This is a genomic window from Methylobacterium sp. ap11 (assembly GCF_900110515.1).
Taxonomy (GTDB): Bacteria; Pseudomonadota; Alphaproteobacteria; order Rhizobiales; family Beijerinckiaceae; genus Methylobacterium; species Methylobacterium ajmalii.
Genome location: NZ_FOEB01000020.1, coordinates 57477 through 115147 on the forward strand (window position 1 = coordinate 57477; position 57671 = coordinate 115147).

48 protein-coding genes, 1 tRNA gene and 2 pseudogenes (1 of these 51 only partly in view) are annotated in these 57671 nt (G+C 71.1%); 21 read left to right on the top strand and 30 right to left on the bottom strand.

The features are described 5' to 3' along the window. Positions 1–475, top strand: the final stretch of a protein-coding gene (locus BMX97_RS23595) for an acetyltransferase domain-containing protein (protein WP_280142812.1). Its footprint begins 659 nt before the window's first position; 475 of the gene's 1134 nt are visible here — the last part of the coding sequence; its start codon lies off the left edge, out of view; the stop codon is at positions 473–475. Positions 476–492: 17 nt separating this feature from the next. On the opposite strand, the gene BMX97_RS23600 is transcribed toward BMX97_RS23595, so the two are convergent. From BMX97_RS23600 to BMX97_RS23655, 12 genes are all read right to left on the bottom strand, one after another. Then, positions 493–1179, bottom strand: a complete 687-nt coding sequence (locus BMX97_RS23600; RefSeq protein ID WP_091753669.1) for a DUF2490 domain-containing protein — start codon at positions 1177–1179, stop codon at positions 493–495. A gap of 164 nt (positions 1180–1343) precedes the next feature. After that, positions 1344–1541: a hypothetical protein gene (locus tag BMX97_RS23605; protein WP_048431137.1), complete on the bottom strand. Its 198-nt coding sequence runs from the start codon at positions 1539–1541 to the stop codon at positions 1344–1346. A gap of 56 nt (positions 1542–1597) precedes the next feature. Further along, a complete protein-coding gene (locus BMX97_RS23610) occupies positions 1598–1981 on the bottom strand; it encodes a DUF6481 family protein (protein ID WP_177202328.1) in 384 nt (127 codons plus the stop codon). Positions 1982–1984: 3 nt separating this feature from the next. Beyond that, positions 1985–2206, bottom strand: a complete 222-nt coding sequence (locus BMX97_RS23615; RefSeq protein WP_091753670.1) for a hypothetical protein — start codon at positions 2204–2206, stop codon at positions 1985–1987. 89 nt (positions 2207–2295) lie between these two features. Then, on the bottom strand, positions 2296–2505 hold the full coding sequence (locus BMX97_RS23620; protein ID WP_060848484.1) for a cold-shock protein: 210 nt from the start codon (positions 2503–2505) through the stop codon (positions 2296–2298). 332 nt (positions 2506–2837) lie between these two features. Next, positions 2838–3980 carry an oxidoreductase gene (locus tag BMX97_RS23625; protein ID WP_091753671.1) on the bottom strand — a complete coding sequence of 381 codons (1143 nt, stop codon included), beginning with the start codon at positions 3978–3980 and terminating at the stop codon, positions 2838–2840. Between the two features lie 368 nt (positions 3981–4348). Beyond that, positions 4349–5821, bottom strand: a complete 1473-nt coding sequence (gene gatB / locus BMX97_RS23630) for an Asp-tRNA(Asn)/Glu-tRNA(Gln) amidotransferase subunit GatB (RefSeq protein ID WP_091753672.1) — start codon at positions 5819–5821, stop codon at positions 4349–4351. Between the two features lie 88 nt (positions 5822–5909). Further along, positions 5910–6173, bottom strand: coding sequence for a hypothetical protein (locus tag BMX97_RS23635; RefSeq protein ID WP_091753717.1), 264 nt, complete (start codon positions 6171–6173; stop codon positions 5910–5912). Between the two features lie 41 nt (positions 6174–6214). Next, positions 6215–7708 (bottom strand): Asp-tRNA(Asn)/Glu-tRNA(Gln) amidotransferase subunit GatA, encoded by a 1494-nt coding sequence (gene gatA / locus BMX97_RS23640; RefSeq protein ID WP_091753673.1) that lies wholly within the window; start codon positions 7706–7708, stop codon positions 6215–6217. A gap of 70 nt (positions 7709–7778) precedes the next feature. Then, on the bottom strand, positions 7779–8066 hold the full coding sequence (gatC, locus tag BMX97_RS23645; protein ID WP_091753674.1) for an Asp-tRNA(Asn)/Glu-tRNA(Gln) amidotransferase subunit GatC: 288 nt from the start codon (positions 8064–8066) through the stop codon (positions 7779–7781). A 101-nt stretch (positions 8067–8167) separates the two neighbouring features. Next, positions 8168–8635, bottom strand: a complete 468-nt coding sequence (locus BMX97_RS23650) for a hypothetical protein (protein WP_091753675.1) — start codon at positions 8633–8635, stop codon at positions 8168–8170. A gap of 146 nt (positions 8636–8781) precedes the next feature. After that, positions 8782–9483 (bottom strand): metal-dependent hydrolase, encoded by a 702-nt coding sequence (locus BMX97_RS23655; protein WP_091753676.1) that lies wholly within the window; start codon positions 9481–9483, stop codon positions 8782–8784. A gap of 110 nt (positions 9484–9593) precedes the next feature. Here BMX97_RS23655 and ruvX point away from each other — a divergent pair, with 110 nt between their 5' ends. From ruvX to BMX97_RS23685, 5 genes are all read left to right on the top strand, one after another. Continuing rightward, positions 9594–10091 (top strand): Holliday junction resolvase RuvX, encoded by a 498-nt coding sequence (gene ruvX, locus BMX97_RS23660; protein ID WP_091753677.1) that lies wholly within the window; start codon positions 9594–9596, stop codon positions 10089–10091. A 757-nt stretch (positions 10092–10848) separates the two neighbouring features. Then, positions 10849–11100, top strand: coding sequence for a hypothetical protein (locus BMX97_RS23665; RefSeq protein ID WP_091753678.1), 252 nt, complete (start codon positions 10849–10851; stop codon positions 11098–11100). Positions 11101–12944: 1844 nt separating this feature from the next. Beyond that, a complete protein-coding gene (locus BMX97_RS23675) occupies positions 12945–13763 on the top strand; it encodes a DNA-binding protein (RefSeq protein WP_091753680.1) in 819 nt (272 codons plus the stop codon). Between the two features lie 4 nt (positions 13764–13767). Beyond that, on the top strand, positions 13768–15246 hold the full coding sequence (locus BMX97_RS23680; RefSeq protein WP_091753681.1) for a M48 family metalloprotease: 1479 nt from the start codon (positions 13768–13770) through the stop codon (positions 15244–15246). 86 nt (positions 15247–15332) lie between these two features. Beyond that, positions 15333–15406 (top strand) — tRNA-Gly (locus BMX97_RS23685). A gap of 888 nt (positions 15407–16294) precedes the next feature. Here BMX97_RS23685 and BMX97_RS23690 read toward each other — a convergent pair. From BMX97_RS23690 to BMX97_RS23705, 4 genes and pseudogenes are all read right to left on the bottom strand, one after another. Next, positions 16295–16636, bottom strand: a pseudogene (locus BMX97_RS23690) (IS3 family transposase); the annotation flags it as partial. 286 nt (positions 16637–16922) lie between these two features. Beyond that, positions 16923–17112, bottom strand: a pseudogene (locus tag BMX97_RS34370) (cyclic nucleotide-binding domain-containing protein); the annotation flags it as partial. A gap of 28 nt (positions 17113–17140) precedes the next feature. Beyond that, positions 17141–20335, bottom strand: a complete 3195-nt coding sequence (locus tag BMX97_RS23700; protein WP_091753682.1) for an efflux RND transporter permease subunit — start codon at positions 20333–20335, stop codon at positions 17141–17143. A gap of 156 nt (positions 20336–20491) precedes the next feature. Further along, complete coding sequence (locus tag BMX97_RS23705) at positions 20492–21742, bottom strand: efflux RND transporter periplasmic adaptor subunit (protein ID WP_091753718.1); 1251 nt, start codon at positions 21740–21742, stop codon at positions 20492–20494. 88 nt (positions 21743–21830) lie between these two features. On the opposite strand from BMX97_RS23705, the gene BMX97_RS23710 reads away from it, so the two are divergent. From BMX97_RS23710 to fixJ, 8 genes are all read left to right on the top strand, one after another. Beyond that, complete coding sequence (locus BMX97_RS23710) at positions 21831–22433, top strand: TetR/AcrR family transcriptional regulator (RefSeq protein WP_091753683.1); 603 nt, start codon at positions 21831–21833, stop codon at positions 22431–22433. A 167-nt stretch (positions 22434–22600) separates the two neighbouring features. After that, complete coding sequence (locus tag BMX97_RS23715) at positions 22601–22978, top strand: response regulator (protein WP_091753684.1); 378 nt, start codon at positions 22601–22603, stop codon at positions 22976–22978. Positions 22979–23056: 78 nt separating this feature from the next. Beyond that, a complete protein-coding gene (locus tag BMX97_RS23720; protein ID WP_091753685.1) occupies positions 23057–24472 on the top strand; it encodes a DUF2254 family protein in 1416 nt (471 codons plus the stop codon). A 153-nt stretch (positions 24473–24625) separates the two neighbouring features. Continuing rightward, entirely contained in the window at positions 24626–24871 is a 246-nt protein-coding gene (locus BMX97_RS23725) for a type II toxin-antitoxin system VapB family antitoxin (protein WP_058618205.1), read from the top strand. Beyond that, complete coding sequence (locus tag BMX97_RS23730; protein WP_177202329.1) at positions 24871–25272, top strand: type II toxin-antitoxin system VapC family toxin; 402 nt, start codon at positions 24871–24873, stop codon at positions 25270–25272. The genes BMX97_RS23725 and BMX97_RS23730 overlap by 1 nt, the downstream gene beginning before the upstream one ends. Positions 25273–25621: 349 nt before the next feature. Further along, on the top strand, positions 25622–26290 hold the full coding sequence (locus tag BMX97_RS23735) for a helix-turn-helix domain-containing protein (protein WP_091753686.1): 669 nt from the start codon (positions 25622–25624) through the stop codon (positions 26288–26290). Positions 26291–26368: 78 nt separating this feature from the next. Then, positions 26369–27913 carry a PAS domain-containing sensor histidine kinase gene (locus tag BMX97_RS23740; RefSeq protein ID WP_091753687.1) on the top strand — a complete coding sequence of 515 codons (1545 nt, stop codon included), beginning with the start codon at positions 26369–26371 and terminating at the stop codon, positions 27911–27913. After that, positions 27903–28514, top strand: a complete 612-nt coding sequence (gene fixJ / locus BMX97_RS23745) for a response regulator FixJ (RefSeq protein ID WP_091753688.1) — start codon at positions 27903–27905, stop codon at positions 28512–28514. The genes BMX97_RS23740 and fixJ overlap by 11 nt, the downstream gene beginning before the upstream one ends. Positions 28515–28547: 33 nt before the next feature. Here fixJ and BMX97_RS23750 read toward each other — a convergent pair whose 3' ends face one another. From BMX97_RS23750 to BMX97_RS23765, 4 genes are all read right to left on the bottom strand, one after another. After that, positions 28548–30140 carry a fatty acyl-CoA synthetase gene (locus BMX97_RS23750; RefSeq protein WP_091753689.1) on the bottom strand — a complete coding sequence of 531 codons (1593 nt, stop codon included), beginning with the start codon at positions 30138–30140 and terminating at the stop codon, positions 28548–28550. Between the two features lie 198 nt (positions 30141–30338). Then, entirely contained in the window at positions 30339–31175 is an 837-nt protein-coding gene (locus BMX97_RS23755; RefSeq protein ID WP_091753690.1) for a glycine betaine ABC transporter substrate-binding protein, read from the bottom strand. A 35-nt stretch (positions 31176–31210) separates the two neighbouring features. After that, positions 31211–32062: an ABC transporter permease gene (locus BMX97_RS23760; protein WP_091753691.1), complete on the bottom strand. Its 852-nt coding sequence runs from the start codon at positions 32060–32062 to the stop codon at positions 31211–31213. Beyond that, positions 31978–33300: a quaternary amine ABC transporter ATP-binding protein gene (locus tag BMX97_RS23765; RefSeq protein ID WP_091753692.1), complete on the bottom strand. Its 1323-nt coding sequence runs from the start codon at positions 33298–33300 to the stop codon at positions 31978–31980. Before BMX97_RS23765 ends, BMX97_RS23760 begins: the two co-directional genes overlap by 85 nt. Positions 33301–34653: 1353 nt before the next feature. Here BMX97_RS23765 and BMX97_RS23770 point away from each other — a divergent pair. From BMX97_RS23770 to BMX97_RS23780, 3 genes are all read left to right on the top strand, one after another. Further along, positions 34654–35907, top strand: a complete 1254-nt coding sequence (locus BMX97_RS23770) for a cytochrome P450 (RefSeq protein WP_177202330.1) — start codon at positions 34654–34656, stop codon at positions 35905–35907. A gap of 44 nt (positions 35908–35951) precedes the next feature. Continuing rightward, positions 35952–37718, top strand: coding sequence for a patatin-like phospholipase family protein (locus BMX97_RS23775; RefSeq protein WP_091753694.1), 1767 nt, complete (start codon positions 35952–35954; stop codon positions 37716–37718). Positions 37719–37802: 84 nt separating this feature from the next. Further along, entirely contained in the window at positions 37803–39863 is a 2061-nt protein-coding gene (locus tag BMX97_RS23780; protein ID WP_177202331.1) for a di-heme-cytochrome C peroxidase, read from the top strand. 96 nt (positions 39864–39959) lie between these two features. On the opposite strand, the gene BMX97_RS23785 is transcribed toward BMX97_RS23780, so the two are convergent. The 7 genes from BMX97_RS23785 to BMX97_RS23810 form a co-directional block, all read right to left on the bottom strand. Further along, the gene (locus BMX97_RS23785) at positions 39960–40574 is read right to left on the bottom strand and encodes a c-type cytochrome (RefSeq protein WP_091753695.1); all 615 of its coding nucleotides are present in this window, start codon (positions 40572–40574) and stop codon (positions 39960–39962) included. Next, positions 40571–41839, bottom strand: a complete 1269-nt coding sequence (locus BMX97_RS23790) for a PQQ-dependent sugar dehydrogenase (RefSeq protein WP_091753696.1) — start codon at positions 41837–41839, stop codon at positions 40571–40573. Before BMX97_RS23790 ends, BMX97_RS23785 begins: the two co-directional genes overlap by 4 nt. A gap of 237 nt (positions 41840–42076) precedes the next feature. Further along, positions 42077–45145 carry a PAS domain S-box protein gene (locus BMX97_RS23795; protein ID WP_091753720.1) on the bottom strand — a complete coding sequence of 1023 codons (3069 nt, stop codon included), beginning with the start codon at positions 45143–45145 and terminating at the stop codon, positions 42077–42079. A gap of 299 nt (positions 45146–45444) precedes the next feature. Beyond that, a complete protein-coding gene (locus BMX97_RS23800) occupies positions 45445–46962 on the bottom strand; it encodes a sensor domain-containing diguanylate cyclase (protein WP_091753697.1) in 1518 nt (505 codons plus the stop codon). Then, on the bottom strand, positions 46959–48026 hold the full coding sequence (locus tag BMX97_RS23805; protein WP_091753698.1) for an HD-GYP domain-containing protein: 1068 nt from the start codon (positions 48024–48026) through the stop codon (positions 46959–46961). Before BMX97_RS23805 ends, BMX97_RS23800 begins: the two co-directional genes overlap by 4 nt. A gap of 20 nt (positions 48027–48046) precedes the next feature. Then, on the bottom strand, positions 48047–48190 hold the full coding sequence (locus BMX97_RS33135; RefSeq protein ID WP_177202332.1) for a hypothetical protein: 144 nt from the start codon (positions 48188–48190) through the stop codon (positions 48047–48049). Between the two features lie 927 nt (positions 48191–49117). Further along, positions 49118–49474, bottom strand: a complete 357-nt coding sequence (locus tag BMX97_RS23810; protein ID WP_091753699.1) for a cupin domain-containing protein — start codon at positions 49472–49474, stop codon at positions 49118–49120. Between the two features lie 418 nt (positions 49475–49892). Between BMX97_RS23810 and BMX97_RS23815 the strand changes: the two genes are divergently transcribed. From BMX97_RS23815 to BMX97_RS23830, 4 genes are all read left to right on the top strand, one after another. After that, the gene (locus BMX97_RS23815) at positions 49893–51350 is read left to right on the top strand and encodes an aldehyde dehydrogenase family protein (protein WP_091753700.1); all 1458 of its coding nucleotides are present in this window, start codon (positions 49893–49895) and stop codon (positions 51348–51350) included. Between the two features lie 137 nt (positions 51351–51487). Then, positions 51488–52816 (top strand): NAD(P)/FAD-dependent oxidoreductase, encoded by a 1329-nt coding sequence (locus BMX97_RS23820; protein WP_091753701.1) that lies wholly within the window; start codon positions 51488–51490, stop codon positions 52814–52816. Between the two features lie 124 nt (positions 52817–52940). Continuing rightward, positions 52941–53750, top strand: coding sequence for a GNAT family N-acetyltransferase (locus BMX97_RS23825; RefSeq protein ID WP_177202333.1), 810 nt, complete (start codon positions 52941–52943; stop codon positions 53748–53750). Positions 53751–53923: 173 nt separating this feature from the next. Next, on the top strand, positions 53924–54586 hold the full coding sequence (locus BMX97_RS23830; protein WP_091753703.1) for an aspartate/glutamate racemase family protein: 663 nt from the start codon (positions 53924–53926) through the stop codon (positions 54584–54586). A 10-nt stretch (positions 54587–54596) separates the two neighbouring features. Here the strand turns inward: BMX97_RS23830 and BMX97_RS23835 are convergent, their stop codons facing one another. The 3 genes from BMX97_RS23835 to BMX97_RS23845 all read right to left on the bottom strand — a co-directional run bounded on the left by BMX97_RS23835 (position 54597) and on the right by BMX97_RS23845 (position 57072). Beyond that, entirely contained in the window at positions 54597–55460 is an 864-nt protein-coding gene (locus BMX97_RS23835) for an amidohydrolase family protein (protein ID WP_091753704.1), read from the bottom strand. Between the two features lie 13 nt (positions 55461–55473). After that, positions 55474–55896 (bottom strand): RbsD/FucU family protein, encoded by a 423-nt coding sequence (locus tag BMX97_RS23840; protein ID WP_091753705.1) that lies wholly within the window; start codon positions 55894–55896, stop codon positions 55474–55476. A 144-nt stretch (positions 55897–56040) separates the two neighbouring features. Beyond that, complete coding sequence (locus BMX97_RS23845; protein WP_091753706.1) at positions 56041–57072, bottom strand: aldo/keto reductase; 1032 nt, start codon at positions 57070–57072, stop codon at positions 56041–56043. Between the last annotated feature and the right edge of the window lie 599 nt (positions 57073–57671).

The window sequence follows — 57671 nt, forward strand, 5'->3', positions numbered from 1 at the left end:
CCGCCGGCTCCTGGCGCTCGGGGCCGCCGCCCTGGCGTCGTTCCTCGTGCTGCGGGGCCTGAACGGCTACGGCGATCCGACGCCGTGGCGAGCCGGGGCGGATCTCGGCGCGAGCGCCCTGTCGTTCCTCAACCTCACCAAGTACCCGCCCTCGGCCGATTTCCTGCTCGCCACCCTCGGCCTCGGGCTTGTGCTGCTCGCCCTGCTCGAGGCGCTGCCGGCCCGGCGCCTGGCCTGGCTCACGGTGTTCGGCGGCGCTCCGCTGTTCTTCTACCTGGCGCATCTGTGGCTGCTGCGCGGGCTCCACGACCTCCTCCTCGCCCTCGGCTTCGGGGCGGAGGGCCGGGTCTCGGCGGACGCGCCGTGGCAGCTCTGGCTGATCGCGGCGCTCCTCGCCCTGCCGCTCTACGGCGCCTGCCGGTGGATGGTGGGGGTGAAGCGGCGCGGGCGCCACCCGGTGCTGAGCTACCTGTAGGTCCGGCGGGACGGGTATCACTGGCGCAGGAAGAGGTTCAGCGAGACGATGTGGTCCATCGCGACGCGCCCGGCCGGGGCCCGGGCGGTCTGGTTCATGTAGCCGAATTCCAGGGTCGACCGCCCCTGAAGCGGGATTTCCAGCCCGACGAAGGTGCGGACGCGGTCGAATCCGGCCCGCGCGCCCCAGTCGGTGTCGTTGAGCGCGGCGAAGACCTCGGTCCAGGCGACGGCGGCGACGCCCCGCGTCTCGTCGGTCAGGGGCACGGCGGCGCGCAGCATCTGGCGCAGGCGAAACCCGGTGTCGCGGCCGTTGGTCTGGAACCGTTGCTCGAACCGCGTGCGGGAGGAGAGCTTCACCCGCTCGATCGTCCCGATCTCCCAGCCGACCTGCTGGAAGCTGCGGTCCTCCGAGCAGGACCGCCCGGTCAGCGGGGTGGACTCGACCCGGGCATAGCCCTGGTAGAGGGTGAGCGCGTCGTTGATCGCCCAGCCGACGGCCGGGCGCACGATGAGCTGGTCGAGCCGCGAGGGACCATCGCCGAAGCGCGGCTGCACCTCGGCGAAAACCGCGAACGACCCGATGCTGCCGAAGGCCGTGGCGTTGATCCAGAACTGCCCGTCCTGCTCGACCTGCGCCGCCGCCGGCAGGGGGCAGGCGGCGAGCCAGAGCGCGGGGAGCAGGAAACGGCGGAGACGGGTCACGGGGCGGGCTCTCCCATCGGGAGCCCGACCGCCGCAGGACGGCGTGCGCGGGTAGACTCCCCCTGCCCGGATAGACGAGCGAAGGCAGCCGTTTATTGCCTCCCTCCCGCCTCTTGCCGCCGCTGTGGCGACGTGGCCACAGGCGTGGGCCGGTGGGCGGATCCTCAGTGCAGGGCGACGATCTCGCTCTCGCGCACAGCGCGCTCGCCCTTCATCGACCGGATGCGGTAGGCGGCCTCGCCGCTGCGGTCCTCCGGCATCAGCCGCACGACCTCGAACACGTCGATGTCGCTGGCCAGCGCGTCGGAGATCCCGGAGCGCACCATCCGCACCTGCTGGTGGAGTTTGAACTTGTACGGCATCGGGCCGATCCCTTCCTGGTTGACGTGGGGCCGGGGCAGCCCCCCGGTGCCGGGGATCAGCCCCGCTTGCGCGCCTTGCGGGCGGCGTAGCGGGCGTCGCGGGCGGCCTTCTGGTCGACCTCGCGCTGCTCGGCCGCGACGGCGGCCTCGGCGGCGAGCCGGATCTCGTCCGCCGCGGCGACCTCGCGCTGACGTGCCTCCTCGGCCCGGGCCTCGGTTTCGCGGACGAGCCGCTCGGCCTCCTGGACCGCGCGCTCGGCGTCGCGCTCGGCCTGACGGGTGGCGCGGGCCTCGGCGACGGCCTGGCGCTCGGCGCGGCGGGCGATGAGCGCCGGATCGTCGGCGGTGCTGCGGGCCTGGAACCGGCCGAGCATCGCCTGGCGGGCGGCCGCGGCGGTACCGAGGCGGTCACCCAGGGGTGCTTCCTTGAACTTGCCCATCGCTCAGACCCGGCTGATGGCGAGGGAACGGACCGGGCGCGCGAACCGGTCGGCGAGGTGCCAATGCAGCTCCCGCACCGAGTGATAGCGGTAGGTCCGGTCGATCAGGTGGCTGACGTCGCGCGGCGTGCCGCCGGCATGCTGCCAGATCTGCTGCACCTGGAACGTGGCGGGCTCGACGCGCGCCTGGTCGGAACGGGTCTCGGAACTGAACGTGAAATTCACTCAGGAACAATCTGTTGGAGGTCTGGCCCGCATCGCGTACGGGTGGGGAGATGCGGCTGAAACCATCCGCATCCCGATCGCAAAAAACCTTACGCGGCGCGCAGGTTGCCGGCGGACTGCTTGCCGCTGCGACGGTCGGTCTCCATCTCGTAGGAGATCTTCTGGCCCTCGTTGAGGGACTGCATGCCCGACCGCTCGACGGCGGAGATGTGCACGAACACGTCCTTGCCGCCGTCATCCGGTTGGATGAAGCCGAAACCCTTTTGGACGTTGAACCACTTCACGGTGCCGGTCGTCATTGTCGTATCCATGATCTGCAAGCATATGGCGGAGCTCGGCGCGCGGGTTCGCAGCGCCAAGGCTCGATTCAATCGACGGATTTGGAGCGAGTGGCAGAGCTTGCGCCGGCACGAGGCGGCGGAGAGGCTCGGTAATCAGGCCAACAATCGATCCGTCATCAGTAATTTATTTAAATCCAGATAGCAAGGCGTCCGCGAAAATATTTGTCGTCATCGGCAGCGTGACGGGACAATCTGCAAAAAACCGCTGGGAAGCAGCCGGGTTTTTCTCGTTCAAGGCGCTGCCGACGCTGACGATTCCGCGTCTCGTGCGGAGGGCTGGTCCCGGCCGGTCAGGCGGTCCCCGCACCCGGGGCGGGCCAGCCGATGCAGGCCTCGTGGGCGCGGAAGTTGCGCAGCCACCAGCCCCAATCCTCCGGCACCAGGGCGAAGGGGTCGGGATGCGCGAGCTCCCGCGCCGCCCAGACCGGCCAGTGCGGGTTCGACAGGGCCGGGCGGCCGAGGAAGACGAGGTCGATCAGTTCGTCGCGGATCACCCGGTCGGCCACCGCCGGCAGGCCGAGATTCCAGCTCACGCCAACCGGGATCCCGACCTCGCGCCGAACCCGCGCGCCGCGCTCGACCATGAACGCCATGCGGGCGAAGGGCGGGTCGGTCATCGCGTCGGTGTTGAAGCCGATCGACAGGTCGGCGAGGTCGAGACCGTGCGCCGTCATCCGGCCGACCGCCGCCACCGCCTCGTCGAACTGCACGCCGTCGGGGTGGAGGTCGTCGGAGCCGAGCCGCATGGTCAGCGGCAGGCGCTCGGGCCACACCGCCCGCACGGCGTCGAGCGCCTCGAGGTGGAAGCGCAACCGGTTGTCGAACGAGCCGCCGTAGCGGTCGTCGCGCTGGTTGGCGAGCGGCGAGAAGAAGCTGGCGCCGAGATAGCCGTGGGCGAAGTGCATCTCCAGCCACTCGAACCCGGCCGCGACCGCCCGGCGCGCGGCGTCCGCGTAGGCTTGGTGGATGCCGGCGATCTCCGCGACGCTCAGCGCCTCGACCGGGTAGGTGTAGCGGCCGCCATACGAGATCGGGGAGGGGGCCTTGAGCTGCCAGCCGTCCGGGTGGTCGGGCGGCAGTTGCAGCTTGCCCTCCCAGGGCTTCTGCTCGCTGCCCTTCCGCCCGGTATGGCCGAGCTGGATCGCCGGGACCCCGCCCATCTCCTTGATGATGCGGGTGACGCGAGCGAGGCCCTCGACGTGCCGGTCGTCCCAGATCCCCGCGCAGGCGCTGGTGGTGCGCCCCTCCGGCGTGATGGCGATCTGCTCGGGAAAGACGAGGCCGAACCCGCCGGCCGCCCGCGAGCCGTACAACATGACGTGGTAGTCGCCCACCACCCCGTCGACCGAGCGATGCATGGTCATCGGCGACATCGCGATCCGGTTGCGGAGCGTGACGTCCTTCAGGGTGAAGGGGCTGAACAGGTCGGGCATGCGGCCTCGCGGGAGGTGCGGACCGTCCCGCCGGGAGGCCGCTCGCGAGGGTATGGAGCCGGGGCGAGGGCCGGCAAGGGAGCGTGAGCACCAATGCCAGTTTGTCGCGCGGCCGTCGTCGCCGAATGAGGCGCGACCGGCCCTGAGCGCGAACCCTCCCCCTTCTGCGGGGGAGGGCGGCCCCAGCGTCCGCACGGGTCGGGCCGGGACGAAGTCCCGCAAGAGGGGCAGCGCGACGTTACCGGGTATATCGCCCGTCATCACGGGCGCGACCTCTCCGGAAGCGGCGTCCCCTCTCCCGGCTCACTTCGTTCGCCACCCTCCCCCGCAAAGGGGGGAGGGTTCGGCGGCGGCGCCGTCGAGGTTTACTACTCGATCCCGAGCTTCGCTTTCAGCAGTGCGTTCACCGCCGCCGGGTTGGCCTTGCCGCCGGTGGCCTTCATGGTCTGGCCGACGAACCAGCCGAGCAGGGTGGGCTTCGCCTTGGCCTGCTCGACCTTGTCGGGGTTGGCCGCGATGATCTGGTCGATCGCCGCCTCGATCGCGCCGGTATCCGTGACCTGGCGCAGGCCCCGGCTCTCGACGACCTGGCGCGGCTCGCCGCCCTCGCTCCAGACGATCTCGAACACGTCCTTGGCGATCTTGCCCGAGATCGTGTTGTCGCCGATGAGGTCGACGATCGCGCCGAGCTGGTCGGCCGAGACCGGGCTGTCCTCGATGCCCTTGGCCTCCTTGTTCAGGCGGCCGAACAGCTCGTTGATGACCCAGTTCGCCGCGATCTTGCCGTCGCGGCCCTTGGCCACCGCCTCGAAGTAATCGGCGGAGGCGCGCTCGGCCACCAGCACCGTCGCGTCGTAGGCCGAGAGGCCGTAGGTTTCGATGAAGCGGGCCTTCTTGGCGTCGGGCAGTTCCGGCAGGCCGCTGGCGAGCCCGTCGACGAAGGCCTGGTCGAATTCGAGCGGCAGCAGGTCCGGATCGGGGAAGTAGCGGTAGTCGTGCGCCTCTTCCTTCGAGCGCATCGAGCGCGTCTCGCCCTTGGTCGGATCGAACAGGCGGGTCTCCTGGTCGATCGTGCCGCCATCCTCGATGATGGCGATCTGGCGCCGCGCCTCGACCTCGATCGCCTGACCGATGAAGCGGATCGAGTTGACGTTCTTGATCTCGCAGCGGGTGCCGAAGGGCTCGCCGACCTTGCGCACCGAGACGTTCACGTCGGCGCGCAGGTTGCCCTTCTCCATGTCGCCGTCGCAGGTGCCGAGGTAGCGCAGGATGGTGCGCAGCTTCGTCACGTAGGCCTTGGCCTCCTCCGACGAGCGCAGGTCCGGCTTCGAGACGATCTCCATCAGCGCCACGCCCGACCGGTTGAGGTCGACGAAGCTCATCGTCGGCGACTGGTCGTGCAGCGACTTGCCGGCATCCTGCTCGAGGTGCAGGCGCTCGATCCCGACCGTGATGCTCTCGCCGTCGGGGAGGTCGACCAGCACCTCGCCCTCGCCGACGATCGGGCTCTTGTACTGGCTGATCTGGTAGCCCTGGGGCAGGTCCGGGTAGAAGTAGTTCTTCCGGTCGAACACCGAGCGATGGTTGATCTGCGCCTTGAGGCCCAGTCCCGTGCGCACGGCCTGCGCGACGCATTCGCGGTTGATCACCGGCAGCATGCCGGGCATCGCGGCGTCGACCAGCGAGACGTTGTCGTTCGGCTCGGCGCCGAAGGCGGTCGGCGCGCCGGAAAACAGCTTGGAGCGGCTGGTGACCTGGGCATGGATCTCCATGCCGATCACCACCTCCCAGTCGCCCAGCGCGCCCTTGATCAGCTTCTTGGGGTTCACGGGAGCGGTCATGGCGGTCTTCTGTCTCTCGGGCGGTTCGCCCTCTCGCGTCCGGGAGAGGGGTGCGTTTGCGCCTAGTAGAAAGGGCGGCGCGCGAGCGTCAAGCGCGCGGCGCGATCACCCGCCGGGCGGAGTAGCCGATGATCGCGTAGATCAGCGCCGCGCCGGTGCGCACGGGAAAGAACGTCGGCAGTTCCCGTCCGATCGGCGCCGGCCACGGCACGCCGATCCCGGTCAGCACCCACGACACCAGCACCGAGGCGACCAGCGCGATCATCGCGACGAGCACGACCTTGCCGAACTGGTCCGCCTTCCAGCCGAGATAGAGCGCGAGCCCGATCAGCACCGGATCGAACGCCGCCATGACCCAGACGGCAGGCGGGTAGTAGGGAACGGTGGGGTGGTTCACGCCCACCACGCCTGCGGCAGGGCGATGCGGCCCGCCGCCTCCTCGATCACCTGGCCCGCCGCGAACAAGGTCTCCTCGTCGAAGGGACGGCCGATCAGCTGGAGACCGAGCGGCAGGCCCTGCGAATCGAGGCCGGCCGGCACCGCGAGGCCCGGGAGACCCGCCATGTTCACCGTCACGGTGAACACGTCGAGGAGGTACATCTCGACCGGGTCGGCCTTGGCCTTCTCGCCGAACCCGAAGGCGGCCGACGGGGTGGTGGGGGTGAGGATCGCGTCGACGCCCGAGGCGTAGACCTCCTCGAAGTCGCGCTTGATCAGCGAGCGGATCTTCTGGGCCCGGACGTAGTAGGCGTCGTAGTAGCCCGCCGAGAGCACGTAGGTGCCGATCATGATCCGGCGCTTGACCTCGCGGCCGAAGCCGGCGGCGCGGGTCGCCTCGTACATCCCGGCGATGTCCTTGCCCGGAACCCGCAACCCGTAGCGCACGCCGTCGTAGCGGGCGAGGTTCGAGGACGCCTCGGCCGGCGCCACGATGTAGTAGGCCGGGAGTGCATACTTGGTGTGGGGCAGCGAGACCTCGACCACCTTGGCGCCGGCGGCGCGCAGCCAGTCGGCGCCCTGCTGCCACAGCCGCTCGATCTCGGCCGGCATGCCCTCGACCCGGTACTCCTTCGGGATGCCGATGGTCAGGCCCTTGACGCCGCGGTTCACCGCCGCCTCGAAATCGGGCACCGGCAGATTGACGGACGTGGTGTCCTTGTCGTCGTGGCCGGACATCGAGGTCAGCAGGATCGCGGTGTCGCGCACCGTGCGGGCGATCGGCCCGGCCTGGTCGAGGGACGACGCGAAGGCGACGGTGCCCCAGCGCGAGCAGCGGCCGTAGGTCGGCTTGATGCCGACCGTGCCGGTGAAGGCCGCCGGCTGGCGGATCGAGCCGCCGGTATCCGTCGCGGTGGCGCCCAGGCACAGGCGGGCCGCGACGGCCGCGGCCGAGCCGCCCGACGAGCCGCCGGGCACCAGCTTGGTGTCGGAATCCTTGCGCCGCCAGGGCGAGATCACCGGGCCGTAGGCGCTGGTCTCGTTCGACGAGCCCATGGCGAACTCGTCGAGGTTGAGCTTGCCGAGCATCACCGCGCCGTCGCGCCACAGGTTGTGGGTGACGGTGGATTCGTAGTGAGGCTGGAATCCCTCGAGGATCTTCGAGCCCGCGGTGGTGACGACCCCGTGGGTGCAGAAGAGGTCCTTGATGCCGAGCGGCAGGCCCTCGAGCGGCCGGGCCTCGCCGGCGGCGAGCTTCTGGTCGGCGACGTCGGCCATGGCCAGCGCCCGGTCGGGCGTCTCGAGCAGGTAGGCGTTCAGCACGCGTGCCTTCTCGATCGCGTCGATATGGGCCTGCGCCAGCTCGCGGGCGGAGAACTCCTTCGCCCGCAGGCCGTCGCGGGCCTGCGCCAGGGTGAGGTCGGTCAGCTCTGCCGGCTTGGTGGTCACGATCGTTTCGTCCTGTCGCGGGCCCGCACGGGCCGCCTGGATGCCTGAATCTCGCGGGGGCGCCCGAGGGCTACTCGACGACCTTCGGCACCACGAAGTAGTTGTCCTCGGTCAGAGGCGCGTTGAAGACGATCTCGCGGGCGTGGCCGCCATCGGTGATCACGTCCTCGCGGCTCTTCATCGCCATCGGGGTCACCGAGGTCATCGGCTCGACGCCCGACACGTCGACCGCGTCGAGCTGCTCGACGAAGGACAGGATGGCGTTGAGCTCGTCCTGGAGCGGGGCCACCTCCGCGTCGGTGACCGCGATCCGCGCCAGGTGCGCGATGCGCCGGACCGTCTTGGCGTCGACCGACATGGGCACTCCGTTCGGGGGAAATCCACTATCCGGGCACGGGTCCCGGTCGCCCGGCGCTATAGCACCGCGTTTCGCGCTGCCGCAACGGGCGGGCCTTCGCCTCAGGCGGCGGGCATCCGCACGGGCATGGCCGCGATGGCGTGCGCCCGGGTCGAGGGCACCTCGATCAGCACCGCCCGCGGCTTGAAGTGCCGCCGCGCCTCCATGCTACCGGTATAGAGGATCGCGGCGGCGGTGAGCAGCATCAGCTTGTGCTTGCGCGGCATGCCGGAGCGGGCGGCGGCCAGGACCGAAGTCGCGGCCTCCGGAGTCGCGGCCTGCGGAGCCGCCGAGGGAGTCGCGGACTGCCGCAGGCGCCGGCCGATGGCGAGGATTGCCTCGGCAGGCACCCGGCGGGCCGGGGCGGCCGCGGCGCGGACGAAGCGCCCGCTCGCCGCCGGCAACGGGCCCCGCAGCGGGCTCATCGCCCCGTCGAGGTCGAGGGTCATCGCGCCCCGCGCCGGCGGAACGGCCTCCTGGGTGGGGCGGGCACCGGAGGATAGCGCGAAGGGGAGGATGGTGGCGGCCAAGACGACCTCGGAGCGGGGACACGGCGGATTAACGGTTTGTTAATCTCACTCGGTCCCGCCCCGCCACGTCAACCTTTGGTTAACCTTAACGGCGACGCTCCGGCCGGGCGCGGCCGCCCCCGGGGGAGGGCGGCCGCGGACGTGCCTTACTGCACCGTGACGGCGGTGCCCTTGTGGGGCACGATCACCTGCACGCCGCTGCCGTCGAGGGCGGCGACGAAGCGGTCGGCGCTCTGGTCGACGATCGGGAACGAGCCGTAATGGCAGGGGAACACCGCCTTCGGCTTGAAGAAGCGCGTGACCGCGAGCGCCGCGGTGTCGGCCCCCATGGTGAAGCGGTCGCCGACCGGGATCATCAGCACGTCGGGGCGATAGATCTCCTGGATCAGCGCCATGTCGCCGAAGATGTCGGTGTCGCCCATGTGGTAGACGGTGGGCTCGCCCTCGGCCCGCACGATCACGCCGTTGGGCAGCCCGAGCGGCACCGTGACCCCGGCCTCGCTCATGCCGGCCGAGTGGTCGGCCCGCACCAGGCTGACCCGGAAGCCGCCGACATCGACGGTGCCGCCGGTGTTCATCGGCTCGAGCTGCTTGACCCCCTTCGAGCCGAGCCACATGCACAGGTCGTAGTTGGTGACGACCTTGGCACCGGTCTCGGCGGCGATCTCGACCGTGTCGCCGACATGGTCGCCGTGGCCGTGGGTGACCAGGATGTGGGTCGCCCCCTCGGTCGCCGCCTTGCGGTCGCCCTCGAAGGCCGGGTTGCCGGTGAAGAACGGATCGATCAACACGTGGGCGGACCCGAAATCGAGGCGGAAGGCGGAATGGCCGAACCAGGTGATGCGCATCGGACGAGCTCCGGGCAAAGATGTTTTCGGAGTGGAAATCGGCGGCCGGCCGCCCGGGCGCTGCGTCGGGGCGGGGCCGGCACCCCTTACCTAAGGCGCGGAGGCCGCCCGTGAACCGGGAGACGATCGAAGCCTTCGCGGCCGACTCCCGCGGCGGCGCCCGCCTGCTCGGGCTCGACCTCGGCACCAAGACCATCGGGCTCGCCCTCTCGGACGTGCAGCGCCGCATCGCTTCGCCGCTGGAGACGATCAAGCGGGTCAAGTTCACCCCCGACGCCGCCGCGCTCGCGGCCATCGCCACGAAGCACGCCGTCGGCGGGCTGGTGATCGGCCTGCCCCTCAACATGGACGGCAGCGAGGGCCCCCGGGTGCAATCGACCCGCGCCTTCGTGCGCAACCTGAAGCCGATCCTGCCCCTGCCGGTGCTTTTTTGGGACGAGCGCCTGTCGACCGCCGCCGTCACCCGCACCCTGCTGGAAGCCGACGCCTCCCGGGCGCGCCGCGGCGCACTCGTCGACAAGCTGGCGGCCGCCTACATCCTGCAGGGATGCCTGGACGTGCTGGACGGACTGCGGGACGAGGGGGAGGCGGAGCAGGATTTCCTCTGACGCGCGTCGGCCGGCGCCGTCCGCCGGCCACCCGCGGCGTTGGCTCGCGATCGCCGACGGACTGCGCGGGGCCCTCGAAATACGCCCTTGTCCCCTACGATCACCGCGTCAGGAGATCCGGGAAAATCCGATCGAGACAGGCCGGGCGCATCGGTGCGCCGTCATCGCGACGCGTCCATGAACCGGCGGCGCCGAACCGCGGGTCGATCCTGGCTGCGAAGCCGACCGGAGAAACGCGGCGTCCCGGCCGCGAGCTGCGCGCGGCTGAAATTCTGCTTGTCACGGTACACGACCATGGCCCTGGCCGGGCTCCCCGGCTCCTCGTCGGCCAACCCCTTTCCGGGCCCGGTACGGGCCTGCACGACTGCAGCGAAACGGAAGGAGATCCGGGATCCAGCACGACAAGCCGCGAAGCGTCCGTGCGGCTGCGACAATGCAGCATGCCGAGCCGCTTCGCGGCACATCTTCCGCTGGATCCCGGATCTCCTTGCGCTGACGCTCCAGTCGTCCGGGAAAGGGGGCGAGCCTTCTGGGAACGCCCTCGGACGGCCGCCACAGTCTCGGTGTCGTGTACCGTGTTCTGCTTGTGAGAGCGCCTATCTAAAACACCCTTGCCCCTGCGATTTCAGTCACTTGGCGGGAGCCAGGGCGGGTTCTGTCAGTTGCGCCAAGGAGCCTCCTTAAGCACTTGACCGAACCAACCGGCCCGTGGCGTGTTCCCTCTTCGTTCTCAATGATTCGGACGGAGGGCAACACGATGCTGGCGAGACACACCGAACCCGCCGGAGACCCGTCCTCCGCTTCCACCCGCGCCTCATGCCCCGTCGAGGCCATCGCCGCGGCCTACCTTTCGCAGACTTCGGGCGACCTCGCGCTTGCTCTCCGGTGCGCCATCACGGACGCCTTGGCGGACCTCCTGGAAGCCGAGCGTCGGACCCGCGAGCGTTCTCGGCTCATCTCCCGGGGCTTCGTCCGTGGCCACCTGGACGACACCGGCGATGCGCTTTGACGATCCGCCACCGGCCCGGCCGGGCAACCTCGCCGCTTACCCCTACGTGGTGGTGCGGGTTGGGTGCCCGCAGTGCCCCGACCGGCAGGGCAGCTACAGGCTCGCGAGGTTAGCCGCAAAGTTCGGCCCGGAGACACCGCTAGAGGAGGTGATTCATCGGATCGCGATGGATTGCCCCTGGCGGGACGTGCCGACGGCAAGGGCGAAGAGTCAGTACGTCCCGAAGTGCAAGGCGCATTTTGTGGACCTGGAGCGGCCCGGGAGGCCGCCGGATTTGCCTCCCGGGTTGATGACGTTGCGCGTGGTGCAGGGCGGGAAAGGGTGATGGTTCTCAAAGCACGGCGTAAAGTGGCGCAAGGTGCGTAGGCCCATTTTCCTTTGGAACACTAACGCAGGACCCGTGTTGGTCGGCCGAACCATCACAAGCCTGTGAGGCAAATCGTGTTGAAGTCCATCCCTGCCCTGACTGCTACCGTCTGCGCTGGTGCCCTGGGTGCTTTCCTGGTGTCGCTTCCGGCCTCGGCGGCTCCGCTGCCCGCATCGAGCACGACAAGCGTCGGGGCGAGCGCGACTGTCGACGGCAACTCGCTTCTGACACCCGTTCGCATGGGCAACGGCAAGCATCCGTCTCGTCCGAGGGGCCAGAAACGCCGCGGTATGACCTCCGGTGGCTATCGCAACTGAGCGTTGAGAACCTTCGGAGTGGCGGAGAGCCGGCCATCTGGCCTGCTTTTCGCCATGTCGGGCGCCATCGCACCTTGAGCCCGAGGCCTCTCCCGTAGTCCCGCCCGACGCCACCGCCTCCGGCGAGCCCAGTAGGTGCATCGTACATCTCCTCATGCAGCCGGCATCCCGGGCCACCCGCGTGAAGGTGCGCCCGACGCAGTGGAAGACCTTCGTCGGGTCCATCAGGCCGACCGTCTTGCGCAGGAAGCCGGTGAGCACGTCGACCACGCCCCCGCCGCCTGGGCCTCCCGCGCGATGTCGAGGGCCGGCCAGAGGGACGCTTCAGGCTCGGCTCCAGCCGCTACGAGGCCCGCCTAGTAGCGGAGCAGTCCCGAAAGGAAGTCCGCCTCGATCTCTGCGACCGGGGGAGGGCGGCTTCTCGCTGCAAGCCCGGCTTGCCGGACCCTCGCGCCCGATCCTCTCGGCGTCCTCGAAGTCCGCCACGCAGCGGGGGAGGAGGCGGTCGTGGGCTCGCTCGACGATGGCCGGGTCCCTGGTCTGGAGACTCGCCTTCCCGGCCCACGGGGCGGGTTATGAAGGGCCGCAGCCCGGCCGGGATCACCCACTGGAGATAGCAGGGGCCGTGCCCGTCCTACAGGAGGGAGTTCAACAGGCCCATGGCCCGTCTGCACCGGCCGATTGTACGACCGACGTCCCACAAGGCACTGATTTCAGCGGACTTTCAGCCAGCTCACAGGCTTGGCAAGGTGTGGCGTCCCCGGCAGGGCTCGAACCTGCGACCCCAGGTTTCATACCACTTCGACTTTCGCCGCCGCCGCGAGGCGTTCGTGGTCTGGACTATCCCTTCACCGTAAGCCTGCAGGTCCGCCCGCACGCCCTTAGGTGCCGCCCGTCTAGTCTCTACACCTTCCCGGCCTGGCGGTCCGGGCTTGGCTCGGGATCGGCGTGAGGCCAAGGCGGCTCGACGCTTTCCCCGACTTTGAGCGGATCCGCCGCGCGGTTTCCCGGCGCGACGCCCAATTTGAACCTAGGAAACCTGTGCTCTGTCCAGCTGAGCTACGGAGACCCACGGCGAGCCTCTTACCATCCCGGCCGGCTTCCGCCAACCTCGCCGCGTGCACCGCCGGGCGGGCATCCATCGGGAGCGGGGGTCGATCATGCGGGGAGGGATCGTGGTCTGTCTCCTCGTGCTGGTCGCCGGCGCCGCCCAGGCGGCGGCCCCGCGCGGGCGCGAGCCGCTGGCCTGCCGGGGGCGGGTATCCGGGCAGGACCGGCTCGAATCGGTCGCCGCCCGGGGCGAGCTCGTCCTCGCCTCCGGCCGGCGGGGGCGCCTCGACGGGCTGCGCTGGCCCGACGACCCGGCGGCGGCCGAGGCGGCGCGGGCCTGGCTGATGCGCCTCGCCGGGCGCTCGCTTGCAACCCGCGAGGCGCCGGAGGCCGACCGCTGGGGCCGAATCACCCTCGATGCCGCGACGCAGGACAGTTCCGAAACTGCTTCTCCGGACGATGCCCCGGTCGATCTCGCCGGCGGGCTCGTCGCGGCCGGCCTCGTCCAGGTCGATGCCGGGGAGGGCGACAGCCTGTGCCGCCCGGGCCTCCTGGCGATCGAGGAGACGGCCCGGCGCGCCGGCCGCGGCCTGTGGGCCGGGGCGCCGCCGGTGCCGGCGGAGGAGGGGGCGCGGCTCGCCGGTCTCGTGGGCCGATTCGTGGTCGTGGAGGGCCGCGTCCGCAACGTCGGCGAGCGCGAGCGGCGCACCTACCTCAACTTCGCCCCTTTCGGGACCGAGGGTGCGACCGTCACGGTGTCGAAACGCACTTGGCGGAACATGCTCGAACGTGGTTTCTCTGCTGCTGCGCTTCGGGGGCGGCGCGTGCGGGCTCGCGGCATCGTCGAGCTCTGGCGCGGGCCGACCCTGGATGTCGGCGCGGCCGAGATGATCGAGATGCTGGACGAGGAGCAGGCGCCGCGGCGCTGACGCCATGGGGTGGCTTTTCACGCGAACGAACCCGGCCGGCCAGGCCGCGGTCGCAGGGCCTGCGACCGCGCTCGCCCTGCTCGTGGCCGCCTGCACCGCCGACCAGACCGGGGCGCTGCCGCCGGTGGCGGCCGTCGTGCCGCCGGAGGCGCCGCGCACCACCGGGCGCGACCGGCCGGCCAACGACGCCGACCACGCCAAGCTCGTCGCCTCGTTCGGCGGCGAGTACAAGGCGCCGGCGGCGTTGCGCTTCGTCGGCGACGTCACCGACCGCCTGGTGAAGGCGACCGAGCGCCCCGACGAGACCTACGCGGTGACGCTGCTCGATTCGCCGGTGGTGAACGCCTTCGCTCTGCCGACGGGGCGTCTCTACGTCACCCGCGGGCTCCTGGCGCTCGCCGACGACACGTCCGAGCTCGCCGCGGTGCTGGCGCACGAGATCGCCCACGTGACCCTGCGGCATGCCAGCGCACGGACCGAGATGGCGTTGCGCTCCGAGCTCGTCAGCAAGGTCGTGGCCGACGTGCTCAACGACCCCGCGACCGGCGCCCTGCTGCAGGACCAGTCCCGCTTCGTGCTGGCGCGCTTCTCGCGCACCCAGGAGTTCGAGGCCGACCAGACCGGCGTGCGCACCCTCGCCCGCGCCGGCTACGACCCGTTCGGCGCCGCCCGCTTCCTCACCGCGCTCAACCGCACGACGGCGCTCCGCGCCGGCGGCGGGCTCAACGCCGAGCCCGACATGCTGGCGACCCATCCGAGCACGCCCGAGCGCATCACCCAGGTGACCCAGGCCGCCCGCCGCATCGGTGCGCCCGGCCTCGGCACCGACGACCGCAACCGCTACCTCGCGGCGATCGACGGCATCGCCTACGGCGACAACCCGGCCGACGGGCTGATCCGCGGCCGCCGCTTCATCCATCCCCGCCTCGGCGTCGCCTTCGAGGCGCCGGACGGGTTCGGGCTCGACAACACCGCCCGCGCCGTGCTCGGCACCACGCCGGACGGCGCCCGCCGCCTGCTGTTCGACGCGGTCGAGACCCATGCCGGCCAGGGCCTCGAGGAGGTCCTGAAGGCGACCTGGAACGACGCGATCGAGACTGGCAGCGTCGAGAACCGGATCGTGAACGGCTTCCCGGCCGTCACCGCGGTCTCGAAGGGCAAGGAGTGGTACTTCCGCCTCGCGGCGATCCGGGTCGGCACCAACACCTTCCGGATGATCATGGCCGCCAAGGGCACCACAGACCCGGAGCCTGCCTTCGGCCGCTGGCTGTCCAGCATCGCCCTGGTGACGCCCGAGGAGGCGCGCAGCCTCAAGCCCCTGCGCATCCAGACCGTCACCGCCGCCCCCGGCGACACCGCCGAGAGCCTGGCCCAGCGCATGACCGCGGTCGACCGCCCGCTCGAACGCTTCCAGGTCCTCAACGGCCTCGACAAGGGCGCTCCCCTGCGCGCCGGCCAGCCCTACAAGCTGGTGGTGGAGTAGGGGAGCGGAGCGCGGCCGGGGGCACCGGAATTCCCCGCCGGCCGCGCTTCTCAAACCGGATCGGCCGTGCTACCTGGGCGGCGGCCGCGGGTGTAGCTCAATGGTAGAGCAGCAGCCTTCCAAGCTGAATACGAGGGTTCGATTCCCTTCACCCGCTCCAGCCTTTTCCATTCCGATAACGTAGCGCGTGCAGCCCCGTAGGGTGCATGCGGTATCCTGAGCTCCCTTAGGGGGGCGTGGAATACCGCGGGCCGGTGAGGGCGCGTTATCCGGTGCGGTGTGCAGAGGCCTCCGCCCCTGGCGGACACAATGCCGCCGTCGGGGTTGCTAGGCCGATGCTGCCACGGCGGGCACGGGTCTTCGGATCCCGTACGGGACGGACATGCGAGCGTCGGCGCCGGCTGGTCGAAGCACGTTGCGCACGACCGCGTCACGACTGCCCGCCCTCCCACGATGATGACGTCAGGGGAGGGGTGGATCCCACTAAGAAACCGCCCTTCAGCTACCGCGGGCTCGGCTGGCGCGTGGTCGGGATAGGCGGCCGCCCGGAACTCCATCAGGAAGATCTCGCACCGAAGCTCGACAGGGTCCTCGCGCAGATCCGGGTGGGCCGGAACGAGGCGGACGAGCGTGGCGGTGGGATCGGCCTCGCCATCGGCGAGGTGTCGTTCGAGGATGGTGTCGTCGCGGTCGGACAGTGCAGGTCTCCTCGACCCTGCGATCGAAGCGAAGCCCGCGGGCCGGAAACGGAAGCCGGCACGGTGGACAATGCCGCAGTCGAGGGCTGGGCGCAGGCGTCAAGGCGCGTTGACCGAGGACCCTCGTCACGGTTGTGTCCAGGGTCTGGCTCCGCGAGCGTGTTCCGCGGCTTGTATGCCCTCGGCCTCGACTCCGTCGCGGCCCGGGCAGAGGCTGTGCTGACCTGTATCAGCAGGTTCTACTTCCAGATGCGCGTGCATCAACGAAGGCCGCAGGCAAGCCGACCACGAGACGCATCAACCCCCCTGCTCCGAACCGCTCGGGTTTTTCGGAGGCTGTTTGTCTAGGGTCAGGCAGCCAGGGCCTGGTCGCCGACGTGGGTATGAGAGTGCATTTCGGCCTCGGCGGGAGGGACGTTGCCGATCGGCGCGAGCAGGCGGCGGTGGATCACCTCCGCCCTGAACAAGCCGCCGACTGTCTCCGCCCGGGCGTTGTCGCAACTGTCGCCGACGCTGCCGACCGACGGCTCGATGCCCAGTCCGGCCAGGCGCCCGGCGTACCGTGGAGCCAAGTATTGCGCGCCGCGGTGCGAGTGACGAACCAGCCCGTTGCCCTGACCGGGGCGACGCTCGCGCAGTTCCTGCTCCAGTGCATTCAGTACGAAGCCTGCATGGGCACGGCGTGAGATCCTGTTTGACTTGCAACGACATAATCGTAGGGGGATTTTCTCTCCTACCCTCCACCTCATCCTGAGGTGCTGGCGATCATAGATCGCGGGCGATCGACGATCGCTGAGCCTCGAAGGAGGGATCCAGTGACCTCGGAGATTTCTGGAGCCCTCCTTCGAGGTCAGTCGATCTCCGATCGCCAACACCTCAGGATGAGGTTGCTGGTGGGATAGAGCATGTCGATCGGCAAGACAGTCTCTGAAAGAAAGCCGGCGCCACCGTCTGCGCGAAGATGCAGGCGCGCGGACAGCCGACCACACCCTGCTCGCCCTCGCCGACGCGGAGCAGCAGGATCGAGGTGGTCTGGGCGCCGGTCACCGGGTCGAGGTCGATCGGCGGCTCGTCGCTCGGGACGAGCGGCACGCCGCGCCAGGCGATGAAGGGGGCGCCGAACAGGGGGGACCACCACCGGCGGCACGCCGCGCCGGGTCGCCTCCCGGCGAAGCGATCCACACCGACGCGTACGGCTATGCGGCCTGCCCGATCCCGGCCTGCCCGGCGTGGAGCGTTTCCGCCCCGTGGTGCTTCAGCGGTCGGTTGCCCGAGATGCGGCGTAGCAGCACGTAGAAGACGGGCGTGAGGAACAGCCCGAAGGCGGTGACGCCGATCATGCCGGAGAACACCGCGACGCCCATGGCGCGGCGCATCTCCGCGCCGGCCCCGGTGGCGGTGACGAGGGGCAGGACGCCCATGATGAAGGCCATCGAGGTCATCAGGATCGGGCGCAGCCGCAGGCGGCTCGCCTCGATCGCCGCCTCGAGCGGCGTGCGGCCGGCGAATTCCAGCTCGCGGGCGAATTCGACGATCAGGATGGCGTTCTTGGCCGAGAGGCCGACGAGCACGATCAGGCCGATCTGGGTGAAGACGTTGTTGTCGCCCGAAGACAGCCAGACCCCGAACATCGCCGCCAGCAGTCCCATCGGCACGATCAACAGGATCGCGAGCGGCAGGGCGAGGCTCTCGTACTGCGCGGCCAGAACCAGGAAGACGAGGAGCAGCGCGAGCGGAAAGACCCAGATCCCGGAATTGCCGGCGATGAACTCCTGGTAGGTGAGGTCGGTCCACTCGAAGGCGAAGCCCCGCGGCAGCGTTTCGGCGGCGATGCGGGCGGCGGCCGCCTGCGCCTGGCCCGACGAGACGCCGGGGGCGGCCCCCGCGTTGATGTCGGCGGTGAGGAAGCCGTTGTAGCGCATCGCCCGCTCGGGCCCCGCGGTCTGGCGCACCCGCAACAGGGTCGAGAGCGGGACCATCTCGCCCGATCCCGCCCGGACCTTCAGCAGGCCGACATCGTCCTGGCGGGCGCGGAAGGGGGCGTCGGCCTGGACCCGGACCGAGTAGGTGCGGCCGAACTTGTTGAAGTCGTTGACGTAGAGCGAGCCGAGATAGATCTGCAGCGTGTCGAACACGTCGGTGACCGGGATACGGAGCTGGCGCGCCTTGGTCCGGTCGATCTCGGCGAAGAGCTGCGGCACGTTCATCTGGAAGCTGGAGAAGAGGCCGGCCAGCTCCGGCGCCTGCGCGGCTCGGGCGAGGAACGCCTTCGTGGCCTCGTTCAGCGCCTCGTAGCCGAGGCCGGCGCGGTCCTCGATCTGGAGCTTGAAGCCGCCGATGGTGCCGAGCCCGTTGACCGGCGGGGGCGGGAACATCGCGATGAAGGCCTCGGGAATCGCCGCGTATTTGCGGTTGAGCGACTGCGCGATGGCCGCGCCGTTGAGCGAGGGGTCCTTGCGCTCCTCGAACGGCTTGAGGGTCGAGAACACGATCCCCGAATTCGACGAGTTGGTGAAGCCGTTGATCGACAGGCCCGGGAAGGCCACCGCGCTCTCGACGCCGGGCTCCTTCAAGGCGATCTCGCTCATCTTGCGGATCACGTCCTCGGTCCGGTCGAGGGTGGCGCCGTCGGGCAGCTGCGCGAAGCCGACGAGGTACTGCTTGTCCTGCCCCGGCACGAAGCCGCCGGGGATCTGGCGAAACAGCCCGACGGTGAGCCCGACGAGGACGAGGTAGAGCACCATCATCGCGCCCTTGCGCGAGACGACGGCGCCGACGCCGCGGCCGTAGCCGTCGGAGGCGCGCCCGAAGGCGCGGTTGAACCGGCGAAAGAACCAGCCGAGCAGGGTGTCGAGCGCCCGCGTCAGCCGGTCCTTCGGTGCGTGGTGGTCGCGCAGCAGCAGCGCCGAGAGGGCCGGCGACAGGGTCAGCGAGTTGATCGCCGAGATGACCGTCGAGATCGCGATGGTGAGGGCGAACTGCTTGTAGAACTGACCGGTGAGCCCGCTGATGAAGGCGAGCGGCACGAAGACGGCCACCAGCACCAGCGCGATGGCGATGATCGGCCCCGAGACCTCGCGCATCGCCTGGTAGCTGGCGTCCCGCGGCGACAGCCCGGCCTCGATGTTGCGCTCGACGTTCTCGACCACCACGATGGCGTCGTCGACCACGATGCCGATGGCGAGCACGAGGCCGAACAGGCTGAGCGCGTTGATCGAGAAGCCGAAGGCGTGCATCACCGCGAAGGTGCCGACGATCGAGACCGGCACGGCGAGGAGCGGGATGATCGAGGCCCGCCAGGTCTGCAGGAAGAGGATCACCACCAGGACCACGAGGGCGACCGCCTCGAGCAATGTGTGGATCACCGCCTCGATCGAGGCGCGCACGAACTGCGTCGGGTCGTAGACGATCTGGTAGTCGACCCCCTCGGGCATCGTCCGCTTGATCTCCGCCATGGTCCGGCGGACCTCGTCGGAGATCCGGATCGCGTTCGAGCCGGGCGATTGCGAGATCGGCAGCGCCACCGCGGCCTTGTTGTCGAGGAGCGAGCGCAGCGCGTAGTCCGAGGCGCCGAGCTCGATGCGGGCGATGTCGCGAAGCCGCGTGATCTCGCCGTTCTCGCCGGTCTTGACCACGATGTCGCCGAACTGCTCCTCGTTCGCGAGGCGCCCCTCGGCGTTGAGCGAGAGCTGGAGGTCGAGGCCGGGCACCGCCGGCGAGGCGCCGATGATGCCGGCCGCCGCTTCCACGTTCTGAGCCTGGATCTCCCGCACCACGTCGCCCGCCGACAGGCCGTGCTCGGCGGTCTTCTGCGGGTCGAGCCAGATCCGCATCGCGTAGTCGCCGGACCCGAACAGCTGGACTTGGCCGACGCCGTCGAGGCGGGCCAGCCGATCCTTGATGTTGAGCACCGCGTAGTTGCGCAGGTACGTCATGTCGTAGCGCCCGTTCGGCGAGACGAGGTGGACCACCATCGTCAGGTCGGGCGAGGACTTCACCGTGACGATGCCGAGCTGGCGCACGATCGCCGGCAGGCGCGGCTCGGCCTGCGAGACCCGGTTCTGGACGAGCTGCTGGGCCTTGTCGGGGTCGGTACCGAGCCGGAAGGTCACGGTCAGCGTCATGATGCCGTCCGTCGTCGCCTGGCTCGACATGTAGAGCATGCCCTCGACGCCGTTGATCTGCTCCTCGATCGGCGTCGCCACCGTCTCGGCGATCACCTTCGGGTTGGCCCCCGGGAAGGTCGCGCGCACCACCACGGAGGGCGGCACCACGTCGGGATACTCGGAGATCGGCATCGCCAGGAGCGCCAGCAGGCCGCCGATGAAGATGAGCACCGACAGCACGCCCGCGAAGATCGGCCGGTCGATGAAGAACTTGGACAGGGTCATGGCGCCCTCCGGGGGCGGGGCAGCGGGCCAAGGAGCGGACGGCAAGGGAATAGACGGCAGCGGAGTGGACAGGCACGGGGGATCCGCGCGGCCGCTCGGGAGCCGCCGCCGGGTGTCCGCGCCGGACGGTGGATCGGGTCGGGGGTGCCGGGGTCGTCAGCGCTCGGCGAGGCGGCGCGTCTCGGGGGCGCCGCGCGCGCCCATCGTCACCGGCTCGGGGCTGAGCAGCGTGCCGGGGCGGATCCGCTGCAGGCCGTTGACGACGATGCGCTCGCCGCCCGACAGGCCCGACGTCACGACCCGCAGGCCGTCGACCGCGCGGCCGAGGGTGATCGCCCGGAACGCGGCGCGGTCGTCCGCCCCGACGACGAGCACGAACTTCTTGTCCTGGTCGGTGCCGACCGCCCGCTCGTCGACGAGGAGCAGCCGCTCGGGCGCGGGTCGGCCGAGCCGCATCCGCGCGAACTGCCCCGGGATGAGCCGGCCGTCGCCGTTGGCGAAGCTGGCGCGCACCCGGACCGTGCCGCTGCGCGCATCGACCTTGTTGTCGATGAATTGCAGGTGCCCGCGGGCGGGCGCTCCCTCGGCGGTGGTCATCTCGACCGGGATGGCATCGAGCCGGCCGCGCCCGCCCGCCGGGCCGGCGATCGAGGCGAGCGCCTGGAGCACCACCGTCTCGTCGGCGTCGAAGCTCGCATGGATCGGATCGACCGAGACCAGGGTGGTGAGCACCGCCGCCCCCGCGCCCGCGGTGACGAGGTTGCCGGGCGTGACCTCGCGGCGCCCGACGCGCCCGGCCACCGCCGCCCGGATCTCGGTATAGCCGAGGTTCAGCCTGGCGGACGCCAGCGCCGCCTTGGCGGCGTCCAGGCTCGCCTTCGCCTCCTTGGCGGCGTTGGCGCGCACGTCGAGGTCGCGGGCGGTGACGATCTGCTGGTCGGAGAGTCGGCGCCCGCGCTCGAGGTCGCTCACCGTCAGGGCGACCCGGGCCTCGGCCCCCGCCACCTGGGCCTCCAGGCGCTGGACCTCCGCCGCGTAGGGCGCCGGGTCGATGGTCACCAGGAGGTCGCCGGCCTTGACGAGTTCCCCTTCGGCGAAGTGCGTCGCCTGGACCGCCCCGCCGACGCGGGCCCGGACGTCGACGCGCTCGACCGCCTCGAGGCGACCGGAAAAATCGTCCCACAGCACCACGTCGCGCGGCGTGATCGCGGCGACCGGGGCGGGCACCGCCGCCTCAGCCGGCGGCGTCGCGGCGACGGCAGCGTTTCCCCGGGTGAGGGACGGCGCGAGGAAGGGATAGGAGGCCCCCGCCAGCAGGGCGAGGACGAGGCCGATCCCGGCGCTGCGCCGGACGAGGAATTGTCCTAGGGATGGGGCACGGGATGGGTTCACGGCCGGCTCCGATATCTGTATCGTGCGATACACATGTCGGTGTCGACGCGGCCCGTCAAGATACTTATCTACCACTCGATACAAAAATGGGAGTCGGCAGGCGATGGCGATGGGACGGCCCCGGTCGTTCGACACGGACAAGGCCCTCGACGAGGCGATGGAGGTGTTCTGGCGCCACGGCTACGACGGCGCGAGCCTTGCCATGCTGACGAAGGCGATGGGCATCAAGCCGCCGAGCCTCTATGCGGCCTTCGGCAGCAAGGAGGGGCTGCTCAAGGCGGCGCTCGACCGCTACGCCGAGCGGCGCTCCACACACATGCGCTACGTGCTGGCCGGTGCCACCGCCCGCGAGGTGGCCGAGCGCTTCCTGACCAGCATCGCCGAGAGCCACACCGATCCGGCCAACCCACCCGGCTGCCTGCTGGTCCAGGGCGGGCTCGCCTGCGGCGAGGGCTCGGAAAACATCCCGTTCGAGCTCGCCTCCCGGCGTGCCCAGTCCGAGACCGAGCTGCGCGAGCGCTTCGCCGCGGCTCAGCGCGACGGCGACCTCGGAGCGTCCGCCGACCCGGCGGCGTTGGCTCGCTTCCTCTCGACGGTCGCTTCGGGCATGGGCGTGCTCGCGTCCTCGGGCGCCGACCGGGAAGCCCTGCGGCAGGTCGCCCGGGTGTCGCTCGGTGCCTTCCCGGAACCGAAGGCAGCCCGGTAGATCCGCGACCGTCGGGCCGGCCTCGCCCGCCGGTGCCGCCTGAGGCGGCCCGGATCCTCCCGGATCGCGGGGGACCGATGGAAGCGGGCCGCCCCTCGCTTGAGCGAGATCAAGGCGGCTCGCGCCGGGCCGGACCACGATGCGGCAAGACAGGGTCCAAGGCCGCCATGCCCGCTCCGACGGGACCGGTCCTCGTCGTCGACGACGACGAGGCCGTCCGACGCTCGCTCAAATTCGCCCTCGAGCTCGAAGGGCTCGACGTGCGCCTCTACGAGGATGCCGGCCATCTGCTCGGGGAAGCGGGGCTGCCTCGGACGGGATGCCTGGTCGTCGACTATCTCATGCCGGGCATGGACGGGGTCGAGCTGGTCGGCCGCCTGCGCGCCCGGCGCGTCGGCCTGCCCGCCATCCTGGTCACCGGCCGTCTCACCGAGGAGTTGCGCCACCGCGCCGCCCATGCCGGCTTCCGGCAAGTGGTGGAAAAGCCGTTCGAGGACGGGTCGCTGCTCGCCGGCATCCACGACGCGCTGGCCGCCTCGGCGTGAGGGGCGCGGGACGCGCGGCGGAGGTTCGGCCCGTGCTACCGTGCCCCGATGCGCATCGCCCCGTGGTGACATTCGTCGATGAAGACCATTGCCTCGGTCCCGAACCGGCTCGTCAGCGCGATCCGGCGGTCGTTCCGGCAGTTCCTGGCTCTGCCGCTCGCCACGGTGCTCGGATTCGTGGGCCTCAGTGCCCTGGTCTACCTGGCGGACGGGTCGTGGTCCGGCGATCGCGCGCCCCGCGGCTTTGCCTGGCTCGGGGCCCTGATGGGGGATCGCGCGGCCCTGGGCAGCCTGCTCGCGACCGTGGCGTCGAGCATCGTCACGGTCACCTCGATCACCTTCTCGCTCCTGCTGCTCGCCGTGCAGCAGGGCGCGGGCGCCCTGACGGCGCAGGTCACCGACCAGTTCATGGCGCGCCGGACCAACCAGCTCTATTTCGGCTACTTCGTCGGCCTGTCGGTCTTCGTGCTGACGACGCTCGTGACGAACACCGACTATCACCGCCCGGTCTTCGCGGCGGCGCTCAGCCTGTTGCTCACCGCCCTGGCCCTGTGCCTGATCATCGTGATGATCTACAACACGATCGACCAAATGCGGCCGGAACAGATCATCCAGTTCATCCACGACAAGGTGCTCGAAGCGCGCGGCACGGATCTCGAGGTGCTGGCCGCGACCCGCAGGACGACGCGCCGCGACTGGGCCGACCGCGCCCTCGTCCGCTCCCGGGAGAACGGCTACGTCGTCGGGCTCGACGTCGCCCGGGTCGAGCGGGCCCTGGAGCGCGCTGGCGACGTCGAGGTCGAGGTCCTGATCCCCCTCGGGACGTATCGCGCCGTCGGCGATCCGGTGTTCCGGCTCCGGTGCGACCCCGGCAAAGTCCTGGACGCGCAGGCGTGCGAGCGCATCGCCGAGGAGACCCTCGCCGCCTTCGCGTATGACGACGGGCGCGATCTCCAGACGAGCACCGCCTACGGCCTGCATCAGCTCGCGACCATCGCCTGGACCTCCGTCTCGACCGCGAAATCCAATCCCAATCCCGGCCTCACGGTGATCCAGGCGCTGCGGGACATCATCGCGCGGTGGAGCCACGGCGAGATCGAGATCCGGGGCGATGCCGGCGCCCGCATCGTCTACGGCGACGCCGCGCCCGTCATCGCGACCGACGCCCTGGAAGCCGTGATCGTCGTCGCCTCCGAGTCGATCCAGTCCCAGACCCTGACCGAGGCCGTCGCCACGCTCGCCATCCTGCTGCGCCACGTCGAGGCGCCGACGGCCGAGAGACTGGCGGATGTCGCCCACCGGGCGCTGTCGAGCCTGGGCGAGCACGTCCTGACGCGGCAGCTCGACGCCGCCCTGCACGACCTGGCCTCGGCCCTGGAGGAACGCGGCTTTCGGAGCGTGGCCGAGGAGGTCGCCAGGGCATCCGCCGAGCTGGCGGGCAGCCTGGGCAAGTTGAACTCGCGTTCGACCCGGGTGCCCGGGACGACGTCGTAGGGCTCTCCCCGCCGGAGAGCGCTTTCCCCGCATGCTGTCGGGCCGGGCCTCGTGCCTGATGCGATTCGCGATCCGCAGGCGTCCGCATCGGATTGACGCCGCGCGCATTACGTCTCTAAGTTTTTTCATTACATCGGCATGGAGGCGCTGCGAATGGCGACAACCCTGAACGTCCGCAACCCTCGCGCGCACGCGCTGGCTCGCGAACTGGCTCAGCGCCGTAACACCGGGATCACCGAGGCCGTGATTCACGCCTTGGAGCATGAGCTGGAACGCGAGCGGTCCTCGACACCCCTCGCGCAGCGCCTCGAATCCCTCGCGGACCGAGCCCTGGCGAAGGCGGGACCCAACCCTCGGCCCGTCACCGAAGCGGACCGCGACGCAATGTGGACTCGTTGATGTTCGTCGATACGTCCGCCTTCGTGGCGATCTTCTGCAAGGAGCCCGAGGCCCCGGTCTTCGCCGACTGCATCGAACGAGCAGCGCGGCGGTACACCTCGCCGATGGTTCGCATGGAAACCTGCATGGTCCTAGCAAGCCGCTTGGATCGCGATCCGGCCGATGTCCAGGCCGATTTCGATGAGTTCCTGACCGAGGCCAGCATCACGGTTGTGTCGATCACCGATAGCATCGGCCGCTTCGCCGTCGAGGCGTTCCAGCGCTACGGCAAGGGGAGGGGCCATCCGGCTGAGCTCAACCTCGCAGATTGCCTGTCCTACGCCTGCGCCCGCGCCTATCGGGATCCAATCCTGTTCAAGGGACGGGATTTTGGTCACACCGACCTGACGAGTGCGCTCTAGAGCGCTTCACGATCGCGTTGCAATTGCGAAGCTCTCTATATTTCTGATTTTGCCGCATTTTCTTCGACGAACCGGCATCCACTTCGTTGGAAAATGCTCTAGCGTTGCAGATATAGGTTTTACTCCGCCGACTTTGATGCGTGCGTCCCCATGCGGGCCTGTCGATCACGAGAGGCGCCACCGAGCAGCGGGGCGCGCCTCGCCGGATCTCCAGGAGCAGCCCGAGCGGGACGTGCCCAACGCTAAGGAGAATCCCTTACGCGTCGAACCGGAATGTCGCCGCCGTCCTCGATCGCCTAGCCATGGACCTCGTCAAGACCGCCCGAACGATCGCCCGACGAGGCATCCGATGCAGCTCGCTCTCGCCACCGCCGGCCTCGGCCCCGCGCTGAATCCCGGTCCCGTCCCCGCCCGCCTCCGGCCGGAGGAGACCGGCACGCGTCGTCGCGTCGAGGCCGACGTGGAGATCTACGCCGAGGGCGAGCGTGCGCTCCACTTCTACAAGGTCGTGTCTGGCGCGGTGCGGACCTGCCGGCTTCTCAGCGACGGGCGGCGGCAGATCGACGGCTTCCACCTCCCGGGCGACATCTTCGGCCTCGAGGCCGGCGAGGCGCACCGGACCGGCGCCGAAGCGATCGTCGACACGGTGCTCGCGGCCCACCGCCGGAGCGACCGGGACGCGCTCACCGGCGAGGCCGGGGCGCTGGCGCGGGAGGTGGTGGCGGCGATGCTGCGGGCGCTGGCCCGGGCGCAGGACCACATGCTGCTCCTCGGCCGCAAGACCGCCCGCGAGCGGGTCGCGAGCTTCCTCCTCGGCCTCGCCGACCGGGCGGGGGCCGACGGCGTGCTGGCGCTGCCGATGTCGCGGGTCGACATCGCCGACCATCTCGGTCTCACGGTCGAGAGCGTCTCGCGGACCTTCACCCAGCTGGAGCGCGACGGAATCATCGCCCTGCCGGCCCACCGCCGCTCGGTCGAGCTGCGCGACCGGGCGGCGCTGCGGCGGCTCGACGGCTGAGGGTACCCTGGGGCGGACGCCGCGCCGGGTTCCTGCTATCGACGGCGATGCGATTCCGCGCCGCGCGCTCTGGCCCGCATGACGAAACCCGATTCCCCCGCGAGCCCGCCGCCCGCCGCACCCGATGCCGAGGAGCTGCGCCAGACCCTCGAGGAGGTCGGCACCTGCTTCTGGTCGCTCGACGTGCCGACCGGAAGGATCTCGGTCTCGGCGAGCGGGGCGCGGCTGTTCGGCGTGTCGCCCAAGGAGCTGACGACCTTCGCGGCGACGCAGGCCCTGGTCCACCCGGACGACCGCGAGGCCCGGGCGGGGGCGATTCGGGACGCGCTCGCGAAGGGCGGCAGCTACGAGGTCGACTACCGGGTGGTGCGGCCCGACGGCCGCAGCGACTGGCTGCGCTCGCGCGGGACCATCGAGGTCGATCCGCAGGGCGGGCCGGTGCGTCACCGCGGCGTGGTGTTCAGCATCCAGGCGCAGCGCCAGGCCGAGACGGACCTGCGCGCCCGCGAGGCGCATCTGCGCTCGATCCTGGAGACGGTGCCGGACGCGATGGTCGTCATCGACGAGGAGGCCCGCATCCGGTCGTTCAGCGCGACCGCGGTGCGCCAGTTCGGCTACGCCCCGGAGGACGTGGTGGGACACAACGTCAGCCTGCTGATGCCCGAGCCCTATCGCAGCCGGCACGATGCCTACATGGCCCGCTACCTCGCCACCGGCGAGCGGCGGATCATCGGCATCGGCCGCGTCGTGGTCGGCCAGCGCAAGGACGGCTCGACCTTCCCGATGGAGCTGGCGGTCGGCGAGATGCGCTCCTCGGGCGCCCGCTACTTCACTGGCTTCATCCGCGACCTCACCGAGCGCCAGCGCACCGAGACGCGGCTTCAGGAGCTGCAATCCGAGCTCGTCCACATGTCGCGTTTCACCGCGCTCGGCGAGATGGCCTCGACGCTGGCCCACGAGATCAACCAGCCGCTCACCGCCATCTCCAGCTACCTCAAGGGCTGCCGCCGCCTGCTCCAGCGGATGCAGGGGCCGGAGGTGCCGATGCTCGCCGACGCGGTCGGCCAGGCCGCCGATCAGGCGCTGCGGGCCGGCCAGATCATCCGCCACCTGCGCGAGTTCGTCGCCCGCGGCGAGGGCGAGCGCCACATCGAGGGGCTGCCCAAGCTCGTCGAGGAGGCGAGCGCGCTCGCCCTCGTCGGCGCCAAGGAGCGGGGCGTCCACGTCACCTTCGCGCTCGATGCGGAGGCGCCGCTGGTGCTGGCCGACCGCATCCAGGTGCAGCAGGTCCTGCTCAACCTGATCCGCAACGCCATCGAGGCGATGCAGGACGTCGCCAGGCGCGAATTGCGCGTCACCACCCGGGCGCTGCCCGGGGAGGGGCTGATCGAGATCGCCGTCGCCGATACCGGCCCGGGCCTCGCGCCGGAGGTACTGGAGCGGCTGTTTCAGCCCTTCGTCACCACCAAGGCGCACGGGATGGGGGTCGGGCTCTCGATCTGCCGTACCATCGTGGAGGCGCATGGCGGCAAGATCCTGGCCGAGTCGCGCAAAGGGCAGGGGACCTGCTTCCGCTTCACGCTGCGGGCGGTCGACAGAAGGGAGCTGGACGATGTCGGGTGAGGTGCCGGTGGACGTGGTCGACGACGATCTCGCGGTCCGCCAATCGCTCGCCTTCCTGTTCGCCTCCGATGGGATCCCGGTGCGCCTGCACGAATCCGCCACGGCCTTCCTGGCCTACCCCCGGCAGGAGGCGGGCTGCATCGTCACCGACGTGCGCATGCCGGGCCTCGACGGGATCGCGCTGCTGCGCCGCCTGAAAGCCCGGGGCGACGGGCGGCCGGTGATCGTGATGACCGGCCACGCCGACGTGCCGCTCGCCGTCGCGGCGATGCGCGAGGGCGCGTTCGACTTCATCGAGAAGCCGTTCGACGACGAGGTCCTGCTCGCCGCCGTGCGCGCCGCCCTCGACCGCGGGCGCCGGGCCGCCGAGCGCCACGCCGCCGTCGCCGAGACCGGCCGGCGCATCGCCGCGCTCTCGGAGCGCGAGCGCCAGGTGCTCGACGAACTGATGGCCGGCAGCCCCAACAAGGTCATCGCCCAGGCGCTCGGGATCAGCCCGCGCACGGTCGAGATCTACCGCGCCAACGTGATGGCGAAGATGCAGGCCGGCAGCCTCGCCGAGCTGGTCCGGATGGCGCTGATGGTCGAGCCGGGCGGGTAGGAGCCCGCCCGGTCCGCGTCGTGCGAGGGCGTATCACCGCCCCCGGGCGGCGTCGGATTCCTCGCTCCAGTCGAGGGCGGCGTAGGTGTCCCGCAGCGCACGCTTGAGGAGCTTCCCGGCGGTGTTGCGGGGCAGGTCGTCCTGGAACAGGATGCGCTTGGGCACCTTGAACGGCGCCAGGCCGGCGCGGCAATGGGCGACCAGCTCGTCCGCCCCGACCTCGGCGCCCGGGCGGCGCACCACCACGGCGGTCACCGCCTCGATCCATTTCGGATGCGGCAGCGCGATCACGGCGACCTCCGACACGCCGGGATGGGTGAACAGCACCTCCTCGACCTCGCGGCTCGCCACGATGGTGCCGCCGGTCTTGATCACGTCCTTCACCCGGTCGACCACCGTGATGTAGCCGGCCTCGTCCATGATCCCGACATCGCCGGAATGGAACCAGCCGCCGCGGAACGCCTCGCGGGTCTCCTCCGGCTTGTCCCAGTAGCCGGCCATCAACTGGGGCGAGCGGTGGACGATCTCGCCCCGCTCGCCGGGGGCGACGTCCCGCATCGCGTCGTCGACGATCCGGGTCTCGACGTTGAAGACCGGGCGCCCGCAGGAGGCCGGCCGCGCGTCGTGCTCTTCCGGCCGCAGGACGGTCGCGAGCGGGGCGATCTCGCTCTGGCCGTAGCAGTTGTAGGGCCGCGCCCCCGGCAGGCGCGCCCGCAGCTCCTCCAGCACCGGCACCGGCATGATCGAGGCGCCGTAATAGACGTGGCGCAGGCTGGTGAGGTCCCGGGTCGCGAAGTCGGGCGAGCGCAGGAGGCTGATCCACACCGTCGGGGGCGCGAAGAACGAGGTGAGCCGGTGCGCCTCGATCAGCCGCAGGCAGGTCTCGGGGGCGGGCGCCTCGATCAGCACCGTCTCGGCCCCGGCCAGCAGCTGGGGCATGGTGAAGGCGTGCATCTGTGCCGTGTGGTAGAGTGGCAGCGCGGCGAGCGCCCGGTCGTGCGGCCCGAAATCGAGGGCGAGGATGCAGCTCTGGTACTCGGCCAGCAGCCCCCGGCTCGTCATCATGGCGCCCTTCGGCGCCGCGGTGGTGCCGGAGGTGTAGAGGAGCTGCACCACGTCGTCCTCGGCGAGGGCGACCTCGACCGGCTCGGCGGGGCCGCCGTCGCCCGCGAGGTGCAGCACGTCGAGGCCGGTGCCACCGAACAGGGTGCCGAACCACGGCGCGGCGGAGGCGCCGAGCGCCTCCCGGGCATTGCCCTCGAGGGCCGGGTCGACGATCAGGCACGCGGCGCCGGACTGCTCGACGACGTAGCGCAGCTCGCGCCCGGTGAGCGCGTAGTTGATCGGGACGTGGATGATCCCGGCCCGGGCGCAGGCGAGCCAGAGGATCAGGTAGGCGTCCGAGTTGCGCCCGAGCGCGCCGAGCCGGTCGCCGCGCGAGAGCCCGGCCGCCAGGAGGCCGGCGGCGACCCGGTCGGCGGCGCGGTCGAGGGCGAGGAAACTCCAGCATCTCTCGGCGAAGGACAGGGCGGTCCGATCCCGGTGGCGCCGCGCCGCGCGGCGCATGGCGTCCGAGATCGTGTCGCGCCGGGCGCGGTCGGCCTCCTGCGTGTCCTCGTGTGCCATGGCGCGGCGTCCCTCCGGTTTTCGTTGTTTGTCTCTCCTTGTCGCAAGGGCGTGCCGCCGAGTCACGCCGGTATGGACGTCACGCCGGCGTCGGCGCCGACGTCGAGGCAGGCTCGTGCCGGGGCTTCCCGAATGCAAGGGACCGCCGCGGCCCGGCGGGGCGGCGGCGGTCCACGAGGCGTCGGTCCGAGCCGCGGCTTACTTCAGCCAGCCGTCCACGGTGGCGCGGTTCGCCGCGATCCACTTGGCGGCGGTCTCGGCGGGCTTGGCGCCCTTCTCCTCGTTCTCCGCCATCACGGCCTCCTCGTCCTTGAGGCCGAGCTTGAACTTCTTGAGGATGCCGTAGACCTCCGGCATGTCCTCCTTCAGGCCCTTGCGGGCCAGCGTGTTGACGCTCTCCTCGCCGCCGAAGACCTGCTTGGGGTCGGCGAGGTACTTCAGCTGGTAGCGGGCGAACATCCAGTGCGGCGTCCAGGCGGTGACGACGATGTCCTGCTTGCGGCGGATCGCGTCCTTGAGCGCGCTCGTCATCGTGGCGTCGCTGCCGTCGAGGAGCTTGACCGGCAGGCCGTAGGCCTTGATCACCGCCTCCGAGGTCTTCATCACGCCGGCGCCGGGATCGATGCCGATCACCTTGCCGTCGACCTCGGCGGCCTTGGTCTTCAGGTCCTCGATCGAGTTCAGCGGCGAGGTCGCGGGCACCGCCCAGCCGATCTTGGCGCCCGTCACGTTCGGGCCGATCAGCTCGAGGCGGTTCTTCAGCTTCTCGTAATAGGCGCCCTGGGTCACCGGCAGCCAGGCGGCGACGCTGGCATCGGCATCCCCGGTCGCCACCGCCTGCCACATCGCGGCGGCGGCGAGCGGGATCGTCTTCACCTCGTAGCCCTTCTCCTCCAGGGCGAGCTTGAGGATGTTGGTGGCGACCACCGCGTCGGCCCACTCGACATAGGCGAGGCGGACCTGCTTGCCGGCGGCCTCGGCGGGCGTCTGGGCAAGGGCGAGGCAGAGGACGACGCCGAGGAGGGGTGCGCGCATCGAGGGACCTTTCTGGAAGGAGATTGGAAAACGGCTCAGGCGGTGCCGTGCGGCCGGGCGCGGGCGGCAAGCGCCTGGGTGGCCCGGTCGAGGATCACCGCCAGGATGACGATGCCGATGCCGGCCTCGAACCCGGCGCCGGCCTCCAGGCGCTGGATCGACTGCCACACCACCCGGCCGAGGCCGCCGGCCCCGATCATCGCGGCGATCACCACCATCGACAGCGCCAGCATCATGGTCTGGTTGACGCCCGCCATGATGGTCGGCAGAGCCAGCGGCAGTTGCACCTTGAACAGCTTCTGGGCCGACGATCCCCCGAAGGCGTCCGAGGCCTCGACGAGCTCCGAAGGCACGTTGCGGATGCCGAGCGCCGTCAGGCGGATCACCGGCGGCACCGAGAACACGATGGTGGCAAAGCAGGCCGAGACCGCGCCGAGGCCGAAGAACGGCAGGGCCGGGATCAGGTAGACGAAGCTCGGCAGCGTCTGCATCATGTCGAGGACCGGCGAGAAGATCCGCCAGGCCCGCCGGCTCAGCGCGAACCAGATCCCAACCGGGATGCCGATGACGAGGGCCGCCGCGGTCGCCAGGACAACCAGCACGAGGGTCTCCACCGTCGCCTGCCACAGCCGCAGGTTCCACAGGAACAGGAGGCCGAAGAGGGTCAGGAGCCCGATCCGCCGGCCGCCGACCTTCCAGGTGGCGAGCGCCGCGGCCCCGATCAGGATCCAGGGCGGCACGGCCACCAGGGCCGAGGTCAGCGCGTCGATCCAGTCGGCGACGTGGCGGCTGACCGCCCGGGTCAGCCAGCTGCCATGGTCGGTGAGCCAATCGAGCCCCTCGTCGCTGAGCGTGTCGAGGGGGAATTTGGGGATTGTCCAGTCCATCGCTCAGCTCCTGCCGGCTCGGAGGAAATCGCGGGCTGGGGACCGCCCGGGTCGGATCCGCCAGCGCCCGGGCGGGCGGACAGTGCCCGCACGACGTCGCGGCTCGCGAGGCTGCCGACGAGGCGCCCCTCGGTGTCGATCACGGCGAGCACGCCCTCGGCCGCCACCCGGCCGAGGAGCCCCGCGAGGCCGGCATCGGCCTCGACGGTGCCGGCCTCGCGGTCGAGAAGGCCCGCCAGGGTCTCGTCGGGGCGCGCCGCGGCGAGGCGGGCGGCCGGCAGGCGGCCGGCGAAGCGGCCGTCGGGCCCGGCGACCAGCCAGGCCTCGCCGCCGCTCCCGGCCAGCACCGCCCGCACCTCGGCGGCCGTCTGGGTGGCGGAGAGGACCGGGGCGGTCCCGTCGGCGACCTGTCCGGCGCGCAGGACCGCGACCCGGTCGATATGTGCGACGAACCGGGCGACGTACTCGGTGGCGGGGGCCGCCACGATCTCCTCGGGCCGCCCGGCCTGGACCACCTCGCCGTCCTTCATCAGCACGATGCGGCCGCCGAGCGCGATCGCCTCGTCGAGGTCGTGCGAGACGAACACGATGGTCTTCTTGAGCGTCTTCTGCAATTCGCGCAGCTCCGCCTGCATGTCGCGGCGGATCAGGGGATCGAGGGCGCTGAACGCCTCGTCCATCAGCAGGATCTCGGCATCCGCCGCGAGCGCCCGGGCAAGGCCCGCCCGCTGCTGCATGCCGCCCGAGAGCTCGTGCGGATACTTGGCTTCCCAGCCCTTGAGGCCGACGAGCTCGATCGCCCGCATCGCCCGCTCCCGCGTCTGGGCGGCCGGCACCTTCTTGATCTCGAGGCCGAAGCCGACATTGCCCAGGATGGTGCGGTTCGGCAGCAGCGCGAAGTGCTGGAAGACCATGCCGAACATTTTTTGGCGGAAAGCCAGGAGATCGCGGCGGCTCAGCGCCGTGACGTCGGTGCCGTCGACGACGATGCGCCCGCAGCTCGGCTCGACGAGCCGGTTCATGCAGCGCAGGAGGGTCGACTTGCCCGAGCCCGAGAGCCCCATCAGGACAAGAATCTCGCCCTCCGGCACCTCGACGGCGACGTCGCGCAGCCCGACCACCGCCCCGCACGACGCAGCGATCTCGGCCTTGGTCTTGCCCTGGGCCATCAGGTCCATCGCCCGGGCGGGGTCGCGACCGAAGACCTTTCCGATGCCCTGCAGAGTGATGCGGCCCATTTGCTCACGACTCCCCAGGAGTGGCGCAATCCCCGATTCGTCATCCGGCCCTGTCGGCGCCGCGGTGCCTTCGATCTGGGATGATGAAAAGCTAGTGGGACCGGACGTGGCGGCTTGTCGCGCGGCGACGCTTTCTGCCGGAAAAACGACCATCGCGAATCGCTGCGGTCGGAACGTCTTTGTGCGGTGCAATATTGGCGTTCCTAAAGGCATATATGGGCGCGTCTTACGCAGAGAATGCTAGTCCTTTAGGCAGATTTCGCGAGTTCGTCCGGAACATCCTCCGATGGAGTAGGTGCCGGTTCGGCGAAAGAAAATGCTGCGAAATCAAAGGCCTGGGCTGGCACCTGGTTGCGGCGCGCACGGACCGCGATACTGGCCTTGGCCGGGCTCCCCGGCTCATCGTCGGCCAACCCCTTTCCGGGCCCGGTACGGGCCTGCACGACTGAAGCGAACCGGAAGGAGATCCGGGATCCAGCACGACAAGCCGCGAAGCGTCCGTGCGTCTGCAACGGTGAAAGGTGAAGAGCCGCTTCGCGGCACGTCTTCCGCTGGATCCCGGATCTCCTTCCGCTGACGCTCCAGTCGTCCGGGAAAGGGGCGAGCCTTCTCGGAATGCCCTCGGACGGCCGCCACAGTCTCAGTGTCGTGTACCGTGTCCGGCGTGACCGGGTGCTGCCCCAGACCGGGTCAAGGCTCGCAGGCCGCCCTGCAAGTTTTCTTACCTCCCTCGCAGGTCTTCCGAGACGCCTCCGCCGTCATGGGACGCGCTGGATCGCGCCACGCCGTGTCGCCCCCGGGGCCCGTTCCTCCTGCCGCGATGGTCGGTCGGGCCATTCGGGTTCAAGAAAGCACCCGCGTACAGACAACTCGTTGAACTCTTTCTACATCGAATCGAAATCGTTCACATGACTTTTGTATTTCAATTTTACTTCTGTATCTCATGAACTCTCTATCAATTTCCGTCCATAAAGTCATATTCGGCTCCGTCTCCGCCCCACGCTGGTTCGGGAGGGCCGGCGATACAGAAATATGTTTCTCCAAACGGCAGCTTGACATTGCATCAGGCTTAGAATGATTGTGCGGCATATTCAGGTTTCAACAAAGAAACGGAACGATTGTCCAGCGGACATTGATGTCGCCGCGTGCCGATGCACGCGGACTCGGGAGCCTGTGCGCCACGTACCGCGAATCCGGGGCGGGATCGGCTCGATTCCGGAACGGAAGATGTGCGACCGGACCGGACATTCCCACGGCCGATGACGGCATGATCAATCAAAGACAGAATTACCGCGCTTAAAAATCAAATATAAATATGCAGACGCACCGACGATGTCGAGCAAGGGGTGCAGGATGACCTTTCTGGACGAATTCGGGTCCGTCGATCCCGAAAACGGTCCCGCGCGCACGGCGGCGTTCTTCCGGCATCTGCGGGCGGATTGGCGCGGCCTGTTCGCCGAGCTGCGGGCCGAGCGGCCAATCCTGGACCTGGCGCCCTTCGCGGTCGTCTCGCGGTGGTCCGACGTAATGGACGCGCTGTCGCGCCCGTCGACCTTCCAGGTGACCTACCGGCCGCACATGGACCCGTCCGTCGGCCCGTTCATGCTGGCGCGGGACGACAGCGAGCTGAACTGGCAGGACAAGGCGGTGATGCGCAGCCTGCTGCGCTGGGACGACCTGCCGGCGATCCGGGATTTCGTCGGCCGGACGGTCGCCGCCGCGCTCGCCGTCGAGGGCGACACGATCGACGTCGTCGGGCTCGCCTCTCGCCTGGCGCCGCTGCGCGTCGTGCAGCAGAGCTTCGGGTTCTACGGCCCCGACGATGCGGCGATGCTGCGCTGGTCGCGGGCGACCCAGGCCGACATGTTCCACAACCTCACGGGCGACCCGGCGGTGAAGGCCGACAACGTCGCCGCCGGGACCGAGATGCGCGCCTGGATCCGCCGCTTCCTGGCGCGGCGCCAGCCCTGGGCCGAGGCGCGGGGCGAGGATGCCGTATCCCGCCTGCTGCGCCTGGCCGGAACGGGGGGCGCCGGCTTCGACGCCGAGCGCGTGGTGAGCAACATCGCGGGCCTCCTCGTCGGCGCCGTCGAGACCACCTCCCAGGCCATCGCCAACGCCACCGAGCAGATCCTCCTGCGGCCCGACGTGCGGGCCGAGGCGATCGAGGCCGCCCGCTCGCCCGACACGGACCGGTTCGACGCGATCGTCTGGGAGGCCTTGCGGTTCAACCCGATGACGACCTTCGTCCTGCGGATCGCCGCGGAGCCGGCCCGGCTCGCCCCCGGCACCGAGCACGAGCTCGCGGTCCCGCCCGGGCGCGTCGTCGCGCTCGCCATCGGGTCGGCGATGTTCGACCCGGCCCTGTTTCCCGATCCCGAGAGCTTCAAGCCGCGGGCCCGCCTCGACTACCTGCATATGGGCTTCGGCCAGCACCGGTGCCTCGGCCAGTATGTCGGCTACGCGATCATCCCCGAGACGGTGCGGCAGATCCTGCGCCTGCCGGGGGTCCGGCTGCTCGACGGCGAGGCCGGCCGCATCGACGACCGGGGCGGTCCGTTCGCGGAGCGCTTCGTGCTCGGCCTCGCGCCGGAGGCCGCGCCGTGACCGGTCCCGCGCCGACGGCGATTTCCGCGAACCCCGGGGGAGCCATGCCCGCACGTCCCGTCTACGAGGTCGGCCTGGTGCTGGCCGGCGCCATCTCGGCCGGGTGCTACTCGGCCGGCGTGATGGATTTCCTGATTGAGGCGCTGGACGGCTACTACGCCGCCCGCGACGCGCCCGGCTGGGACGGTCCGACCCACGACGTGCGCGTGCCGGTGCTGGCCGGCGCCTCGGCAGGCGGCATGACCGCCGGCATGGCGGCGTTGCACATGTTCCGCCGCCTCGACCACGTCCGGGCGCAGGTTCCCCCGCCGCCCGAGTCGCAGAACCGCCTCTACGCGAGCTGGGTCCGCGAGATCGCGATCGAGCGCCTGCTCGAGACCGGCGACCTCGACGGCACCAGCGCCCTCAAGTCGGTCCTGTGCAGCACCGTCCTCGACGATATCCTGGCCAAGGCCTTCGCAATCGACTCGCCCCCAGTCCGCCGGCCCTGGATCGGCCGGGGCGGGCGCGACAGCCTGCGGGTGATGCTGACGCTGACGAACCTGCGCGGGGTGCCGTACTCGTTCGGCCTCGTCGGGGCGGGGACGAACCGGGCCTTCGGCATGACGAACCATGCCGACGTCGCCTCGTTCGAGATCGGCTGCGGCCAAGCCCCGACCGGCGATCCCTGGCTCGACGTGACGCGCACGGACGACCCGGCCTGGGATTTCTTCAAGGTCGCGGCGCTCGCGACCGGCGCCTTTCCGGTCGGGCTCGCGCCCCGCCGCGTCAGCCGGCCAGCCGCCGAGCTCCTGGTCTGGGGCACGGTCGGGCGCATCAACGCGACGGGACAGTTCGAGGTCATTCCGCCGGACTGCCGCTACGACGTCAAGGGGACGGCGGAATACTGGGCGGTCGACGGCGGGACGATCGACAACGAGCCGCTGGAACAGGCGCGGCGCTACCTCACCAACGGCTACCCGGACGAGCCCGCCGGCGACAAGGCGCGCCGCTCGGTCGTGCTGATCGCGCCGTTCCCGAACTACCAGGCGCTGCCGGCCGACCCGGTCACCGGCACGCTCGCGACCGCGCTGCCGGGCCTGTTCTCGGCGCTGATCAACCAGGCGCGGTTCAAGCCCGAGGAGCTCGCCCGGGCCCATGACGGCACCGACTTCTCCCGCTTCATCGTCTCGCCGGTGCGCCAGCGGGCGGACGGGGAGCCGATCGTCTTCCCGATCGCCAGCGGCGCGCTCGGCGGCTTCAGCGGCTTCCTGCACGAGAGCTTCCGCCGCCACGACTACCTCCTCGGGCGCCGCAACGCCCAGGCCTTCCTGCGCTGGAACTTCGTGCTGCCGGGGACGAACGGCCTGTTCGACGGGGCGACCATTGCCGAAAGCTGGCGGGTGCGCGACGCCAGCAAGAAGATCGGGTCCGTCGCCCCCGGCGAGGAGCGCGGGCTCGGCTTCAAGACGCTGCCGCTCCCCGACGGCTCGCGGGCGGACGTGCCGCTCTATCCCATCATCCCGCTGACGCCGCAGCTCCAGGAGCCGATCGAGATCGGCGAGGCGGACCGGCCCCGCCCCGAGGACGTCCGGCTGGACCTCCTGCGCGGCGACCTGCGGCAGCGGATCGAGAAGGTGGTCTCGACCCTCGTCGACATCGATTTCCGCAAGGAAACCGACGATATGGGCCTGATCCTCGGCTACCTGGCACGCCGGGGCGCCAAGACGTTCGGGGTCGGCGTCGCCTCGCGCAAGGCCGACCGGGTGGTGGCGGCGACGATCGACGCGCTGAAGGCCGATTTTCCCAAGGGCATCGCCGACGCACCCTGACCCGTGAACGGGCGGGAACGGCAACGGGACGGACGCGATCGTGCCCCGTCCCGTCGATATTTCTTCGACACGGAGAACACGGACGTGGGAACGGGGCGCCTCGCCAAGATCATCGTCGGCATCATCGCCGTCCTGCTGATCGTCGTCGGCATCGGATTCAAGATCTACCGCGACAAGCTCTACGTCGCGCTGCCGGACTACCCGCCCGTCAAGGAGGCGCGCTGGCTCGGCCAGGCGTGGTCGAACGACGAGCAGGACTGGTACCACCATGCCGACCAGGGCACGCAGACCCTCAACATCCCCTACGAGTGGTTCATCGCCCTCGAGCAGCCGCGCCTGACGCTGGTGGGCGACGTCGGCCGGCTCGCCGACCCGGCCTATCTCGACCGCTACGGCTTCATCCCGGGGGCGACGCGCGGCGGCGAGATCCAGTTGCCGATCGGCTTTGCCCGCGGCGGTGACAAGGCCGAGGACCGGGGCGACATGCTGCTGCCCGACGGCCAGCCCTGGCTCAACCCGCGCACGGGCAAGCCGACCCACAAGATCGGCTTCACCTGCGCGGCCTGCCATACCGGGCGCCTGACCTATCGCGAGACGGCGCTCCTCGTCGACGGCGGGCCCGCCCTCACCGACCTCGGCAAGTTCCGGCAGGGCCTCGGCCTCTCGATCCTGTTCACCAAGTACGTCCCCGGCCGCTTCGACCGGTTCGCCATGAACGTGCTCGGCGAGGATGCGAGCGAGGCCCAGAAGTCCGACCTGAAGGCCCAGCTCGACGCGCTGTGGGACCGCCTCGACGCGGTGCGCAAGCTCGACAAGAAGGTCTCCGCGGCGACCGTCGACGAGGGCTACGGCCGGCTCGACGCCCTGAACCGCATCGGCAACACGGTCTTCGCTCTCGACCTCGACGACGCGGCCCGGGAGGCGAACTACGCGGCCACGACCGCACCGGTGAACTTCCCCCACGTCTGGAACACGTCGTGGTTCGACTGGGTGCAGTACAACGCCTCCATCGAGCAGCCGATGGTGCGCAACGCCGGCGAGGCCCTCGGCGTCTCGGCGCCCGTCACCCTCACCGGCCCGGCCAAGGACCTCTTCGCCTCGCAGGTGCACGTCGAGAACATCGCCCGGATCGAGAAGCAGATCGCCGGCGAGCAGCCGGACGCGCAGGCCGGCTTCACGGGCCTGCGCGCCCCGCGCTGGCCGAGCCTGTTCGCCGAGATCGACAAGGCGAACGCGATCGACCTCGGCCGGGCCCGCAAGGGCGCCGGGCTCTACGGCGAGCTGTGCCAGGGCTGCCACCAGGCCCCGATCGGCCGCAAGGAGTTCTGGGACTCGACGGCGTGGCTGAAGCCGAACGCGTTCGGGCAGCGCTACCTCGTGGTCAAGCCCATTCCCATCGCCACGATCGGGACCGATCCGGCCCAGGCCGAGGACATGATCGCCCGCACGGTCGCCCTGCCGGACACCCTGGTGCGGGCGCTCAAGGACCGCAGCGGCGACGGCCCCGGCGACGTCGCGCTCGGCGAGCCCGACAAGGACGGCCGCTACGCCTTCGGGCCCGCCCTCGGCGTGACGGTGAAGCGCACGGTCGACCGCTGGTACGACAGCCAGACCCCGCCGACCGCGAAGGCCGACCGCGAGCGTCTGAACGGCTACCGGCCGAACGGCATCCAGGCGCCGCTCGCCTACAAGGCACGCCCCCTCGACGGGGTCTGGGCGACGCCGCCCTTCCTGCACAACGGCGCGGTCCCGAACGTCTTCGCGCTGCTGTCGCCGGTGGCGGAGCGCCCGAAGACCTTCACCCTCGGCCGGCGGGAATTCGATCCGGTCTGCCTCGGCTACCAGCTCACCGCCGTCGCCGCCAAGGACCCGAAGGACTGCCTGAACGCCGAGGCCGGCGCCGAGGCCAACCGGCTCGGCGGGCTGTTCACCCTCGACACCGCGAAGCGCGGCAACCTCAACACCGGCCACGAATTCGCCGGCACCAAGGGGACGGGCGTCATCGGGCGGGCGCTCTCGGTCGACGAGCGCCTGGCGCTGGTCGAGTTCCTGAAGACCGACTGCGTCAACGGCGTCGATCCCGACCCCGCCCGGGCCGCCGCCTCCACGACGCGCTGCGAGGCCCTCGACGCGGCCGCGCGGTGAGGGACTGCCGCCGCGCCGCCCGGGGCGCGGCGGCGGGCGTTGGGGCGGATCGCCCGAAGGCGCGAGGGCGGACCCCACCGCAGGCGGGGGCGGAGGTCAGGGAAGGACCGCCAGGTAATGCGCGAGGGCCGCGATGTCGGCGTCCGAGAGCGCGCCCGCCACCTCCGTCATCGCCGCCCCGCCGGAACTCGGGCGGGTGCCGGCCCGGTAGTCGCCGAGCGCCTTGGCCAGGTAGGCCTCGGGCAGGCGGGCGACCCGGGGGGCCGCCTGGATGCCGAGATAGGCGTCGCCGTGGCAGGCGGCGCAGCGGTGCCGCAGGGCCGCGGCCTCGCCGGCCCTGGTGAGATCGGCCTGCATGTCGGCGGGCGGCTTCGTCTCCGGCGCCGGCAGGGAGGCGAAATACTTGCCGAGAGCCCGGATGTCGTTGTCCGACAGCCCCCCGGCCACGCCCTGCATGATCTCGTTCTTGCGCCGGCCGGCGCGGAAGAACACCAGCTGCAGCTGGATGTAGTTGCTGGAATGGCCGGCGATCGGCGGCGCGCCCTCGGCGAGGGCCTCGCCGTGGCAGGCAAGGCAGGCCTGGGCCACCTCGGGCGCCTCGGCGGCGAGCGCCGGGGCGCCGGCGAGGAGCGCGAGGAGGCCGAGCGCGGCGCCGGCCGGCCCGGAGAGGGTCCGGACCGGCCGGCCGGCGCGGGATCGCGCGCCGCTCACTTGCCGTAGGCGATGCGATAGATCGCACCGGCCCAGTCGTCGGCGACCAGCAGCGCGCCGTCCGGCGCGACCACGATGTCGGCTGGCCGCCCCGTATAGTCGCGGTCGCCCTTGAGCCAGCCGGAGGCGAAGGTCTCCATCCTGGCGTTCTTGCCGTCCGGATCGACGACCACCCGCTCGATGCGCCCGCCCTGGTACTTGTGGCGGTTCCACGAGCCGTGCTCGGCGATGAAGATGTTGTTCTTGTACTCGGCCGGGAAGGACGACCCGGTGTAGAACTTCATGCCGAGCGGCGCCACGTGCGCGCCGAGCTTCGCCACCGGCGGGGTGAACTCGGCGCAGGTGCGGCCTTGCGCGAATTTCGGATCCGGCATGTCGCCCTGGTGGCAGTAAGGATAGCCGAAATGCTCGACGACCTTCGAGATCATGTTGAGCTTGTCGCTCGGGATGTCGTCGCTCATCCAGTCGCGGGCATTCTCGGTGAACCAGTACCGGCCGGTGCGCGGATCGATGTCGCCGCCGACGCTGTTGCGCACGCCGAGCGCCACGATCTCCGCCGCCCCGGTCTTGAGGTCGACGCGGCGCACCTGCGACACGCTGCTCGGCGGGTTGCCGATGTTGAAGGGCGGGCCGAACGGCACGTAGACCCAGCCGTCCTTGTCGAAGGTCAGGTATTTCCAGCCATGCGCCACGAAGGACGGCATGTCGTCGTAGACGACGACCGGCTCCGGCGGCTTGTCGAGGTTCGCCTCGATATTGTCGTAGCGGAAGATCTTGTCGATCGCCACGACGTAGAGCGCACCGTCGCGGAAGGCGAGGCCGGTGGGCATGTTGAGGCCCTTGAGGATCGTCTTGACGACCTTCTTGCCGCCCTGGTCGACGATCGCGTAGACGTTGGTCGCGCCGAACGAGCCGACGAACAAGGTGCCCTTGTCGCCGAAGGCCATCTGCCGCGCCTCGGGCACGCCGCTGGCATAGACGCTGATCGTGAAGCCCGCCGGCAGCTTCACCGCCTTCAGGTTCTCGGCCAGCTCCTCGTCCGAGGCCGGAAGCGCCGGATTGGCGGGCGGGGCCAACCCCTTCTGGGCCGAGGTCTCGTCGCCGAGGAACCAGTCCGGCGGCGGGTTCTTCCAGAACGCCTTGCCGCTCGAATCGTACTGCTTGAGGGCCTGTGCCCCGGCGCTCCCGCCGGTCAGGCCCAACGCCACGAGGGCGGTCGCCGCCCAGGCCGCACGGCGTGCCCCGGTCCTCCCGTTCGCGGTCATGTCCGCCTCCTCCCGCTGTCGTTCTTTTTCCGTCGCCCTTGTGGGCGTCCGGTGCGAGGCGCGCCCTGCGGCGTCGATCTCGCGTCGTCCAATGTCGAGTTGGACGCGGCCCGGCGTCAAGGGGCGCGTGCGACGCGCCGACGGACCATTGATCCATCTCGAAGTCTCGATGCCAAGCCGAAGGCTTGGCTGAGATTGGAGACCGGCGCCAAAGGTCGGCTTCGACGAGCGTCGGTACTATCCGAGCGCGGCTTCGTCGTGCACCGCCCCGTCGGCGTGCAGGCTCGGGCGCCGGTCGAGCATCCGATGCAGGATGCGGCCGAGCTGCTCGGCCGAGTACGGCTTGTGCAGCAGCTCGAACCCGTGCGCGTCCGACTGCGCGAGCACGTGGCTGTAGCCCGAGGCCAGGATCACGGGCAGGTGCGGCGCACGGTGCTGCAGCTCCTGCGCCAGGGCGACGCCGCCCATGCCCGGCATCACGACGTCGGAGAACACCAGGTCGAACCCGCCGCCGTCGCGGCCGAGCTCCTCCAGCGCCTCCTCGGCATTGGCGGCCCAGACGGGCCGATAGCCGAGATCCTCCAGGATCTGCGTCGCGAACTGGCCGACGCCGACATTGTCCTCGACCACGAGGACCCGCTGGCCGGTTCCCAGGGGGGCGTGCCCGTCGTCCTGCGGGCGATCCGCGGCCATCCGCTCGTCGGACGCGACCTCCGGCAGGTAGAGCGTGAACGTCGTGCCCTGTCCCAGGGTGCTCCGCACGTCCACGTCGCCGCCCGACTGCTTGGCGAAGCCGAAGACCTGGGACAGGCCCAGGCCCGTGCCCTTGCCGACCGCCTTCGTCGTGAAGAACGGCTCGAAGATCCGGCCGATCTGTCCCGGGGAAATCCCCGTGCCGGTGTCGATCAGCGCCACGGCCGCGAAGCGCTCCTGGGATCCGGCGTGGCCGCGGATGGCGGGCAGCGCCGTGCCGCACGACACCCGCAGGGTCAGGGTCCCTTCGCCGTCCATGGCGTCGCGGGCATTCACCGCCATGTTGACCAGGGCGGTCTCGAACTGGCTCAGGTCCGCCCGGACGAGGCAGGGCCCATGCGGCCCCTCGGTGACGACCCGCACCCGCGCGCCCGTCAGCGTGTCGAGCATGTCGGCGATCCCGCGCACCTTCTGGCCCACGTCGAAGACCTCCGGCTTGAGCGCCTGGCGCCGGGCGAAGGCCAGCAGCTGGCCGGTGAGCTTGGCGGCCCGCTCGACGGTGTCCGACACCGCGTCGAGGTACCGGCGCTTGCGCACCTCCGGCAGGTCGGGCCGGCGCAGGAAGTCGACCGACGACCGGATGATGGTCAGCAGGTTGTTGAAGTCGTGCGCCACCCCGCCGGTGAGCTGGCCGACGGCCTCGAGCTTCTGCGATTGGCGCAGGGCGTCCTGGGCCTGGGCGAGCTGGGCCTGGCTCCGCAGCCGCTCGGTCACGTCCATCACGAACTGGTAGCAGCCGGTGCGCTCGCCTCTCGCGTCGCGCAGGGTGCGGAAGCTGATCTGGTAGCAGGGGCGGGCGCGCTCGGCGTCGCCGTACTCCTCCACCACGGTGATCTCCTCGCCGGCCAGCCCCCGGCCCCAGCCGGCCCGCACCTGGGCGTGGTGCTCGGGCTGGTCGGCCAGCAAATCCAGCATGTTGTCGCCGACCTTCGGCCGCACGCCGTAGATCCGCTCGAACTCGTCGGCGTTGGCCTTGTTGATGGCCAGGATGGTGTAATCGAGATCGGCCGCCATCACCATGATGTCGGTGCGCTCGACGATGGTGGCCAGCAGGTTGCGCTCCGCCGTCCGCTCGGAGACCTGCTGCTCCAGGGTCTCGTTCAGCTCCTGCAGGCGGCGCTCGCTCTCGGCCAGGCGATGCTCGGTCTCCTTGCGCCGGCTCAGGTCGACCGTCACGGCCAGGAAGCTCCCGAAGCGGCCCTCCGCGTCGTCGAGGCGCCGGATGCTGGTATTGGCCCAGATCGCGGTGCCGTCCGGGCGCAGGTAGCGCTTGTCGAGGGAGGTGCTGCGTCCCGTCCCGATCGTCTCCGCGACCGCCGCCAGGCTGGGCGAAAGGTCGTCCGGGTCGGTGACGGACGTGAAGTCGAGCCCCAGCAGATCGTCGGCGGAGCGTCCGAGGATGCGGCACAACTCGGTGTTCACCCGCAGGAAGCGGCCCTCGGCGCTCACCTCGGACAAGCCGACCGAGGCGCCGGCGAAGATCGCCGCCAGGTGCGCCTCGCTCTCGCTCAGGGCCGTCTCGGCGCGGCCGCGCTCGATCGCCGCCTTGACGCGCTCGCCCACCTCGCGGATCAGGTCCTCCTCGGCCCGGGTCCAGGCGCGCGGGGTCGCGCTCTGCACGGCGAGGAGCCCCACCCACCGCTCCTCCCGGAACAGGATGACGTCGACGTAGGCGGCGACCCGCCGCGATGCGAGGCCCTCGCGCGCCTCGGCGCCGAAGCGCGCATCCGCGGCCACGTTCTCGACGGCGACGACCGCGTTGTCGCGGTAGGCGGCCAGGAGATCCGGGCCGAAGGCCGCCAGCGAGTGCTCCCCGACGATCGAATCGACGCCCCGGGCGTAGTCGCGCTCGACCTTCATCAGGCTGCCGCCGATCTCGGCGTAGAAGACCCGGCTGGCGTCGAGCCGCCGGCCGAGGCGCCGGGCCGCGACCTCGGCGATGTCCGCCGGCGATGTCAGCGGCCGCAGCGCGTCGCTGAGGTCCAGGAGGAAGGATTGTCGCCCCGGTCCGTCGCCGGGCGGCGCCTGCGCCTCCCACCGGCTACCCGGGGCGGGCGGGGGAGACGCCGCAGGGCCGACGATCTCGGTGCAGGTGCCGTACAGACCCTCGACGCGCCCGGCGGCATCGCGGATCGGCAGGTGGAGGAGGGAGAACCGGGCCGCTCCGTGCGCGTGGCCCGTGGCCCGATCCACGACGTGGTCGGCATGGACCGGGCTGCCGGCATAGGCGGCTTGCGTGAGGGGGCCGAGATCGGCCCCGCGCCCGGACCAGACGTCGAGGTAGTCGCGCCCGAGCGCCTCCGGGTGCCTGCGCCCGAGGATCTCGGCATAGGCGTCGTTGTAGAGGAGGCTCCGCCCGGCCCCCCAGACCAGGAACGCCGGCTGGGGCGAGGCGAGGATCGCGCCGACGAGGGTCGTCAGGGCTTGCGGCCAGGCCGAACGGTCGCCGAGCGGCGAGGCCGCCCAGTCGTGCCCGCGGATGAGCGCGCTCATCCCGCCGCCCTCGGCGCGGATGTCGGGGACGCAGAGAAGGCCGTCGAATCTGCCGTGCATGACGTCCTGTCCCCGCTTCGCGCGCGTGGCGGCCATGCGCCGCGGAAGATCGCGGGCCGATTGGCGCCCGCCCGCCTACGCGCCTGCGCCGCGACGGATCCGTGAGCACCACCCGTTCGACAGGGTCGGTGGGGCTCGAGAAGCCGGGTGGCACGGGTTCGGCCGATCCGGTTCGGCCGTCGGAGAGGCGGCTTGCCGGCTCCGCGAGCGTGAGCGGTCTCACACGGAGCACCGGCTGTCAAAGTAACCGACGTGGAAACCCGAGCGGGCGACGCGTCCGCATGCCGCTGCGAGCCTGCTCAAGCCGCCTTGCAGCCGTCCACCGCCATCAGCGCGTAGCAGGTCCGGTCGCGGCCTGTCGCCTTGGCTTCGTAGAGGGCGGCGTCGGCGAGATCGAACAGGGCGCCGGGCGTGCCGCCCTCGCGCGGCAGGCCCAGCGCGAGCCCGATGCTCACCGTGATCCGGCCGACGCTCGCGCCCTCGGCCTCCACCACCAGGGCGGCCACGGCCGCGTGCACCCGCTCGGCGACGCTCACCGCCCCCTCCGCGTCGGTGCCCGGCAGCAGGATGGCGAATTCCTCGCCGCCGACCCGGGCGACGAGATCGGCCGGCCGGCGCGCACTCGCCGACAGGGCGCCGGCGATCCCCTGCAGCACCCGGTCGCCGACCGCGTGGCCGTGGCGGTCGTTGTAGCGCTTGAAGTGGTCGGCATCGACGACGAGGAGCGGCAACGGCTCGCCGCGCCGGCGCGCCTCCGCGAAGGTGCGGGCGAAGGCTTCCTCGAAGGCCCGGCGGTTGGGTAGGCCGGTGAGCGCGTCGGTGCGCGAGAGCCGGGCCAGGGCGGCCTCCGCCTCCGAGCGCCGCCGCAGTTCCCAGGCGATCAGGAACGACAGCCCGATCGTCAGCCCGCACAGGGCGAGCAGCATGGCGCCGATCACCAGGGCCTTCCCCCGCCACTCCGCCTCGATCTCGTCGGTGGAGAGCGCGACGTTGAGGATCAGCGGCAGGCTGCCGACCTGGGTGAAGGCGTAGAGCCGCTGGACCCCGTCGCTGTGGGTGACGCCGACGAAGCTGCCGCGGCCCTCGCGCCGGAAGCGCTGGAAGTTCGCCGAATCGGCGAAGTTCGGCGCCAGATCCGTGTTCGGTTCGGGATAGCGCACGAGGCGGGTGCCGTCGTCGAGGAACAGGTTGATCGTGCCCTCGCGCCCGAGCTTGATCCGGGCGAACAGGCTGTCGAAGTAGGACAGCGACAGGCTGCCGAGCACGATCCCGCTGAACGACTGGTCGCTCAGGCCGATGCGCCGGCTGAGCACCACGACGGGGGTGCCGTTGAGCTGGGAGATCACCGGCCGGCTGATGTGGAGGCCGATGCCCGGATCGGCCTTGTGGGCCCGGAAATACTCGCGATCGGCGCCGTTGATGCGCCGGGCCGGCCAGCCGGCGGCGTCGTAGAGCGCGTTGCCGTACTCGTCGAGGACCAGCATCACGCCGAGGTCCCGGGCGTTGACGGCGCGGTCGAACAGGATGCGCTGGCGGAAGCGCGGGCTGATCTCCTCGAGATCGTACATCTGCAGGTTCTCGACCACGCTCTTCAGCGCCAGGTCGATGATCTCGACGTTGCGGTCGATGTCGCGCTCGATCACCTGGAGCAGGTTCTGCGCGGTCCGCTCGGCCTTGTCCCAGGCGTCCTGGCGCAGCTGGAGCAGCATCAGGGTGCAGACCGCGATGATGCCGAGCGGCACGAGGGTGCCGAGCAGGAGCCAGGTCTGGGCCGCCCGGGCGCCCCGCGTCAGGGCCGTGGGGAGGCGCCGGGTCATGCGTCGCACGGGAAGCGGGGGGTGAAGGCGGCGGCGACCGGCCGGAAGGCCGTGACCACCGCGGGATCGAGGCGGCCGGACATGCCCTCCAGGATCGCGAAGGCCGCCTCGCCCGTCATCGGGGGCTTGTAGGACCGGCGCTCGATCAGGGCGGCGTAGATGTCGCAGACGGTGATCAGGCGCACGAGATCCGGGATGTCGTCCGCCTTCAGCCGGTCGGGATAGCCCGAGCCGTCGAGCATCTCGTGGTGGGAGCGCACGACGGCCAGCATCTCCGGGCCGAAGCCCTGGCCGGCGAGCATGCGGTAGCCCTCGTCGGGATGCCGGCGCACGATCGCCATCTCGTTCGCGTCGAGCTTGCCCGGCTTGTTGAGGATCGCCGAGGGGACGTGGATCTTGCCGACGTCGTGCAGCAGCGCCGCCTTGGTGAGGCGATGGCATTCGAGGTCGCCCAGCCCAAGGCTGCGGGCGAAGGCGGCGGCGAGCCCGGTGACGAGAAGGCAGTGCTGATGGGTGGCGTCGTCGAAGCGCTGCACCGCCCGGACCCAGTCGCGGATGCCGGTCTCGCGTACGGCGCGGCCGACGAAGTCGGTCCCGGCATCGACGGGAGCCTCTGCGATCGGCCGCTCGGCGACGAAAATGCTGCCGTAGATGCGGCGCGCCGCGTCGCTGGAGCGCGCGGCGGCGAGCGGCACGGGCCCGGCCTCGTCGGCGAAGGCCCCGACGGCATCGCGCAGGCGAGCGACGTCGAAGGGCGCGCAGAGGGTCCGGGAGGCCCCGAGCGCGACCCCGAACAGGCGCGCGCGCGAGCTGTCCTGGTTCATCAGGACGACGAGGGGCGTGCCGCGGCGGGCGCGGCCGACCAGGCGGCGCACCCGCGCGACCGCCTCCGCGCTGAAATCGTCGACGTCGGTGACGAGGGCGTCGGCCGCCCCGGCCGCGGCCTCGTCGCCGTAGAGGTCGTGGATCTCGCAATCGATCCCGCCGGCGAGGTCCCGCGCGAGATCCTGGGCGAGGCCGCGGCTGCGGCGGGGGTTGTCCGAGATCAGCAGGATCCGGTTCATCGACGCCCTCGACCCGCCCCTCAGGAGAACATCGCGTCGACGGCGTCCCGGGAGACGGCCTCGCGCCCGCGATGCAGTTCCGGGCTCTCCCGGCGGGTCTCCACGATCGCATTCGGGATCGACCGCAGGTGGGTCTGCAGCAATGTGGTGCGACCGACGTCCACGGGAGATCCTGGCGGGCTGCAGATCATGGCATCGATCACTGTTGGCGATTGCCCCGCCACCATGGATAGGCCGTTATGGATAGGCAATCTGCCTGGTCATGGATACCGGAAACGCTATTAACAATCTGCTTACGCAGCGAATGACAAGGATGCTTTGAGATTTGAACGGGATTGATTGCTGCCACGGCACCAAAAAATCACGGCAAAATTACCTAAGCTGTGATCACGGCAGTCATGACCGGATACAGGAAGGGTTTCTGCCGGTTGCGGCCCGGGCGGTCTGCCGCGTCGCGGGGAAGCGGGCGACCTCGGCGGGCGGGGGCGCGGACCGGCGCGATGGGTGCGGGGAAGCGGGTGGCGCCCGGGACGCCGCTCCGGTCTCCATGAGTGCTCCGGGCACCATGAGCGCCGCGGTCGACGACACCGCCTGATCGGTCGAGGCGCGGATGGGCACGGGTCGGTCCCGAGATCTCGCGCGTCGCCGTAATGGTCTCAAGGAGGCGGCCGTCCGCACGGCATCCCTTCGCCGGGGCGCCCATCGTGGCCGCACTCGGCTCGCGTCCTCGAACCGATCGCGGGACGCCGCGGGCGTGAGGGGAGCCGGCCCATCGGCGCGGCATACGCGTCGCGGGGCCGACGCGTGCGGGCCACGATCGCGTTGCGCGGGCTCACGAACCGATCGATCGCCGCGAACGAGGCCGCCGTCGTGGTGGCGCAGGCTCCCCCCCTCGCGAAGGGCGGCGGCATCCCGGCCGGGGCGCCGATCATCGGCCGGCGACGGGCCGCCCGGTCCCTACAGGCCGGATCCGCCGTTCAGGGGGCCGGCCGGGCTCGGCCGTCGGCGGGGAAGAGGGCGCCCGCGCGTTCCGCGGGTCGGCCGGAGGCCTCCGGCACGCGCCGGTGCCTCGCCCGGACGCCCCCGCTCCGTCACTCGTAGACGCAGACGTAGATCTTGCGCACGGTCTCGATCGTCCGCCAGACGCCGACGAAGCCGGGCTTCATGACGAAGCTGTCGCCGGCGCGATAGGTCTTGGTCTCGCCGCCCTTCTCCTCGATCTCCACCAGGCCGGAGAGGATGTGGCAGAACTCGAAGGTCGTGCCCTTGATCGAGTGGGTCTCGCCCGGGGTCGCCTCCCAGATGCCGGTCTTGACCGTCTCGCCGCGCGACTCGTCCTGCGCCCAGGTCTTGAACGACGGAGAGCCCGCGATCAGGCGCTCGGGAAGCGGGAGCGCGTGCTTCGGCTCGAACGTCGGATCGGTGTCGATGGTGACGAGGAGGGTCATGGCTGTCTCGCGGATGAGGTGAGGCCCGCAGGCGCACGACGAGCCGCGCCCGGAGGATCTCCGGCTTCGCCTGCCGCCGCCGGGGAGCCGTCCGATTGTACGGAGGCGCGAGCCGGCGCCCTCGCCGCTGGCCGCCGGGGTTTTGGAAGGAAATGCCGAAAACGCGCCGATTTCCGGTGAAAGCTGTGGTCGGCCGTCGCGCATCATCGTGCCGGCGGAACATCCGGATATCGCTCGCGAAACCGGCGACGCCCGATGTCGAGCCCCGCGCCGGGCGGGACCGGCTCGCGCCATGGACCGCCGGTCGGTGAGGCAGGGCGACGGCGGCGCGCCTATCCGGCGGGGCGGTCGAGAGCCCGGTCCGCCCCGGTCGCCGCCGCCCGCCGGCCCCCGTTTGCCACCGAAAGGACCGCCTGCCATGACCGATCCCATCCGGCACCTCGCCGAGGCCGGCCGCCTCGACCGGTTCTACGTCGACGGCGCCTGGCGCGAGGGCGCGGGCGCGGAGCGCGTCGCCGTCGTGTCCCCGGCGAGCGAGACGGTGATCGCCCAGATCGCCCTGGGGACCGAGGCCGACGTCGCGCACGCGGTCGCCGCCGCCCGGCGCGCCTTCCCGGCCTGGTCGCGCACGGCGCCCGCCGAGCGCGCGGCGCTGCTCGACCGCGTCCACGGCCTCGTGATCGCGCGGCTCGAAGCGTTCGCGCAGGCGTTGAGCGCCGAGATGGGCGCGCCCATCACCTATGCCCGAGAGGCCCAGGTGCCGCTCGCCGCCGCCCATATCCGGGTCGCGCGCGATCTCCTGGCGACCTTCCCGTTCCTGTCGCGGCGCGGCACCACCGCCATCGCCCGCGAGGCCATCGGCGTGTGCGGCCTCATCACGCCGTGGAACTGGCCGCTCTACCAGATCACCGCCAAGGTGGCCCCGGCCCTGGCGGCGGGCTGCACCGTGGTCCTCAAGCCGAGCGAGCTCTCGCCCCTGAGCGCGCTCCTGTTCGCCGAGGTGATGGACGAGGCCGGCTGCCCGGCCGGCGTGTTCAACCTCGTCAACGGCACCGGGCCGGTGGTCGGGGAGGGGCTCTCCACCCATCCGGAGGTCGACATGATCTCGATCACCGGGTCGACGCGGGCCGGCGTGCTGGTGGCGCAAGCCGCGGCGCCGACGGTCAAGCGCGTGGCGCAGGAGCTCGGCGGCAAGTCGCCCAACGTCGTGCTCCCGGATGCCGACCTCGCCCGCTGCATCCCCCTCGGCATCGCCGCGGCGATGCGCAACCTCGGGCAATCCTGCAGCGCCCCGACCCGGATGCTGGTGCCCCGCGCCCGTCTCGCCGAGGTCGAGGCCCTGGCGCGCACGACCGTCGCCGGGTTCGTCGTCGGCGATCCGCGGCACGAGGCGACGACCCACGGGGCGATCGCCAACCGGGCGCAGTACGACCGCATCCAGCGGATGATCGCGATCGGCATCGAGGAGGGCGCCAAGCTCGTCGCCGGCGGGACGGGGCGGCCCGACGGCCTGACGACCGGCCTCTACGCCCGGCCGACCGTTTTCTCCGAGGTGCGCCGCGACATGGCGATCGCCCAGGAGGAGATCTTCGGGCCGGTCCTGGCGATCCTGCCCTATGACGGCGTCGAGGAGGCGGTGGAGATCGCCAACGACACGATCTACGGGCTGGGCGCCCACGTCCAGGGCACCGACATGGTGCAGGTGCGGGCGGTGGCGGGCCGCATCCGCGCCGGGCAGGTCCACCTCAACGTCCCGGCCTGGGACCCGGAGGCGCCGTTCGGCGGCTACAAGCGCTCGGGCAACGGCCGGGAATACGGCCGCGAGGGCCTGGAGGAGTACCTCGAGACCAAGGCGATCCTCGGCTACTACGACTGAGCCCGGGGCCGGCCCGCCGGACGATACCGGCGGCCGGCCCGCGCCACGCAGCAGAAAATGCCGGCCCGTCCGGCCACTCCGGCACACCCGGATCGAGGGGCCCGGCTAGGCTGTCCCGGATGTAAGGGAGCCCACGGATGCCAGCACCTCTCCTCCATATCGACACGACGCCGGAGCTGCCGGCCGCCGCCGACGTCGTGGTGATCGGCGGCGGGGTCGTGGGCACGTTCACGGCCTACTACCTCGCGCGCCGGGGCGTCAGCGTCGCGCTCGTCGAGAAGGGCCGGATCGGGGCCGAGCAGTCGAGCCGCAACTGGGGCTGGTGCCGCCAGCAGAACCGCGACGCCCGCGAATTGCCGATGGCGACCAAGGCCCTCGACCTGTGGGACCGGCTCGCGGCCGAGATCGGCGAGGATCCGGGCTTCCGGCGCTGCGGCCTGCTCTACCTCAGCAACGACGAGGCCGAGATCGCCCGCTGGGCCAAGTGGCGCGATTTCGCCGCCGGCGAGGGCGTCGTCACCCACGTGCTCGGCGCCGCCGAGGCGCGCGAGCACGGCCGGGCCACCGGCCGGGAGTGGAAGGGCGGGGTGTTCTCGCCCACCGACGGCATCGCCGACACCTCCCGGGCGGTGCCGATCGCCGCGCGCGGCGTGATGAAGGCCGGCGGCAGCGTGCACCAGTTCTGCGCCGCCCGCGGCCTCGAGCTCGAGGGCGGCCGCGTCAGCGGGGTCGTGACCGAGAAGGGCACGATCCGCACGAAGGTGGCGGTGATGGCCGGCGGCGCCTGGGCGTCGTCGTTCTGCCGCCAGCTCGGCATCCGCTTCCCGCAGGCGGCGGTGCGCCAGTCGATCATGGCGGTCGGCCCCAACGTCGCCGGCCTGCCGGACGCGCTCTACACCGCGGGCGTCTCGCTCACCCGCCGCGGCGAGAGCGGCGGCTACAACCTGGCGATCAGCGGGCGCGCCCGGGTCGATCCCACGCCGCAGCAGATCCTGTTCGCGCGCGAGTTCGTGCCGATGTTCGCCAAGCGCTGGCGCGTCCTCCTGCCGGGTGGCGCCGAGGCGTGGCGCAGCGGCCACGAGACCGCGAAGCGCTGGGCCCTCGACAAGCCGACGCCGATGGAGCGCATGCGCATCCTCGATCCGAAACCCGACGCGCGCCTCGTCGCCGAGACCCACCGGCGCGCCCTCGCGCTGCTGCCGGCCCTGCGCGACACCGCGATCACCGCGTCCTGGGCCGGCTACGTCGACTCGACGCCCGACGGCGTACCGGGGATCGGCGAGGTCACGGGCGTGCCCGGCCTCGTCCTGGCGGCGGGTTTCTCCGGCCACGGCTTCGGCATCGGCCCAGGTGCCGGCCACCTCATTGCCGACATCGTCACCGGCGCCGAGCCGCTGGTCGATCCGCGCCCCTACCATCCCGACCGCTTCCACGCCTCGGCCTGGGGCAAGGTCGCGGAGTTCTGACGCCCCGATCGCGGCCCCGCCGCCGCGTCCCCGATTTCGTTCGATCCACGCGGTCCGCCTCCGTGCGACGGCCGCCCCCGAGGAGTTCCGGCTCGCCATGACGGCTACGACTGAGATTCGCTCCATGATGGAGCAGGACCTGGAGCGGGGTCACGCCCTGTCCCAGGCGGTGCGCTGGCCCCACCAGCTCGAGGACTGGCGGCTGTTCCATGCCGTCGGCCGGGGCCTGGTCGCCACCGAGGACGGCGCGATCACCGGCTGCGCGATGTCGTGGCTCTACGGCGAGCGCCTGGCGACGATCGGCATGGTGATCGTCGATCCCGCCCTGCAGGGCCGCGGGACCGGCAAGCGGCTGATGAGCGACCTGATCGCGCGGGCCGGCGCGCGGGCGATCCGGCTGACGGCGACCGCGGCGGGCCGCCCGCTCTACGAGCGGCTCGGCTTCGTCGTCACCGGATCGATCACGCAGCACCAGGGCCAGGCCGATGCGGGCGCGGCGGTGGCCGACGACCGCGTGCGTCCGGCCGCGGAGGCGGACTGGGCCGCGATCGGGGCGCTCGACGCCGCGGCCACCGGCGGCGACCGCACGGCGCTCCTGCACGCTCTCCGGGAGCAGGGCCGGACCGCCGTGCTGGAGCGCGACGGCCGGATCGTCGGCTTCTCGGTCTGCCGGCCCTTCGGCCGCGGCCACGTCGTCGGCCCGATCGTCGCCGCGTCGGACGACGACGCGGTCGCCCTCGCCTCGGTCCACGTGCGGGACCATGCCGGGGCGTTCCTGCGCGTCGACACCCGTCGCGACGACGGCCCCTTCGCCGAGTTCCTGTCGGCCTCGGGGCTGGTCAACGTCGATCGCAGCGTCGAGATGACCCGGGGCGAGGATGAACGCGGCGGGCCCGTGCAGGTCTACGGCCTGGCGAGCCAGGCCCTGGGCTGAGTGGATCCGAAGCCTCGGCCTGCCGAGGCTTCGTCCGCGTGGGTCCGTCGATCGGCGGCAGGCGCTTCGCGGCTCACGGTGCCGCACGATCGCGCGCTGGCCCCGCCGGCGCGGATCGCCGACACTCGCCCGGCCGGCACGAGGCCGAAGCAATCCCGGTGAGGACCACCCCCATGCGACGCATCGTCTGCCTGCACACCATCGACGGCAACGTCGACGTGTTCGAGGCCGCCCTGACGAAGACGGGCTTTCGCGACGTGGCGCTGAGCCACGCGGTCCGTCCCGATCTCCTCGCCGGGGCGGAGCGGGCCGGGCACCTCACCGCCGAGATCCGCGCCGAGACGGCCGCGATCCTGCGGGGGCTGTGCGCCGGTGCCGACGCCGTCCTCCTGACCTGCTCGACCCTGGGCCCGGCGGTCGAGGAGGCCGGGCGGGACGCGCCGGTGCCGGTCATGCGGGTCGACGCCGCTCTGGCCGCCGAGGCGGTCGCGGGCGGCGGCAGGATCGCCGTGCTGTGCGCGGTCGAGACCACCCTGGAGCCGACGCGGGTGCTGTTCGAGGCGGCGGCCCGGGGGACTGGGGCCGAGATCGCGATGCACCTCGTGCCCGGAGCCTGGGCGGCGCTCAAGGCCGGGGACCGGGACCTCTATCTGGCGACGGTCGCCGACGCCGTCAGGGACGCGCGGCGGGCCGGAGCCGCCCGCGTCGCGCTGGCCCAGGCGTCGATGGCCTCGGCGGGCGAGCGGCTCGCCCCGGAGGAGCGCCCGCTCGACAGTCCGAGGTCCGGGCTCGCCGCGGCGGTCGCCGCGGCGGTCGCCGCCATGGGCGGGGCGTGATCGCCCCGCCTCACGTCGCCCCTCCGGCGGATCGTCGGTCCGGGAGCGCGTAGACGCGCATCGCGTTGCCGCCGAAGATCTTGGCCATCGCCGCGGGGCCGAAGCGGGTGCCCAGCAGCGCCCGGGCCGCGTGGGCGACCTCGCCGTAGGTCGCCGCCAGGGTCGCCACCGGCCAGTCCGAGCCGAACAGCAGGCGGTCCTCGCCGAAGCACGCGGCCGCGTGATCGACGTAGGGCGCGAGATCGGCGAGCGACCAGTCCGCCGCCGCCTCCGTCACCAGGCCCGACACCTTGCAGGAGACGCCCGGGAACGCCGCCAGGGCGGCGAGGCCGTCCCGCCAGGGATCGAGGGTGCCGGTCGCGACCGGGGGCTTGGCCAGGTGGTCGACCACGGCGCGCAGGGCGGGCACCCGGGCCAGGGCCTCGGCGACGTGCGGCAGGTGGCGCGGGAAGACGAGGATGTCGAAGGCGAGCCCGCTCTCCGCCACGCGCCGCAGGTTGTCGAGGACGCGCGGCCGCAGGATGAAGCGGTCGTCGTCGTGATCCTGCAGCATCGGGCGCAGGCCCACGAGGAGCGGGTTCTTGCGATGATGCGCCAGCCGCTCCGGGAAGGCGTCGGACTCCATGTCGAGCCAGCCGACGACCCCGGCGACGAACTCGGTCCGGGCGCCGACCTCGAGCAGGAAATCGGTCTCGGCCTCGGTCTCTGCCGCCTGGTCCAGGATGGTGCGGCCGATGCCGGCCCGGCGCATGAGCGGCGCGAGGTCGTCCGGCATGAAGTCGCGCAGGAGGGGCGAGACGTGCTCGCCCATCCAGCCGTAATCGCCGCGCGCCACGCGCCAGAAGTGCTGGTGGCTGTCGATGACCCCGGTCACGGGTCGATCCCGCTCACGGGTAGATCACGCCCTTGCGCAGGAGGAAGTTGGCGTAGAGGCGCCGCTCGCCGCTGCGGATCACCGCGTAGGCGGTGCGGGTGCGGGCGTAGAACTCGGGGATCGGCATCTCGGTGATCGCGATCGACCGCCCCTCGGCGCGGTCGGCGCTCGCCTGGTAGCCGTCGTAGAGCGGGCGGGTCTCGGGCGGGGCCTGCATCACCGCCATCGGGCTCTCGACGAAGTCGTCGAGGGGCAGGAGCGACAGGATCGCGTCGAGGAGCGCCGGCGCCGTCGTGCCCGGCAGGTCCACCAGCCGCCGGGCGTTGCTCGCCGAGGGGAAGTTGGCGTCGGCGACGACGATCTCGTCGCCGTGGCCCATGTCGTCCAGGATCGCGAGGAGCTGTCCGTTGAGCAGCGGGTCGATGGTCTTCAGCATGGCGTTTCCTCGTGCCCGTTCCGTCGCGGGCCGGCATGACGCCGTCGTCACTTGGTCCGGCGGATGTCGTCACGGCGCCAGGTTAGTCTGCGCCGCCGAGCCGGGCAACGCGACCGCCGGCCCGGTCCCCGGGCGGGAGGGGCCTTACGGCGCGGCGATCAACCCCTTGTTCTCCAGGCTCCGCCACAGCCCGTCGGGGATCGGTTGCTCGAACCACGCCACGGCCTGGCGCAGCTCCGCCGCGCTCCTGGCGCCGACGACCACGTTGGCGGTGGCCGGATGGCGCAGCGGGAACTGGATCGCGGCCGCCGGCCGGGGCACGCCGAACGCCCGGCATTCCGCCTCCAGCGCCTCGGCCTTGGCGAGGATCGCGGGTGGCGCGTCGACGTAGTCGTACGTTCTGCGGCCCGAGCCGGTGGCGGCGAGGATGCCGGAGTTGAGAACCCCGCCCATCACCAGGGCGACGTCCCGGGCGAGCGCCTTGGGCAGCAGCGCCTGCGCCGCCGAGCCGTCGAGGAGGGTGTAGCGGCCGGCGAGCAGGCAGACGTCGAGGTCGGCCTCCTCCATCGCCTCGACGATCGCCCCGGTCTCGTTGACGCCGAGGCCGAACCCGGCGATCAGCCCGGCCGCGCGCAGCTCCGCGAGGGCCCGGAAGCCGCCGCCCCGGGTGAGCGCGTTCCAGTGATGCGCATGCGCCTCGCCGTGAGTGACGCGGCCGATGTCGTGGACGAACAGGAGGTCGAGCTTCGACAGGCCGGTGCGCTGGCGGGAATCGTCGTAGGAGCGCAGGATCGCGTCGTAGGAATAGTCGAAGATCTCCCGGAACGAGAGGCCGTTGTGCCAGCCGGAATCGAATGCGTTGCGGGCCGCCTCCGGCGGCAGCGGCCGTCCGGGACGCTCGACGCCCATCAGCCGTCCGACCTTGGTCGAGACGACGAGCCCGGCCGGATCCTCCTCGCGCAGGCGCTCGCCGACGAGGTGCTCGGCGCGTCCGAGCCCGTACATCGGCGCCGTGTCGACGTGGCGGATGCCCGCCGCGAGGGCCGCATCGATCGTGGCGCGGGCATCCGCCAGCGCCACCGGGGCATAGAGCCCGCCGAGCGGCGCGGTGCCGAGGCCGAGGGCCGTGAGCGCGAGGCCCGCCCGCTTGAGCGGGCGCATGTCCGACACCTTCATCGATCCGCCTCCCGGAATTTATCTATCTTATGAAGATGTTCCGATGATTCTCATGCCGCATCAACGACCACGCCCCGGGGCCGTCGATGCGGCCACGGCACACGACACTGGCCCTAGCCGAGTTCCCCGGCTCATCCTGGGCCAACCCCTTTCCCGGACGACTGCAGCGAAGCGGAAGGAGATCCGGGATCCAGCACGACAAGCCGCGAAGCGTCCGTGCGTCTGCAACGGTGCAGCATGCCGAGCCGCTTCGCGGCACATCCTGTGCTGGATCCCGGATCTTCTTCCGCTGACGCTCCAGTCGTCCGGGAAAGGGGGCGAGCCTTCTCGGAAAGCCCTCGGACGGCCGCCACGGTCTCAGTGTCGTGGACCGTGCGATGCGGCATCGGACATCTCGTTCTGGCGTCGGGTCCGGGCGCCCCGGCGCGTCCGGCTCCGCGAAACGGGTCCCGGTCGGTCGGATAGTGGACGGTGCGTCGTCCGCGGCTCGCTAAACCGCGTCGGCGTCGGCATCATGGGGCGGCCCGGCAGGTCCCAAGCCCTGCACGACGCGCCGTCCCACTTGCCCGGTCCCCGTCCTTGCACGACCCTTCCCTCCC

Excerpts from the sequence above, each read along its gene's own strand:
- BMX97_RS23605 (WP_048431137.1), bottom strand. The coding sequence starts at position 1,541 with ATGCCGTACAAGTTCAAACTCCACCAGCAGGTGCGGATGGTGCGCTCC.
- BMX97_RS23610 (WP_177202328.1), bottom strand. The coding sequence starts at position 1,981 with ATGGGCAAGTTCAAGGAAGCACCCCTGGGTGACCGCCTCGGTACCGCC.
- BMX97_RS23620 (WP_060848484.1), bottom strand. The coding sequence starts at position 2,505 with ATGACGACCGGCACCGTGAAGTGGTTCAACGTCCAAAAGGGTTTCGGC.
- BMX97_RS23625 (WP_091753671.1), bottom strand. The coding sequence starts at position 3,980 with ATGCCCGACCTGTTCAGCCCCTTCACCCTGAAGGACGTCACGCTCCGC.
- gatB (WP_091753672.1), bottom strand. The coding sequence starts at position 5,821 with ATGACCGCTCCCGTGAACCCCAAGAAGCTGATCAAGGGCGCGCTGGGC.
- BMX97_RS23635 (WP_091753717.1), bottom strand. The coding sequence starts at position 6,173 with ATGGCGGCGTTCGATCCGGTGCTGATCGGGCTCGCGCTCTATCTCGGC.
- gatC (WP_091753674.1), bottom strand. The coding sequence starts at position 8,066 with ATGTCGGTCGACGCCAAGACGGTCCGGCGCATCGCGCACCTGGCGCGG.
- BMX97_RS23655 (WP_091753676.1), bottom strand. The coding sequence starts at position 9,483 with ATGCGCATCACCTGGTTCGGCCATTCCGCCTTCCGCCTCGATTTCGGG.
- BMX97_RS23665 (WP_091753678.1), top strand. The coding sequence starts at position 10,849 with ATGCTGGCGAGACACACCGAACCCGCCGGAGACCCGTCCTCCGCTTCC.
- BMX97_RS23675 (WP_091753680.1), top strand. The coding sequence starts at position 12,945 with ATGCGGGGAGGGATCGTGGTCTGTCTCCTCGTGCTGGTCGCCGGCGCC.
- BMX97_RS23680 (WP_091753681.1), top strand. The coding sequence starts at position 13,768 with ATGGGGTGGCTTTTCACGCGAACGAACCCGGCCGGCCAGGCCGCGGTC.
- BMX97_RS23700 (WP_091753682.1), bottom strand. The coding sequence starts at position 20,335 with ATGACCCTGTCCAAGTTCTTCATCGACCGGCCGATCTTCGCGGGCGTG.
- BMX97_RS23710 (WP_091753683.1), top strand. The coding sequence starts at position 21,831 with ATGGCGATGGGACGGCCCCGGTCGTTCGACACGGACAAGGCCCTCGAC.
- BMX97_RS23715 (WP_091753684.1), top strand. The coding sequence starts at position 22,601 with ATGCCCGCTCCGACGGGACCGGTCCTCGTCGTCGACGACGACGAGGCC.
- BMX97_RS23720 (WP_091753685.1), top strand. The coding sequence starts at position 23,057 with ATGAAGACCATTGCCTCGGTCCCGAACCGGCTCGTCAGCGCGATCCGG.
- BMX97_RS23725 (WP_058618205.1), top strand. The coding sequence starts at position 24,626 with ATGGCGACAACCCTGAACGTCCGCAACCCTCGCGCGCACGCGCTGGCT.
- BMX97_RS23730 (WP_177202329.1), top strand. The coding sequence starts at position 24,871 with ATGTTCGTCGATACGTCCGCCTTCGTGGCGATCTTCTGCAAGGAGCCC.
- BMX97_RS23735 (WP_091753686.1), top strand. The coding sequence starts at position 25,622 with ATGCAGCTCGCTCTCGCCACCGCCGGCCTCGGCCCCGCGCTGAATCCC.
- BMX97_RS23740 (WP_091753687.1), top strand. The coding sequence starts at position 26,369 with ATGACGAAACCCGATTCCCCCGCGAGCCCGCCGCCCGCCGCACCCGAT.
- fixJ (WP_091753688.1), top strand. The coding sequence starts at position 27,903 with ATGTCGGGTGAGGTGCCGGTGGACGTGGTCGACGACGATCTCGCGGTC.
- BMX97_RS23750 (WP_091753689.1), bottom strand. The coding sequence starts at position 30,140 with ATGGCACACGAGGACACGCAGGAGGCCGACCGCGCCCGGCGCGACACG.
- BMX97_RS23755 (WP_091753690.1), bottom strand. The coding sequence starts at position 31,175 with ATGCGCGCACCCCTCCTCGGCGTCGTCCTCTGCCTCGCCCTTGCCCAG.
- BMX97_RS23760 (WP_091753691.1), bottom strand. The coding sequence starts at position 32,062 with ATGGACTGGACAATCCCCAAATTCCCCCTCGACACGCTCAGCGACGAG.
- BMX97_RS23765 (WP_091753692.1), bottom strand. The coding sequence starts at position 33,300 with ATGGGCCGCATCACTCTGCAGGGCATCGGAAAGGTCTTCGGTCGCGAC.
- BMX97_RS23770 (WP_177202330.1), top strand. The coding sequence starts at position 34,654 with ATGACCTTTCTGGACGAATTCGGGTCCGTCGATCCCGAAAACGGTCCC.
- BMX97_RS23775 (WP_091753694.1), top strand. The coding sequence starts at position 35,952 with ATGCCCGCACGTCCCGTCTACGAGGTCGGCCTGGTGCTGGCCGGCGCC.
- BMX97_RS23790 (WP_091753696.1), bottom strand. The coding sequence starts at position 41,839 with ATGACCGCGAACGGGAGGACCGGGGCACGCCGTGCGGCCTGGGCGGCG.
- BMX97_RS23795 (WP_091753720.1), bottom strand. The coding sequence starts at position 45,145 with ATGCACGGCAGATTCGACGGCCTTCTCTGCGTCCCCGACATCCGCGCC.
- BMX97_RS23800 (WP_091753697.1), bottom strand. The coding sequence starts at position 46,962 with ATGACCCGGCGCCTCCCCACGGCCCTGACGCGGGGCGCCCGGGCGGCC.
- BMX97_RS23805 (WP_091753698.1), bottom strand. The coding sequence starts at position 48,026 with ATGAACCGGATCCTGCTGATCTCGGACAACCCCCGCCGCAGCCGCGGC.
- BMX97_RS23810 (WP_091753699.1), bottom strand. The coding sequence starts at position 49,474 with ATGACCCTCCTCGTCACCATCGACACCGATCCGACGTTCGAGCCGAAG.
- BMX97_RS23815 (WP_091753700.1), top strand. The coding sequence starts at position 49,893 with ATGACCGATCCCATCCGGCACCTCGCCGAGGCCGGCCGCCTCGACCGG.
- BMX97_RS23820 (WP_091753701.1), top strand. The coding sequence starts at position 51,488 with ATGCCAGCACCTCTCCTCCATATCGACACGACGCCGGAGCTGCCGGCC.
- BMX97_RS23825 (WP_177202333.1), top strand. The coding sequence starts at position 52,941 with ATGATGGAGCAGGACCTGGAGCGGGGTCACGCCCTGTCCCAGGCGGTG.
- BMX97_RS23830 (WP_091753703.1), top strand. The coding sequence starts at position 53,924 with ATGCGACGCATCGTCTGCCTGCACACCATCGACGGCAACGTCGACGTG.
- BMX97_RS23840 (WP_091753705.1), bottom strand. The coding sequence starts at position 55,896 with ATGCTGAAGACCATCGACCCGCTGCTCAACGGACAGCTCCTCGCGATC.
- BMX97_RS23845 (WP_091753706.1), bottom strand. The coding sequence starts at position 57,072 with ATGAAGGTGTCGGACATGCGCCCGCTCAAGCGGGCGGGCCTCGCGCTC.